The organism is Streptomyces sp. NBC_00568, assembly GCF_026341855.1.
In the GTDB taxonomy this organism is placed as follows: domain Bacteria; phylum Actinomycetota; class Actinomycetes; order Streptomycetales; family Streptomycetaceae; genus Streptomyces.
On the sequence record NZ_JAPENW010000001.1, the window covers coordinates 6894480 to 6952150 of the forward strand.

A 57671-nucleotide genomic window follows, 5' to 3' on the forward strand; every position below is an offset into this window, starting at 1 on the left:
GCCTTCGGTGACCGGATCGCGGTGGCGGTGACGATGAACGAACCCAACCTGCCGCCGATGCTGGCCTGGGCCGGGCTGCCCGACTTCGTCCGTGACCTCGAGCGGGAGACGCTGGAGGCCTGCACCCGGGCGACCGGCGTCGAGCGCTACCGCCTCACCAACATCACGCTCGCCGAGGAGTCCGGCGCCCTGCTCGCCGGCCAGGCCGCCGGGCACCGTGCGGCTCGCGCGGCGATCAAGGCGCGTCGCGCGGATCTTCCCGTCGGCCTGTCGATCGCGATCGTGGACGACCTCGTCCACGGCCCGGATCCCACCCTGCGGGACCGCAAGCGCGCCGAGGTCTACCAGCCCTGGCTCGAGCTCGCCCGCGAGGACGACTTCATCGGCGTCCAGAACTACGAGCGGCACTATTACGACGCGACGCGTGCGGTGAACCTCGACGGCACACCCGCGGAGGGCGGGGTGATGAACCGCACCGACCCGGCGTCGCTCGGCAGCTGCGCGCGGTACGCCCACGCGGTGAGCGGCGTGCCGGTCCTGGTCACCGAGCACGGCATGCAGGCGGACGACGACACGAAGCGCGCCGGTTTCATCGAGCCGTCGCTGGCAGGTCTGCAGCAGGCGATGGACGCCGGCGTCCCGGTGCTCGGCTACTTCCACTGGACTCTTGTGGACAACTTCGAGTGGATCTTCGGCTTCGGGCCCAAGCTCGGGCTGCACAGCTTCGACCCCGTCACCTTCGAGCGCACACCGAAGCCGAGCGCGGGCCTCTACGGTGACCTGGTCGCGAGGCTGCGCCGTGGATGAGGTTTCCGCCGTCCGCTTCGAACACCGCGACGATCCGCTCGGCATCGGGGAGGACCGCCCGCGGCTCTCCTGGCAGGTCGCGAGTCAGCAGCAGGGCCGACGACAGGCCGCCTACGAGCTGACCATCGGCGAAGAGTTCTTCCACGTCGACTCGGCCGACTCCGTGCTGGTGCCGTGGCCCGCGAGGCCGCTGGCGTCCCGCGAAGCACGCGAGGTCCGGGTCCGTGTCATCGGCACCGACGGCGAGGTATCCGACTGGAGCGACCCGGTCGGCGTGGAACGCGGTCTCATCGCCGACGACTGGAAGGCCACGCTGATCGAGCCGGCCGGGGACGAGCGGGGGCCGGCGGCACTCCTGCGACGCTCCTTCGTCGCCGACGGCGAGATCGCCCGCGCCCGCCTCTACATCACGGCGCACGGGCTCTATGTGGCCGAACTCAACGGCGAGCGGGTCGGCGACGACGCCCTCGCCCCGGGGTGGACCAGCTACCACCATCGGCTGCGCTACCAGACGTACGACATCACCGGGCAGGTGCGCGCCGGTGAGAACGCGATCGGAGTGCAGGTCGCCGACGGCTGGTGGCGAGGTCGGGTCGGGTTCGTGCCCGGATGGCGCGACACCTACGGCAGCTCGCTGGGTCTGCTCGCCCAGCTCGAGATCGACTACGCCGACGGCCGGCGCCAGGTCATCCCCACCGACGAGAGCTGGCACTCCTCGACCGGGCCGATCAGGTCCGCGGATCTCTACGAGGGCGAGACCTACGACGCGACGATGGCGCTCCCCGGCTGGTCGTCTCCCGGATTCGACGACCAGGAGTGGGGCGGTGTGCACCGCGGCGAACGCGACCTCGCCACCCTCGTGGCTCCGTCGGGACCGCCCGTCCGGGCGGTCGAGGAGCGCGTGCCGGTCGACACGATCACCACTCCCTCGGGCCGGACCGTCCTCGACTTCGGCCAGAACCTGGTCGGACGACTCCGCATCCGGGTGCGCGGCCGCCGCGGCGCGACCGTCACCATGCGCCATGCCGAGGTGCTCGAGAGCGGCGAGCTCGGAGTGCGACCTCTGCGCACGGCCACGGCCACGGACCGGTACGTGCTCGCCGGGGACGCCGGCGGCGAGCGCTGGGAGCCGTCCTTCACCGTTCACGGGTTTCGCTACGCCGAGGTGAGCGGTGACTACGACGAACTCGAGATGACGGCGGTCGTCTACCACTCGGACATGCGCCGGACCGGCTGGTTCGAGTGCTCCGACCCTTTGCTCAACCGTCTGCACGAGAACGTCGTGTGGGGGATGCGCGGCAACTTCGTCGACGTCCCCACCGACTGTCCGCAACGCGACGAGCGCCTGGGCTGGACCGGTGACATCCAGGTCTTCGCGCCCACGGCCGCCTACCTCTTCGACTGCGCCGGCCTGCTCACCTCCTGGCTGGCCGATCTCGCCGCGGACCAGACAGCGGAGGGCGTCGTCCCGCTGTTCGTGCCGCGGATCGACTTCCCGGGCCCGTTCGCGGAGCCGGCTCCGACAGCCGGCTGGAGTGACGCCGCGGTGATCGTCCCCTGGGTGCTCCACCAGCGGTTCGGCGATGCGGGGCTGCTCCGCCGCCAGTACCCGAGCATGCGGGCCTGGGTCGACGGCGTGACCGCGTCGTTGGGACCGGCCGGCCTTTTCGACAAGCCGGCGTTGCAGCTCGGCGACTGGCTCGACCCGGCGGCACCTGCGGACGCGCCCTGGCAGGCCGAGACCGACGCGCACCTGGTGGCCACCGCCTACCGCGCGCACGTCGCCGGCCTGCTGTCCCGGATCGCCGCGGTGATCGGCGAGGAAGCGGACGCGGCCAAGTACGGCGAGCTCGCCAACGGGGTCCGGCAGGCGTTCCACGACGAGTACGTGACACAGGGGGGCCGGATCGCCGACTCCGGGCAGACCGGTTATGCCCTGGCACTCGAGTTCGCCTTGCTGCCCGACGCCGGACAACGCGAGCGGGCGGCACGGCAACTGGTCCGGCTGGTGCGGGAGAAGGGCCACAAGGTCGCCACCGGCTTCCTCGGTACGCCGGTGATCTGCGACGCCCTCACGTCCGCGGGAGCCATCGACGACGCGTACCAGATGCTGCTCCAGACCGAGTGCCCCTCCTGGCTGTATCCGGTGACGATGGGGGCCACCACGATCTGGGAGCGCTGGGACTCCATGCTCCCCGACGGTTCGGTCAACCCCGGAGAGATGACCTCGTTCAACCACTACGCCCTGGGCGCGGTGGGCGACTGGATGCACCGGGTGGTCGCCGGGCTCGGGCCCGGCTCGCCGGGGTACCGGTCGCTGCGGATCGAGCCGCGACCCGGGGGACGGATCTCGTGGGCACGCACGGCGCACCGCACTCCCTACGGCCTGGCCGAGGTCGCGTGGGAGCGAGCCGAGGGTGAACTCCGCGTCGACGTCACCGTGCCGACCGGGTCGGTCGCGACAGTCGTCCTGCCGGGTCTCGAACCCAGGGAGATCGAATGTGGCAGGCATCGCTTCGTGGTGCCGCACCCGGGCCCGTCGGCTGACCGCGAATGGCACCCGTCCCCGCCCATTCCGCTCGGCGAAGTGCTCGCCGAAGGGGAACGCTGACGGACAAGGCCGCGGGTTCGGCTGCCGCCTGTGCGGCGTAGGCCGCCTGGGGCGACTGGCAGGTCAGCGTGTCGACGGCGTCCGGAGGTTCGCGGTTGCATGACGCTACGCGGCGACGCCCCGCCACGTGTGCCGGCTGTGGATCCTGGGCACACCTGACGGAGTGGACCCCACCGGAGACCGTGACCCCGGGCTGTTCGGCCCCGGCTCGGTCACCTGGCAGATGCACGGCGACCCGATGATGTGGGTCGCCGGGATCCGCGCGCTCTACCTTCAGGCCCTCCACCCGCGCGCCGTACGCGGCGTCATGCAGAATTCCGACTTCCGGAACGACGCCTGGGGCCGGCTGATGCGCACCGCGGACTTCGTCGGAACGACGACGTACGGGACCACCGAGGCGGCGGAGCGGGCGGGGGCCCGGGTGCGGAAGATCCACCGCATGCTCACCGCCACCGACCCGGACACCGGCGAGCGCTACGGGGTCGACGAGCCCGAACTGCTGCTGTGGGTGCACTGCGCGGAGATCGACTCCTATCTGCACATCCTGCGGCGCTCCGGCTTCCGCCTCACGGACGCGCAGGCCGACCGCTACATCGGGGAACACCGGGTCGGCGCACGGCTGGTGGGGCTCGACCCGGACCGGGTGCCGGCGGACCGGGCCGAACTGGCCGCGTACTTCGAGCAGGTGCTCCCCGAACTCGCCGCGGGACCCGAGGCCCGCGACGTGGACGACTTCCTCTCGCGTCCGCCGGTCCACCCGCTGCTCGTACCGGCGCGCGCACTGCTGTGGCGGCGCGTGGCCAGGCTCGCGTACGCCGCTCTGCCGCCGTACGCCCACGCGTTGTACGGCAGGCCGGTGCCGCCGCCGGCCGCGGTGACCCGGGGTCTACGCGTCACGGGCACCACGCTGCGCTGTGTCCCCGCGCGGCTGCGCTGGCAACTCCCGCCCAAACACATTCTCTCGGCCATGTCACGGCTCGGCCCCGGCTCGCGCCCGGCGCCGTACAAAGTCGGAAGATAGCTCGTCATACTGGACGGGCCGGGGGAGGGCTCGAGGCTGAGCAGTGACGGGGGCGATCACACCAGATGGCGGAGAGCAGGCTGATCCAGGGCCGTTACCGGCTGCTCGACCTGATCGGGCGTGGTGGCATGGGCGAGGTGTGGCGGGCGCGGGACGAATCGCTGGGCCGCCACGTGGCCGTCAAGTGCCTCAAGCCGCTCGGCCCGCACCACGACCAGTCCTTCACCCGCGTCCTGCGCGAGCGGTTCCGGCGTGAGGCCCGGGTCGCCGCGGCCCTTCAGCACCGCGGGGTGACCGTCGTCCACGACTTCGGCGAGTCCGACGGTGTGCTGTACCTCGTGATGGAACTGCTGGAGGGAAGCAACCTCGGCCAGCTCCTGGAGGAGAACAAGAACCATCCGCTCGCCGTCGCCCTGGTCGTCGACATAGCCGACCAGGTGACCGCCGCCCTCGCCTACACCCACCAACAGGGCATCGTGCACCGCGACTTGAAGCCCGCGAACATCATGCGGCTGACCGACGGCACCGTGAAGATCTGCGACTTCGGCATCGCCCGCCTCGGCCACGACATCGGATTCACCTCACGACTCACCGGCACCGGCATCGCGATGGGCACCCCGCACTACATGTCACCGGAACAGATCGGCGGCACGGAGGTCGACCAGCGCAGCGACCTGTACTCCTTCGGGTGCGTGCTCTACGAGATCGCCACCGGGGCACCGCCGTTCGACCTCGACGACGCGTGGGCCGTCCTCGTCGGCCACCGCGACACCGTGCCCGAGCCGCCGCGCAGCCACCGCGCCGAACTCCCCGAGTACCTGGAGCGGATCATCCTCGACCTGCTCGCCAAGCGGCCCGAGCAGCGCCCGCAGGACGCCCGTGAACTCGGCCGCCGCATCAGCGCAGGGCGCACCACACCGATGTACGTGCCGACGGTCGTCACCCCGGCTCCGCCGCACCCCGCCGCTGGTGGGCGGCCCCCGGTGCCCCGGGGCACGTCCCGCCCCGAGCGGTCGCCCTCCCGGGAACCCCGGCTGCCGTCCTGGACGCAGGGCATGACCACCGGCCACAAAGCCACCGGCGCGGGACTGCGTGTCACCCCGCCGGACGCGTCCGCCGGTCTGACAGGGGAGTGGATCGCCCGCCCTTCCACAGCCGTGACGTCCCGGCCGGGCCGCAGCGAACGGCCCGCCCCCGCACCCGAGTTGCTCTCCACCCTGGCGGGGCGGCACAACGCCGGGCTGAGCCTCGGGCGGCTCGGCCGGTGGACCGAGGCGGGGGAGGTGCACCGCTCGGTGGCCGCCGAACGGGAGCATCTGCTCGGGCCCGACCACCCGGACACCCTCGCCAGCCGCTACGAGGTCGGCTTCACCCTCAGCCGCACCGGACGCCCCGCCGAGGCGCTGCGCGAGTACGCCCGGGTCGCCCTGGTCAGGGAGCGGGTGCTCGGCGCCGAACACCCCGAGACCCTGGCTGCCCGGCAGGAAATGGCCTATGTGCTCGGGCAGTTGGGCCGCCACTTCGAGGCGCACCAGGCCTACGGCGCGGTGCTCGCCGTCCGGGAGCGCGCGATGGGCCCCGACCACCCCGACACGCTGCGCTGCCGCCACAACCTCGCCTTCAACCTCAGCCGGCTGGGGCGCCTGGAGGACTCGTACCGCATGGCGAGCGAGGTCGCCGCCGCCCGCGCCCGGGTGCTCGGCCCGGCCCACCCCGACACACTCGTGACCCGCTACGAAGTGGCCTACGCGCTCGGCCAGTTGGGGCGCTGGCCGGAGGCGCTGCACACCTACCAGGAAGTGGCCGCGGCCCGTGCGCAGGCCCTGGGCCCGGACCATCCGGACACACTCGCCGCCCGTTACGAGGTGGGCATCAGCCTCGGCCGGCTCGGCCGCAGCGCGCAGGCGCTGGAGCTGTACCGCTCCCTCGTCGACGACCGCACCCGGGCACAAGGGGCCACCCATGCCGAGACGCTGCGCGCCCGGCACGGGCTCGGCGTGAACCTCGGCCGCCTCGGCCGCTGGGAGGAGGCCCTCGCCGAGTCCCGTGACGTGTGCGCCATCCGCGAGCGCGTGCTCGGCGCCGACCACCCCGACACCCTCGTCAGCCGCCGCGAGGTGGCCGTCGGGCTCGGCTGGCTCGGCCGCTGGGCCGACGCCCTCACCGAGTACCGGCGCGTCGCCGCCGCCCGCGAGCGCGTGCTCGGCGCCGACCATCCCGACACTCTCGCCAGCCGCAACGACGAAGCGCACTGCCTGGAGCAGCTGGGGCACGGGCAGGAGGCGGTGGAGCTGTACCGGAGAGTGGCCGCGCTGCGGCAGCAGCGGGCCGCCGGAGGCCGCTGACCCTGGTTCCCGCCAGGCGATGAGCGCCGAGTCCGAGATGTTCCTGCCCCCTCGTACGGCCGCCCGCCGCTTGCCGCGCACCCCTGGCCGACGTAGATCATCACGTGCTACGAAGAACCATGCCTGCACACGAGGAATATGACGCCGTGATCGTCGGCGGAGGCCACAACGGACTGGTCGCCGCCGCCTACCTGGCTCGGGCCGGGCGGTCCGTGCTGGTGCTGGAGCGACTGGGGAACACCGGCGGCGCCGCCGTCTCCACCAGGCCGTTCGCCGGAGTCGACGCGCGTCTGTCGCGCTACTCGTACCTGGTGAGCCTGCTGCCCCGGAAGATCGTGCGGGACCTGGGTCTCGACTTCCGGGTCCGCGGCCGCACGGTCTCCTCGTACACCCCCGTCGAGCGCGACGGACGGCCCACCGGGCTGCTCGTCGGCGGCGGCGAGCGGCGCACCCGCGAGGCGTTCGCCCGGCTGACCGGTTCGGACCGCGAGTACGAGGCATGGCAGCGCTTCTACGGGATGACCGGCCGCGTCGCGAAGAACGTGTTCCCGACGCTCACCGAGCCGCTGCCCACCCGCGAGGAGCTGAGGGCGCGCGTCGACGACGAGGAGGCCTGGCGGATCCTCTTCGAGGAGCCGGTCGGCGCGGCCGTCGAGGAGTACTTCAGCGACGACCTCGTACGCGGTGTCGTCCTCACCGACGCGCTGATCGGCACCTTCGCCGACGCCCACGACCCGTCCCTGCGGCAGAACCGCTGCTTCCTCTACCACGTGATCGGCGGCGGCACCGGAGACTGGGACGTGCCGGTCGGCGGGATGGGCGCCCTCACCGACGCGATCGCCTCCGCGGCGCGCACCGCGGGCGCGGTGATCGCCACGGGACACGAGGTGCTGCGGATCGACACGGACGGCGAGTCCGCCGAGGTCACCTACCGGACGGCCGACGGCGAGGGCGTCGTCGCGGCCCGGCACGTTCTGGTGAACGCCTCGCCGCAGGAGCTCGCGCACCTCACCGGAGACGAGCCGCCCACCCCCGCCGAGGGTGCCCAGCTCAAGGTGAACATGCTGCTCAAGCGGCTGCCGAGGCTCCGGGACACCTCCGTGGACCCGCGCGAGGCGTTCTCCGGGACCTTCCACATCGCCGAGGGCTACGAGCAGTTGGCGACCGCCCACGCGCAGGCCGCGTCCGGTGAGCTGCCCGCGGCGCCCCCCTCGGAGATCTACTGCCACTCGCTCACCGACCCGAGCATCCTCGGCCGGGACCTGGTCGAGCAGGGGTACCAGACCCTCACGCTCTTCGGCCTCCACACGCCGGCCCGGCTCTTCGAGCGGGACAACGACGCCGTGCGGGAGGAGCTGCTGAAGTCGACACTGGCGCAGCTGGAGGCGCACCTCGCCGAGCCGCTCGCCGACTGTCTGGCCACCGACGCGGACGGGCGGCCGTGCATCGAGGCGAAGACCCCGCTGGACCTGGAGCGCGATCTGCGGCTGCCGGGCGGCAACATCTTCCACCGCGACCTCGCCTTCCCGTACGCGCAGGAGGGCACGGGGCGATGGGGCGTCGAGACCCGGCACGCGAACGTGATGCTGTGCGGGGCGGGCGCGGTGCGCGGCGGCGGGGTGAGCGGGGTGCCGGGGCACAACGCCGCGAAGGCCGTGCTGGAGTCACTGGGCCAGGGACGCTGAGGCTTGTCCCGCATCTGCTGGTCGCGGTGAGACGAACTTGGTGTGGCTGATGTGATCGCGGAGTCGGATTCGTCCTGGAAAGGCCCCGTTCACCGGGGTGAGTCCGCGTCAGTTCGGCGGGCTGTTCGTCGCGTTGCGGTGTGAGGCCGCGGACCCGGTCCGCAGGGGCCGGCCCTGGAGCCTGCCGATGGAGGACCGGGTCCCGCTGGTCGCCGCGCCGACGGACCCGTCCACCCGTGAACCGGCTCGCCTCGCTGTCGGCGGTGCCGAATCAACCACCGTCCGACTGTGACGCCTTCGACGGCGCCGAACCGGTCGACCGTGCGAATTCCGCCACCTTGCCATGCTCCGCAGAAAGTTGGGCAAGGCTCCCTTTGTTCGCCTTGATGTCCGCTCGCTGAATGCGTGACTCGGCGTCGAACCAAAGATTCAGCAGGTTCGTCTGCTTCTTGCACGAAAGGTCCGCCACTGCGACTTTTCGCTCTTCTTCGGACACGGCAGGTGTATCCAGGTCGAAGTCGCGTGGAGGTGTCAGGGGTGAAGAGTAGGAGAACCCTTCCGCTTTCATGCAGGAGGCCCACTGCTTCGTGACTTTGAGAACCGACGGGTCGGACAACGACTTACGGAATCCATTGACTGCGATTTCACGCGCCACGTCCGCCGACTTGGTGGTGGGTCGCTGCTTCTCCCATGTGTGGACCGCCTCGGCGCGACATCCTCCCTTCGGCACCTCCTTTCCGTCGAAAGTGGATACCGCACCGTAGAGGACTGGGTAGGACGGGTCGGTGGAGGGCACCGGCACGGTCTGACGAGAGGGAGCCAGGTGATAACCGTACCTTTCCGCTTCGTTCGGGTCGGAAATTCCGTAACGGCGATCGGGCGGAGTTGAGGTGTCCGTGATATCGGCATCTGCCGGGTGGTAACCCAGGTCGAATCGCTGCATGCAACCACGAGTAAGGGCATCCTTCGCCCTCGCTATCAGGCGCTCCTGGTCGGGGCTGTATTCATATGTCGCGATGGGGAGAGCGTGAGTGAAGTCTTTGACGTCATCTCCGTGGTCCCCCGCTGTGACCTCACGTGACGTGGGAGCGCTGCGCGCATCACCCTTGGCGATCCCGCCATCACTCTCGGAACAGGCGCTGACGAGCAGCGTGCCCGACAACGCCGCACCGATGAGAGCGTGAGCCCTTTTCATGTGTCTCCTTGCAGAAAAAAAGCCCTGGCCGCATGCGGCCAGGGCTTTCCGTCAGAAGTCGTAGCAATCGCTCCTGGTGTAATCCCAACGGAAGGATGCGTCGTTGTTGTACGTGTAGTGCAGCTGGTCCGATATCGCATATGCCGACAGGGTGTCACAGGCCCCGACATAGCCGCTGTTGTAATAGATGGTGACCATGCTCGGACTGTCGTTCAGGGCGCTTGCGGCGTTGTTCTTCACCGCGTTGCCCTTGCCGGTCCCCGAGGTGAGGAAGGTGTACCCCGCCAGGTCCGAGACGTTTGCGTCGAAATAGGTGCTCGAACCCGCCCTGTTGCTGTTGTAGAACAGGCGAATACACCCGTTGTGAGGCCCGCTGGCATTGCAACCGGTGCTGGCGGTCGCCGATGCGGCACCCGCCGTCGGGATGATCAGCGCGATCGCGGCCGCCAGCGGGACCGCGGAAGTTGAAATAGCCCGTCGGATGTTCAATTCCGCTCCATTTCAAATGAGGTCGACGACGCAATAATCTACCACCGCGAAGATCCAGAAGCCACCGGAAGTCACTCCTGAATCGTTTTCTTACAGAGGCTTTTCGGAAGGCTTGCGCCAATCTCGGTCAAGGAATCCCGAATTGGGTGAGGCTTTGTGGTCTGGCATGGATTGCGCTATCCACGGCACGCTCCGCCCGCTCAGAGAGCGATCCCGGGAGCGAGGGCGATGAGGCCGGGGGCGAGGTGCCGTCGGGGAGGGCGGTCGAGCCCGACCCGGACGCGTCGGGCTCGACCGGCCGCCGCCCCCGCGGCCCCGGGATCAGTCCTTGGACGGCTCCCAGCCCGCCGCCGCGATCCGCGCCGCGTCCGCGGGCCGTGACTCGTCGAAGACGACGCGGTCGCCGGTCTCGACCCGCAGGGCGTCGACGTACGCGCCGCGGCCGACGTACAGCCGGTCGGTCGTGTACCGCCAGCGCAGCGTGAGCCCCGCGGCGCTCGGCAGGTCCGCGCCGAGTCGGTGCCATACGCGCCCCGACCAGCCGGTGGCCGTGCCCGCCGGATGGTCCTGCGGGTCCTCGGAGCGTCGCCGGGTGGTGAAGGGGACCGGCTGCCAGGTCGTTCCGCCGTCGGTGGAGGACTCCAGGAACAGGAGGTCCGACCGGGGTTCGGTGTCCCACCAGAGTGCGCAGCCGAGGCGCGCGGGACCGGTGCTGGTGTCGAGCGCGGGCAGCGTCAGCGTCGCAGTCGTCGCGCTCGCGGTCCCGGAGAACCAGGACGTACGGCCGCGCGCGGGACGCACCGCGACGGCCCGCGCCAGGTTGTTCGCGGCGGTGACCCGGGGAGCGGAGCCGGATCGCCAATTGCGCACGGGGTGAACGGAGTTGCCGAGGACGATCAGGAAGGAGTCGGTCGTCGGGTCGAGGACGAGCGAGGTGCCGGTGAAGCCGGTGTGGCCGGCGGTGCGCGGCGTCGCCATCGCGCCCATGTACCAGTGCTGGTAGAGCTCGAAGCCGAGGCCGTGCTCGTCGCCCGGGAAGGCGGTGTTGAAGTCGGTGAACATCAGGTCCACCGTCTCCGGTTCCAGGATGCGTGCCCTGCCGTACGCGCCGCCGTTCAGCAGGGTACGGCCGAGAACGGCCAGGTCCCACGCGCAGGAGAAGACCCCCGCGTGACCGGCGACCCCGCCGAGGGAGTACGCGTTCTCGTCGTGGACCTCGCCCCACACGAGCCCGCGGTCCAGTCCCGACCAGGGAAGCCGGGCGTCCTCGGTGGCGGCGATCCGGGGCTTCCAGGAGGCGGGCGGGTTGTAGCGGGTGCGGTCCATGCCGAGGGGACCGGTGATCTCGTCGCGCAGGAGGGTGTCGAGGGTCCGGCCGGTGATCCGCTCCAGGACCAGCTGGAGCGAGATCAGGTTCAGGTCGGAGTAGAGGTACGTGGTGCCCGGCGGATGGAGGGGCACCTCGTCCCAGATGAGCTGGAGCTTGCCCTCGTGGGTCGGCGCTTTGTACAGAGGGATCCAGGAGCGGAACCCGGAGGTGTGGGTGAGCAGTTGGCGGACGGTGATGTCCTTCTTGCCGCCGCCCGCGAACTCCGGGAGGTAGGAGGCGACGGCGGCCTCCAGGTCCAGGGCCCCGCGCTCCATCTGCTGCACGGCGAGGATCGACGTGAACAGCTTGGAGACGGAGGCGAGGTCGTAGACGGTGTCCCTCGCCGCCGGGATCTGCCGGTCGGCGGGGAACTCCACGCCGGTGTCGGTCTTCTCGTCGTACGCCGCGTAGCGCACGGCCATGCCGATCGGCTGGTGCAGGGCCACCGTGCCGCCGCGCCCGGCGAGCAGGACGGCACCGGCGTACCAGGGGTGCTGGGGGGAAGGGCCGAGGAATGTCTCGGCGTCCGCGACCAGTTGGCGCAGATGCCCGGCGAGCAGTCCGGCCTGGCCGGGGGTGCCGTGCCGCAGGGTCCGGCGGCCGTCCCCTGTCGAGGCCACCGCGGGGCCGGCCGGGAACGGCGCGATGGCCAGCGCTCCGCCCACGGCCAGTAAGCCCTTGCCCCATTGACGGCGGGTCAGCCCGTCGCCCCCTCTGCCTTTCGCGCCTTCGGTCATCGAGAAGCCTCCCGCTCACGTAGCCTGAAAGTATCTTTCCGGGTCTGCCGTGCCGAGTGAAACTTTCCCGTCAGGCGCAGGCGTGTCAACCTCCCCGGCGGACCTCCAGAGATCTGACGGAGTATCAGAAAAGGCCTTCCCTCGTCCGGACGTCTGCGGCATCCTGCGGCCATGCAGACGGAGCTGAGCAAGGAACTGGGAGTCGAGCACGCCATTTTCGGCTTCACGCCGTTTCCCGCCGTCGCCGCGGCCATCAGCCGCGCGGGCGGATTCGGTGTGCTCGGCGCGGTCCGCTACACCGCCCCCACCGACCTCGAGCGCGACCTCGACTGGATCGAGGCGAACGTCGACGGCAAGCCCTACGGCCTCGACGTCGTCATGCCCGCGAAGAAGGTCGAGGGCGTCAGCGAGGCGGACGTCGAGGCGATGATCCCGGAGGGGCACCGGCAGTACGTCAAGGACACCCTCGCCAAGTACGGCGTACCCGAACTCGCCGAGGGAGAGGCGTCCGGCTGGCGCATCACCGGGTGGATGGAACAGGTCGCCCGCGGTCAGCTCGACGTCGCCTTCGACTATCCGATCAAGCTGCTCGCCAACGCGCTGGGCTCACCGCCCGCCGACGTCGTCGAACGCGCCCACGCCCAGGGGGTGCTCGTCGCGGCTCTCGCGGGCAGCGCCCGGCACGCCCGCAAGCACGCCGAGGCGGGCATCGACATCGTCGTCGCGCAGGGCTACGAGGCCGGCGGGCACACCGGGGAGATCGCCTCGATGGTGCTCACCCCCGAAGTCGTCGACGCAGTCGGCCCGTTGCCCGTGCTGGCCGCGGGCGGCATCGGCAGCGGACAGCAGGTGGCCGCCGCGCTCAGCCTCGGCGCCCAGGGGGTGTGGCTCGGCTCCATCTGGCTGACCGTCACCGAGGCCGACATGCACTCGCCCGGCGTCACCCGCAAGCTGCTCGCCGCCGGCTCCGGCGACACCGTCCGCTCGCGCGCCCTGACCGGCAAGCCCGCACGCCAGTTGCGCACCGAGTGGACCGACGCCTGGGACGACCCGAACGGTCCCGGCACGCTCCCCATGCCGCTCCAGGGGCTGCTGGTCGCCGACGCCGTCTCCCGCATCCAGAAGTACGAGGTGGAGCCCCTGCTCGGCACACCGGTCGGGCAGATCGTCGGCCGGATGAACAGCGAACGCGCCGTCCAGGAGGTCTTCGACGACCTGACCCGGGGCTTCGAGCGCGCCGTCGACCGCATCAACCGCATCGCGGGCAGGGAGGAACAGGCTTGACTTCCTCCCCCTCCTGAAGGTGGGGGATTCCTACGGCTCGCGCCGTGGGGTTTCCTGCTTCGTCGCCGACTGCCCGCCCGGAGTGCTCCGTTGAGGTCTTACGCCAGCTCCACAGGCTGTCACCGCCAGTCCGGCGGCCAGCAGGTTCCTCGCCGCGTTCACGTCCCGGTCGTGGGTCGTGCCGCAGTCACACGTCCAGGTACGGACATGCAACGGCATCCGCTCCCGGAGGGTGCCGCAGGCGGAGCACAGCTTGGAGGAGGGGAACCACCGGTCGACGGCGATCACCTCCCGTCCGTACCACTGGGCCTTGTACTCCAGCATGCTCCGCAAGTCCGCCCATCCGGCGTCCGAGACGGCGCGGGCCAGGCTCCGGTTCTTGACCATGTTGCGGACACTCAGGTCCTCGATCACGAGCGTTTGGTTCTCACGCACGAGTCGAGTGGTCAGCTTGTGCAGGGTGTCACGGCGGCGGTCGGCGATCCTGGCATGGATCTTCGCGACCTTGCGGCGGGCCTTGGCCCGGTTCGCCGAGCCTTTCTCCTTCTTCGCCAGTCGGCGCTGCGCTTTGGCGAGGGCGGCACGGTCGCGGCGCTCGTGCCTCGGGTTGGTGATCTTCTCGCCGGTCGACAGGGTCAGCAGGTGGTTCAGGCCGACGTCAATACCGACCGCCGTGTCCGTGGCGGGCAGGGGCTGGACGGACGGGTCGTCGCACAGCATCGAGATGAACCAGCGTCCGGCCGCGTCCTGCGAGACGGTCACCGTCGAGGGGGACACGCCGGCGGGCAGGGGCCGGGTCCAGACGATGTCCAGCGGCTCACGCATCTTCGCGAGCGTCAGCCGGCCGTCCCGGAAACGGAACGCGCTGGTGGTGTACTCGGCGGACTTCCGCGACTTCTTCCGGGACTTGAACCTCGGGTACTTCGCCCGCTTGCCGAAGAAGTTGGTGAACGCCACCTGCAGGTGCCGCAAAGCCTGCTGCAACGGAACCGACGACACCTCGTTCAGGTACGCCAGTTCCCCGGTCTTCTTCCAGACCGTCAACATCGCCGAGGTCTGGTAGTAGTTCACCCGCTCCTGCCGCGTCCACGCCTGCGTACGCGCGGCCAGCGCCAGGTTGTAGACCTTCCGCACGCATCCGAACGTGCGCGACAGCTCGGCGGCCTGCGCATCGGTGGGATGGAAGCGGTACTTGAACGCCCGCTTCACGTAAGTGGCCACGGCCCACAAACTAGCGCCAACGTCAGCGAAGGATCGAACCTGCCGGTCAGAGCACTGCGATCCGCCCTGACGGCGAATCCCAACCCCCTGCCCTGCCCCGCAGGAGTCCGTTTCTCCCCCGCAAGCGGGAGGTACCCCCACCCCGGCCTGAAGGCCGGGGTATCCACGGAGGAGTTCCGATGAGCACCGCACCGAACGGCTTCTGGGCCCAGGCCGCCGCGGACCCCGAGCGCGTCGTCCTCGTCACCCCCGACGCGGAGGAGTGGACCGCGGGACGGCTGCACGCGGCCGCCAACGGGCTCGTCCACGGACTGCGTGCCGCCGGCCTCCGGCGCGGCGACTCCTTCGCGGTCGTGCTGCCCAACGGCGTCGAGTTCCTCGTCGCCTTCCTCGCCGCCTCGCAGGCCGGTCTCTACCTCGTCCCCGTGAACCATCACCTCGTCGGCCCGGAGATCGCCTGGATCGTCTCCGACTCCGGCGCCAAGGTCCTCATCGCCCACGAACGGTTCGCCGACGCGGCCCGGCACGCCGCCGACGAGGCGAAGCTCCCCGGGGACCGGCGGTACGCCGTCGGCGCGATCGAGGGCTTCCGGCCGTACGCCGAACTCCTCGACGGGCAGCCCGGTTCCGCGCCCGAGGACCGCACCCTCGGCTGGGTCATGAACTACACCTCGGGCACCACCGGCCGCCCGCGCGGCATCCGGCGCCCGCTGCCCGGCAAGCTCCCCGAGGAGTCGTACCTCGGCGGCTTCCTCGCCATCTTCGGCATCCGGCCCTTCGACGACAACGTGCACCTCGTCTGCTCGCCGCTCTATCACACCGCGGTCCTCCAGTTCGCGGGCGCGTCCCTGCACATCGGCCACCGGCTGGTGCTGATGGACAAGTGGACGCCCGAGGAGATGCTGCGTGTCATCGACGCACACAGGTGCACCCACACCCATATGGTGCCGACCCAGTTCCACCGGCTGCTGGCACTCCCCGACGAGGTGAAGGCCCGCTACGACGTCTCGTCCATGCGGCACGCCATCCATGGCGCGGCCCCGTGCCCGGATCATGTGAAACGGGCCATGATCGAGTGGTGGGGCGACAGCGTCGAGGAGTACTACGCGGCCAGCGAGGGGGGAGGAGCCTTCGCGACCGCCGAGGACTGGCTCAACAAGCCCGGCACCGTCGGCAAGGCGTGGCCGATCAGTGAGTTGGCGGTCTTCGACGACGACGGCAACCGGCTGCCGCCCGGTGAACTCGGCACCGTCTACATGAAGATGAGCACCGGCGGATTCTCGTACCACAAGGACGAGACCAAGACCCGGAAGAACCGCATCGGAGACTTCTTCACCGTCGGCGACCTGGGCCTTCTCGACGAGGACGGCTATCTCTTCCTCCGTGACCGCAAGATCGACATGATCATCTCGGGCGGGGTCAACATCTACCCGGCCGAGATCGAGGCGGCACTGCTCACCCACCCGGCCGTCGCCGACGCGGCGGCCTTCGGCATCCCGCACGACGACTGGGGCGAGGAGGTCAAGGCGGTGGTCGAGGCCGCGCCGGGCCACGAGGCCGGTCCGGCGCTCGCCGCCGACATCCTCGGCCACTGCGAGCGCCGGCTCGCCGGGTACAAGCGGCCCAAGAGCGTCGACTTCATCGAGTCCATGCCCCGCGACCCCAACGGAAAGCTGTACAAGCGGCGGCTGCGGGACCCCTACTGGGAGGGCCGCACCCGGGCGATGTGACGCGGGGACCTGCCCCGGCCCCGGCGCACCCGCCGTGCGGTACCGCCGGTATGACGTGCGGTGACTTGACCTCCCCGTTCCATGGGCCGAGGATCACGTGACATGACGCCTGGACACGGCAGTACGGTTGACGGGGTGCTGCGCCGCAGCGCACGGCGCACACCCGCGCGGCGCGCGGTCGACTACCGCGAGCGCTCCTGGACGTACGCGGAACTCGACGAGGCCGTCTCCCGCGCGGCGACCGTCCTCCTCGACGAGGGGCTGGCCCCCGGCGACCGCGTCGGCGCCTACGGCCACAACTCGGACGCCTACCTGATCGGCTTCCTCGCCTGCGCCCGCGCCGGACTCGTCCATGTGCCGGTCAACCAGAACCTGACCGGCGACGATCTCGCCTACATCGTCGGCCAGTCGGGCAGCACCCTCGTGCTGGCCGACCCCGACCTCGCCGACCGGCTCCCGGACGGCGTACGGTCCCTCCCGCTGCGCGACGCCGACGACTCGCTCCTCGCGCGGCTGGACACGGCACTCCCGTACGACGGTCCCGAGCCGCGCGGCGACACGCTCGTGCAGCTCCTCTACACGTCGGGCACCACCGCGCTGCCCAAGGGCGCGATGATGACGCACCGCGCCCTGGTGCACGAGTACCTGAGCGCGATCACGGCCCTCGATCTGAGCGCCGGGGACCTGCCGGTCCATTCGCTGCCGCTCTACCACTCGGCGCAGATGCATGTGTTCCTGCTGCCCTATCTCGCGATCGGCGCTTCCAACACCATCCTCGACTCGCCGGACGCGGGTCAGCTCTTCGACCTCATCGAGGCGGGCCGCGCGGACAGCCTCTTCGCGCCGCCCACCGTGTGGATCGGTCTGTCGAACCGCCCCGACTTCGCCGAGCGTGACCTGAGCGGCCTGCGCAAGGCCTACTACGGGGCGTCGATCATGCCGGTCCCCGTCCTGGAACGACTGCGCGAACGGCTGCCGAAGCTGGCCTTCTACAACTGCTTCGGCCAGAGCGAGATCGGCCCCCTGGCCACCGTCCTCGGGCCCGACGAGCACAAGGGCCGGATGGACTCGTGCGGCCGCCCCGTGCTGTTCGTGGACGCGCGGGTGGTCGACGAGGACGGCAAGGACGTGCCCGACGGCACTCCCGGCGAAGTCGTCTACCGCTCACCGCAGTTGTGCGAGGGCTACTGGGACAAGCCGCAGGAGACGGCCGAGGCGTTCCGCGACGGCTGGTTCCACTCGGGGGACCTCGCCGTGCGCGACGCCCACGGGTACTTCACGGTCGTGGACCGGGTGAAGGACGTCATCAACTCCGGCGGAGTGCTGGTCGCTTCACGACAGGTGGAGGACGCGCTGTACACCCACGAGCAGGTCGCCGAGGTGGCCGTCGTCGGACTCCCCGACGAGCGCTGGATCGAGGCCGTCACCGCGGTCGTCGTCCCGCGCGGAGAGGTCACCGAGGACGAACTGATCGCCCACGCACGCGAGAAGCTCGCCCACTTCAAGGCGCCCAAGCGCGTCCTGTTCGTGGACGAGCTGCCCCGCAACGCCAGCGGCAAGATCCTGAAGCGGGAGCTGCGGGACCGGTTCGGCGAGGCCTAGCGGACGCCCGCATCGCGGCCTCGATCCAAGAGGGAGACGCGCGGGGCCGGTTCGGCGTCCGCTCGGGGCCCGGGGTTCCTGGGGCCACGGCCGGGTCACGGGCGCGGGCGCAGGTCCACGATCCGCTTGAGCTTGCCCACCGACCGCTCCAGCGACTCCGGTTCGACGATCTCCACCGTGACCGAGACACCGATGCCGTCCTTGATCCCCGCGGTGATCGCCCGCGCCGCCGCCTCCCGCGTCTCGGGCGTGGCGCCGGACCGCGCCTCGGCCCGGACGGTGAGAGCGTCGAGACGGCCCTCACGGGTCAGCCGGAGCTGGAAGTGCGGGGCGACACCCGGCGTCCGCAGCACGATCTCCTCGATCTGCGTCGGGAAGAGATTGACTCCCCGCAGGATCACCATGTCGTCGCTGCGCCCGGTGATCTTCTCCATCCGGCGGAAGGCCCGCGCCGTGCCGGGCAGCAGTCGCGTCAAGTCCCGTGTCCGGTAACGGATCACGGGCATGGCCTCCTTGGTGAGCGAGGTGAACACCAGCTCGCCCTCCTCGCCGTCCGGCAGCACCTCACCGGTGATGGGGTCGACGACCTCCGGGTAGAAGTGGTCCTCCCAGATGTGCAGACCGTCCTTGGTCTCCACGCACTCCTGGGCGACACCCGGGCCGATGACCTCCGAGAGGCCGTATATGTCCACCGCGTCGATCGCGAACCGCTCCTCGATCTCGCGGCGCATCTCCTCGGTCCACGGCTCGGCTCCGAAGACCCCGACGCGCAGCGAGGTGCCGCGCGGGTCCACACCCTGCCGCTCGAACTCGTCGAGCAGGGTCAGCATGTACGAGGGAGTCACCATGATGATCTCGGGCTTCAGGTCCTGGATCAGCTGGACCTGACGTGCCGTCATGCCGCCGGACGCGGGGATCACCGTACAGCCGAGCCGTTCCGCGCCGTAGTGGGCGCCGAGTCCGCCCGTGAACAGCCCGTAGCCGTAGGCGATGTGGACCTTGTCGCCGGGGCGGCCGCCCGCCGCGCGGATCGAACGGGCCACCATGTCGGCCCACATGGACAGGTCGTTCTCCGTGTAGCCGACGACCGTGGGGCGCCCGGTCGTCCCGCTGGAGGCGTGGAGGCGCCGGATCCGGTCCTGCGGAACGGCGAACATTCCGTACGGGTAGTTCTCGCGCAGATCCGCCTTCGTCGTGAAGGGGAACCGCGCCAGGTCGGCGAGCGAGCGGCAGTCGTCCGGGAGCAGCCCGGCCCTGTCGAAGGACTTCCGGTAGAAGGGAACGTTCTCGTACGCGTGGCGCAGCGACGCGCGCAGCCGCTCCAGCTGGAGGGCCCGCAACCCCTCCGCGTCGAGCCGCTCGCCCGCGTCGAGCAGGTCCTTCGAGTCCGTCGAGTCCGCCATCGCGACTTCTCCCTCACCAACCGTGCGATTCCGGACGACCGATCATTCGGTCGTGCTGGTCCGGATCAGTAATTCAGGTGTCCAGCGCCAGTGCAAGGGGTCGGCGGCGCTTTTTGCGGGAGCGATGGAGAGGGGGGAGGGGGAGAGGCGGCCCGGGGCGGTGGTCAGCGCACCAGAGCGGGGCGCTTGGCGTCGAACTCCCACCCGGGGACGAGGTAGCGCATCCCCACGGCGTCGTCCCGGGCGCCGAGCGCCTCTTTCAGGTACAGCTCGTGCGCCGCCAGGAGCCGGTCCATGTCCAGCTGGACACCGAGACCGGGGGAGTCCGGAAGCGCGATCTCGCCGTCGACGATGCGGGGCGGGGCGACGGTGAGCCGCTCCAGACCCTCCTGCCAGATCCAATGGGTGTCGAGGGCGTTGTAGGGGCCCGGTGCCGCGGCTCCGCAGTGCGTGACCATGGCGAGCGAGATGTCGAAGTGGTTGTTCGAGTGGCAGCCCCAGGTCAGGCCCATCGCGTTGCACAGCTGAGCCACCCGCACCGAGCCCCGCATGGTCCAGAAGTGCGGGTCGGCCAGCGGGATGGAGACCGACTGGAGGGCCAGGGCGTGGGTCAGCTGCCGCCAGTCCGTGGCGATCATGTTGGTCGCCGTCGGCAGCCCCGTCGCCCGGCGGAACTCGGCCAGGATCTCCCGCCCGGAGTAGCCGTCCTCGGCGCCGCAGGGGTCCTCGGCGTAGGCGAGCGTGCCGACCAGCGGCTCGCACAGCTCGACCGCCTCGCGCAGCGACCAGGCGCCATTGGGGTCGAGGGTGATCCGGGCCTCGGGGAAGCGGTCCTTCAGCGCGCGTACGGCCCGGACCTCCTCGGCGCCCTCCAGGACACCGCCCTTGAGCTTGAAGTCCTGGAAGCCGTACAGGTCGTGGGCGGCCTCGGCCTGCCGGACGATCGCGCCGGGCGTGAGGGCCTCCTCGTGCCGCAGGCGGTACCAGTCCACGTCCGAGTCGCTCTCCCGGGCGTAGGCCAGATCCGTGCGGTCCGGGTCGCCGACGTAGAAGAGATAGCCCAGCACCCGCACACGATCGCGTTGGAGGCCGTCGCCGAGGAGGGCGGCGACCGGGACGTCGAGATGCTGGCCGAGCAGGTCGAGGAGAGCGGACTCGACCGCGGTGACGGCATGGACGGTCGTCCGCAGGTCGAAGGTCTGGGCGCCGCGCCCTCCGGCGTCGCGGTCGCGGAAGCGGTCCCCGATCTCGCGCAGGACGCGCTGGTAGTCGCCCACCTTCGCGCCGAGGACGAGGGGCTCCGCGTCGCGCAGCGTCCGGGTGATCTTCTCCCCGCCGGGCACCTCGCCGAGTCCGGTGCGCCCCTCGGAGTCCTTGAGGACGACGACATTGCGGGTGAACCAGGGGCCGTGGGCGCCCGACAGGTTCAGCTCCATGCAGTCCCGTCCCGCGACCGGGTAGACGGCGAACTCGGTGATCGTCGGTTGCTGGCTCATCATCAGAATCCTTGTGTACGAGGGTGACCGGGGCCGGTGATCACAGGATGACGGCGACGGGCCGGGCGGGCGGACGGACCGCCCCGAGTTCCCCGGGACCGTCCCCCGCGCGCTTCAGGCGGGTCGGCGTGTGGCTCCGACGAGCGCCAGCCCGGTGTCGAGGATGTGCTCCAGGGCGGCGAGATCGGCCGGGCCGGGATCGGTGAGCGGCGCGCGCACCGGGCCGACCGGAAGGCCCCGCAGCCGGGCCGCGGCCTTGACCAGCGAGACCGCGTAGCCGGGCACCCGGTCGCGCAGTTCGACGAGCGGGACGTAGAAGTCCCGCAGCAGCTTGGTCACGGTCGCCTCGTCGCCGGCCCGCAGCGCGGCGAAGCAGGCGTCGGCGATCTCGGGAGCGAAGGCGTGGACGGCCGACGAATAGGCCGGGACGCCGACGGTGGCGTACGCGCGCGCCTGGATCTCGGCGGTGGCGGCTCCGTTGAAGAACAGGAAGCCGTCGGGCGCGGCGAGCGTCAGGCGCTGGAGGCGGTCGAGGTCGCTGTGCCCGTCCTTGAGCCCGATCACGGTGGGGATCTCCGCGATGGCACGCAGCCCCTCGGGGGTGAAGGCGACCGGGCCCCGCTGGTACGCGATGAGCGGCAGCCGCGTACCGGCGGCGATCCGGCGCAGTTGCTCGACCAGGCCGCTTTCCGGGGCCTCGACGAGGTAGTGGGGCAGCACCAGGAGGGCGTCCGCTCCGGCCTCCTCCGCGATCCGGGCGAACCGCAGCGCCTGCGCCCATCCGTAGCCGACGCCGGCGACCACGGGCAGGCGGCCGTCGGCGATCTCGACGGTCGCGGTGACGACCGCGCGGTACTCGTCCTCGTCCAGCGCGCTGAACTCGCCGGTCCCGCAGGCGGGGAACACCGCGCCCGGCGCCGTGGCCAACTGGGCGGCCAGATAGGCCCGGTAGGAATCCGGATCGAGGTCGCCGTCCTCCGTGAAGCTCGTGAGCGGGAAGGACAGCACCCCGCTCACCATGCCGTCCCGCAGCCGCTCGACCACGCGCCCGTGCTCCGCGCCGAACCCCGCCATGAGCCTCATCCCCATATACAGATACCGTTTATGTATGAGAACACAGGTTACGTTCGTGAACCCTTGGGGGTCAATGGATACGGCGACGCGGATTGATGACGGCGGTCGTGAGCAGCCGGCCGAAGGCGAACACCAGCTGGGCCGGCCACTGGAGGCTGCCGCTTCGCCGCACGAGGATGCGGGCCCGTTCCGTCGTTCCCTCTGGTGCTCCAGGGGCGGGGGCTGTCGGGGGCGACGAGCCGGGCGCGCCGACGCCCGCGGCCGTGGAGGTCGCGGGCGTCGGCGGTGGTGCGGCGGGGCCGGGGCTTTTGCTGGTGGGAGGGAGGGACCCGACGGGCGGAGACGGTGCCCTGCCGGGCGCGGGGCGGTCAGGGCGTGGACGTCGCCGCGGCGGTGCCGGGGTGCGGGCCGTACGCCGTCATGAAGCGGTCGCGGAAGGTGTCCATGCGCCACTCCGGCGCGGTCTTGGCGGGCTTCAGGCCGTCCGTCCAGCCCCAGTCGGAGATCCTGTCCAGCACCTTCGGGTCCTTCGCGACGATCGAGACGGGCACGTCCCGGCTCGTGCTTCCGGCGGTGACCGTCGGCACGGGCTGGTGGTCGCCGAGGAAGACGAGCACGGTGTTCTCGTCGCCGTACTTCTCGACGTACTGGGTGAGACTGTGCAGCGAGTACTCGATGGCGTTGCGGTACTCCCTGCGCACGCTCTCCGGGTTTTTCCAGACCTCCTTGGGGTCCTTGCCCTCCTTCTTGATCTGGTTGTAGACCGAACCGTCGCCGAGGTCGTTCCAGTCGATCATGTGGGCGATCGGTGCCCAGGGGTTGTGGCTGGAGGCGAGGATGATCTCGGCCATCATCGGCTTGCGGTTCTTCTTGCCGTGCTCCAGGCGCTCGAACGCCCCCAGGCTGAACTGGTCGGGCACGGGCGTCCAGCTGAAGTACGGGCCGTTGTAGCCGAGGTGCTCGGAGTCGTAGATGCGGTCGAGGCCGAAGAACTTGCCCTCCGGCCAGGCGCGGCGGACACCCGGCACGATGCCGACGGTGTCCCAGGCGCCGGTCTTCTGGAAGTACTTGGTGAGCGTGTTGCGGTCGCTGGTGGTCAGACTCCGGTAGCGCTGCTGGTTCTTGATCCACAGCCCGGAAAGGAACGTGGAGTGGGCCAGCCAGCTGCCGGCGCCCGTGACGGGCGAGCGCAGCCAGGCGCTGCGCGAGGAGAACCCGGCCGACTTCAGCCCGCTGGTCCCCTCGGAGAGGACCGAGTCGATCTCCTTGGACATCGCCGGGTCGTCGATCGCCGTACGGCCGTAGCTCTCGATGAAGGTGAACAGGACGTCCTTGCCGCGCAGTCCGGTCAGCAGCTGATCCGGCGGGGTGTCGGCGAAGGCGTCGACGGACGCCTGCTTCGCGAAGATCTGGCCGTCGTGAAGGCTCGCCTGCACCTGGTCCACCCGGTTCTGGACGATCGTGGCGTTCATCTGGGACGCCACGGGCACGTCCGTGAACTGCACGCCGAGCGTCACACAGGTGATCCAGGCGGTGCCGAGGACCAGGGTCGTGCGGGTGGCGACGGGCCGGTGGCGGACCATGACGTCGGTCAGCCGTGCGACCGCGAGCGTCATGAGGACGAGCAGGGCGATGACGAGCACGACGACCGCGATCAGGGCGACGATCTCACCGGAGCGGCCGAAGGACTCCTTCACCCAGTCCGCGGCGTTCTCGAACAGGATCCAGTCCAGGACCAGGTCGAACGGCCGGGCCATGACCGAGTAGAAGCCCATGTCGACGAACTTCAGGATGGTCACCAGGCCGAGCAGCGCTCCCACGACGTACGACGTGATGCGCCTCGGCTTCGGCGGCAGCGCCAGCAGCAGGGCGGCGAGGAGGACTCCCTCCGCCGGGATGCGCACGAATGCGCCGAATTCGAGGCGCTCGAGCTTGTTCGGCACGAGGAGGCCGAAGAGCACGAGTGCGCCGGCGAGGACCGTCGTCCCGACGGTCACGATCCGCGCCGCCCGGGGATACTCGGCCAGCCGGCCCCGCAGGCCGCGCCGCCCGCCTGCGGCCTTCTCGGAGACGCCGCCGTCCCCGTCGGCATCTGCCTTCTCGGAGCGGCCGTCGCCCCCGTCTGCGTCCGCGTGGACCGTCTCGGGACCGCCGCCGTCGGTGTCGCCGTCGGTGTCGGCGTCGGTGTCGGCGTCGGCCTCCGAGGCGGCGTCGCCCTCCACCACCGCGGGGACCCGCACGTCGGGCTCCGCTTCGGCACGCACACTCGTGTCGCCCGCGGCGTCAGCACCCGCCGTCGTGTCGGCATCCGGATCAGCACCCGCTGTGGTGCCGCCTTCGGCCTGCGCACCCACGGTCGTGTCGGCATCCGCGTCCGGGCTCACAGGCTCGTCCGATTCCAGGGCGTCCGCACCCGCGGTCTCATCGGATCCCGGGGCGTCCGCGCCCGTGGTCCCATCGGTTTCCACGTCGTCCGTACGGGCGGTGCCGTCGGCTTCCGTGTCGTCCGTTCGCGCGATCGCGTCGGCCTCCGGGGCGGTCGGGCCGGGCTCCGGTCCGGTCTCCGGCTCCGCATCGGCGGGCGTTCCGGTCGCCGTGGCGGCGTCCGGATGCGGCTCCGTCTCCGGCTCCGGTTGTTCCGGCAGTTGACTGGAGCGCGTGATGTGCGACACGCCGATGGTCCTTCCGTACGAAGCCCCGCGATGACACGACGACACGCCCCGGGGCAAGGCAGGTGTGCCATCATCCGTACGGCTGATCTTCACCCATCGTTCAGCTGTGAGGGTCAATCGCGGGCAAAGAGTACGCCGGGCGACGGGTGTTCCGTTCAGTGTGTCGCGTTCGCGGCGACCGACCGGGCCCAGCGGTAGTCCGCCTTGCCGCTCGGGGAGCGCTGGATGGAGTCGGTGATGACGAGCCGGCGCGGGATCTTGTAGCCCGCGAGGTGGGTGCGGCAGTGCGTCTGGATGTCGTCGAGGGACGGTGAGGACGCGCCCTCCCGGAGCTGGACGACGGCCGCCACGTGGTTGCCCCACTTGGGGTCGGGCACTCCGGCGACCAGCGCGTCGTACACGTCCGGATGCGACTTGAGGGCCTGTTCGACCTCTTCGGGGTAGACCTTCTCGCCGCCGGTGTTGATGCACTGCGAGCCGCGGCCGAGGACGGTGACGATCCCCTCCTCGTCGACCGTGGCCATGTCGCCGAGGAGCACCCAGCGTTCGTCGCCCTTCCGGAAGAAGGTCTCGGCGGTCTTCTTGGGGTCGTTGTAGTAGCCGAGGGGTACGTGGCCGCGCTGCGCGACCCGCCCCGGCTCGCCGACCTTGACCGGCTCGTGGGTGACCGGATCCACCACCTGCGTACGGGAGTTCACCCGGATCCGGAAGCCGCGCTCCGGGCCGGAATCAGCAGTCGCGGTGCCGTTGAAGCCGGACTCCGAGGAGCCGAAGTTGTTGAGCAGCATCACGTTCGGGACGAGCGCCTGGAACTGCTCGCGCACGGTGTCCGACATGATCGCGCCGGACGAGGACACGCTGAACAGGGCGGAACAGTCCGTGCCCTTCAAGGGACCGTTCAACGCGTCGATCAGCGGCCGCAGCATCGCGTCGCCGACCAGCGACACACTGGTCACCCGCTCCTTCTCGATCGTCCGCAGGACTTCAGCGGGCGCGAACTTGCGGTGGAGCACGACGCGTTGGCCGAAGTTGAAGGCGATGAACGCGGTGAGCGTCGAGGTGCCGTGCATCAGCGGGGGAGTGGGGAAGAAGGTGATCCCCGCGCCTCCGGCCGCGACGCGTTCGGCGAGCTCCTCCGGCCTTTTCACCGGATCGCCGGTCGGCGCGCCCCCGCCGAGGCCGGCGAAGAACAGGTCCTCCTGCCGCCACATCACTCCCTTGGGCATCCCCGTGGTGCCGCCGGTGTAGATGATGAACTGGTCGTCCGCGGAACGCGCGGGGAAGCCGCGCCCGGGTGACCCGGCGGCCTCGGCGTCGGCGAAGTCCACCATGCTCGGCGCGTCCGGCGCGTCCGCTCCGGACGCCGGGGTGCCCACCCGGACGAGGTGCCGCAGCCGCGGGGCGCGCGGTCGTGCCGCCGTCACCCGGTCGGTGAACTCCGCGTCGAAGACCAGTGCCGCCAGATCCGCGTCCTGGTAGAGGTAGGCCAACTCCTCTTCCACATAGCGGTAGTTGACGTTGACCGGTACGACACGCGCCTTCAGACAGGCCAATACGGTCTGGAGGTACTCGATGCCGTTGTAGAGGTGGAGGCCGAGATGCTCGCCCGGGCGGATCCCGCTGTCGATCAGATGGTGCGCGACACGATTCGCGGCCGCGTCCAGCTGCGCGTACGTCAGGCGGCGCTCCGCGCCCGTGCCGGGGTGGTCGATGTACACGAGCGCCTCGCGGTCCGGGACCACGTCGACGACCGACTCGAACAGGTCGGCAAGGTTGTACTCCACCGTTCCTCCTGACCGTGTACGTGCGTGGCCGGGTGCCCCGGGGCGTGTCCGCCCTGGGCGCCCGACGGTCATCAGAGCAAAGCCGGACTCAACTGGGAAGGGTCCCGGCACAAGAAATCTGACTGTCTGTCAGAAAACCCTTGTACTGGCTCGACGCCTCCTGCAACCTGTTCTCGTTCCTGAGACGGGAGGACGGCAATGGGTGGGACGGAACACCTCACCGTGCAGCGCGAAGGCGCCACACTGGTGCTCACGCTCAACAGGCCCGAGGCCAAGAACGCGCTCTCGCTGCCGATGCTGGTCGGTCTGTACGACGGCTGGATCGAGGCCGACGAGGACGACGCGATCCGCTCGATCGTGCTCACCGGCGCCGGCGGTGCCTTCTGCGCCGGGATGGACCTCAAGGCGCTGGCCGGAAAGGGCATGGAGGGCGAGCAGTACCGGGACCGGCTCAAGGCCGACCCCGATCTGCACTGGAAGGCCATGCTGCGCCACCACCGCCCCCGCAAACCGGTGATCGCGGCCGTCGAGGGGTACTGCGTCGCCGGCGGCACCGAGATCCTCCAGGGCACCGACATCCGGGTCGCCGGAGCCTCCGCGACCTTCGGTCTCTTCGAGGTCAGGCGCGGCCTCTTCCCGATCGGCGGCTCGACGGTCCGGCTGCAACGCCAGATCCCGCGCACCCACGCCCTCGAAATGCTCCTCACGGGACGCCCGTACTCCGCCGAGGAGGCCGCGGGCATCGGCCTGATCGGTCATGTCGTGCCCGACGGCACCGCGCTCGACAAGGCCCTCGCCGTCGCCGAGCAGATCAACGCCTGCGGCCCGCTCGCGGTCGAGGCCGTCAAGGCCTCCGTGTACGAGACCGCCGAACTGACCGAGACCGACGGCCTCGCAGCCGAACTGCGGCGCGGCTGGCCGGTCTTCGACACCGCCGACGCCAAGGAGGGCTCCCGGGCCTTCGCCGAGAAGCGCCCGCCGGTCTACCGGCGCGCCTGACCCACGTGCCCGCGCCCGGACGCGTCCGACCCGCCCCGCGGACGCGGCGCGTCCGGCCCTCGGAAGGAGAGATCCGGGATGCCCGAAGTCCTCAAAGCCCCCCTCGTCGTCGAGTTCCCCTTCACCCGCTCGCTCGGGCCCGTGCAGAGCGCCTTCCTCACGGGCCTGCGCGAGCAGGTCGTCCTCGGCGTACGGACCGCCGACGGCCGCACGCTCGTCCCGCCCGTCGAGTACGACCCCGTCACCGCCGAGGAGCTGCGCGACCTCGTCGAGGTCGCCCCCACCGGCACCGTCACCACCTGGGCCTGGAACCACGAACCCCGCCGCGGCCAGCCGCTCGACACGCCCTTCGCCTGGGTCCTGGTCCAGCTCGACGGAGCGGACACCGGCCTGCTGCACGCCCTCGACGCCCCCGGCCCCGACGCCGTGCGCACCGGGATGCGCGTCCGTGTCCGCTGGGCCCGCGAACGCTCCGGCGCGATCACCGACATCGCCTGCTTCGAGCCCTACGACGGCGCGGCGGGCGAACTCACGGGCCACGACGGCAGGTTCGAGGACATGGTCACCGGAATCGTCGCCCCCGCACGGCTCGACTACGTCTACTCGCCGGGCCGCGCCCAGGCCGCCTACATCGCGAGCCTCTCCGAGCAGCGGACCGTCGGCGAACGCTGCCCGTCCTGCCACAAGGTGTACGTCCCGCCCAAGGGAGCGTGCCCCACCTGCGGCGTGGCCACCTCCGAACAGGTCGAGGTCGGACCGCGCGGCACCGTCACCACGTACTGCATCGTCAACATCAAGGCGAAGAACCTCGACATCGAAGTGCCCTACGTCTACGCCCACATCGCGCTCGACGGAGCCGGCCTCGCACTGCACGGCCGGATCGGCGGCATCCCCTACGACGAGGTCCGCATGGGCCTGCGCGTGGAGCCCGTGTGGACGGAGGGCGGCCGCTACCCGGACCACTACCGGCCCACCGGGGAACCCGACGCGGACTACGAGACGTACAAGGAGATGCTGTAGATGCGGACCGTCAGGGACATCGCCGTCGTCGCCTTCGGGCAGACCGAACACCGGCGCACCTCCGACGAGCTCTCCGAGGTCGAGATGCTCATCCCGGTCCTGCACGACGTCCTCGACCGGACGGGCCTGCAGACCAGCGACATAGGCTTCACCTGCTCCGGCTCCTCGGACTACCTCGCGGGCCGCGCCTTCTCCTTCACCATGGCGCTCGACGGCGTCGGCGCCTGGCCGCCGATCAGCGAGTCGCACGTCGAGATGGACGGCGCCTGGGCGCTGTACGAGGCGTGGACCAAACTGCTGACCGGTGACGCCGACACCGCGCTCGTGTACGCGTACGGCAAGTCGTCGCCCGGTTCCGTGCGCGACGTACTGACCCGGCAGCTGGACCCGTACTACCTGGCCCCGCTGTGGCCCGACTCGGTCGCCCTCGCCGCGCTCCAGGCGCAGGCGCTCATCGACGCGGGCGAGACCGACGAACTCGCCCTCGCCTCGGTCGCCGCCCGGAGCCGGACCTCCGCGACCGCCAACTCTCATGCGCAGCTGCGGGGTTCGGTGCCGCAGGGCGACTATCTCGTACGACCGCTGCGCACCGGCGACTGCCCGCCCGTCGGCGACGGCGCCGCCGCCGTGATCCTCGCCACGGGAGACCGGGCACGCGACCTCTGCGAGCGGCCCGCCTGGATCCGGGGCATCGACCACCGCATCGAGGCGCACTCCCTCGGAGTGCGCGACCTGACCGACTCGCCGTCCACCCGGCTGGCCGCCGAACGGGCCGGCGCCTTCGAACGGCCCGTCGACACCGCCGAGTTGCACGCCCCCTTCACCTCCCAGGAAGTGATCCTGCGCAAGGCGCTGCGGCTCGACGACAGCGTGCGAATCAACCCGTCGGGTGGCGCGCTCGCCGCCAACCCGGTGATGGCGGCCGGGCTCATCCGCATCGGTGAGGCCGCCGTGCGTGTCCACCGCGGGGAGTCCGACCGGGCGCTCGCCCACGCCACCTCGGGCCCCTGCCTCCAACAGAACCTGGTCGCCGTACTCGAAGGGGATGCCCGATGAGCAAGGAGCCCGTGGCCGTCGTAGGCATCGGCCAGACCAAGCACGTGGCGGCGCGGCGGGATGTGTCCATGGCCGGGCTCGTCCGCGAGGCCGCGCAACGAGCGTTGGACGACGCCGAGTTGACCTGGGCCGACATCGACGCCGTGGTCATCGGGAAGGCACCCGACTTCTTCGAGGGCGTCATGATGCCCGAGCTCTACCTCGCCGACGCGCTCGGCGCCGTCGGCAAGCCGATGCTCCGGGTGCACACGGCGGGCTCCGTCGGCGGGTCCACCGCCCTCGTCGCCACGAACCTCGTCGCGGGCCGGGTCCACGGCACCGTCCTGACCCTCGCCTACGAAAAACAGTCCGAATCCAACGCCATGTGGGGCCTGTCCCTGCCCATCCCCTTCCAGCAGCCGCTGCTGGCCGGCGCCGGAGGCTTCTTCGCACCGCACGTGCGCGCCTACATGCGGCGCACCGGTGCGCCCGACACCGTCGGCTCGCTCGTCGCGTACAAGGACCGGCGCAACGCGCTGAAGAACCCCTACGCGCACCTCCACGAGCACGACATCACCCTGGAGAAGGTCCAGGCCTCGCCCATGCTCTGGGACCCGATCCGCTACTCGGAGACCTGCCCCTCCTCCGACGGAGCCTGCGCGATGATCCTCACCGACCGCGCGGGAGCGGCCCGTTCACCGCGCCCGCCCGCCTGGCTGCACGGCGGCGCGATGCGCAGCGAACCGACCCTCTTCGCCGGCAAGGACTTCGTGTCCCCGCAGGCCGGCAAGGACTGCGCGGCGGACGTGTACCGCCAGGCGGGCATAGCGGATCCCCGCCGTGACATCGACGCCGTCGAGATGTACGTGCCCTTCTCCTGGTACGAGCCGATGTGGCTGGAGAACCTCGGCTTCGCCGAGGAGGGCGAGGGATGGAAGCTCACCGAGGCGGGGGTGACCGAACTGGAGGGCGACCTGCCCGTCAACATGTCGGGCGGAGTGCTCTCCACCAATCCGATCGGCGCCTCCGGCATGATCCGCTTCGCCGAAGCGGCCCTCCAGGTGCGCGGCCAGGCCGGGGAGCACCAGGTCGACGGGGCTCGCCGGGTGCTCGGCCACGCCTACGGCGGCGGATCCCAGTTCTTCTCCATGTGGCTGGTCGGCGCCGCGCCGCCCGCCTCCTGAAACCGTCCCCCCTCACGTGGCCTGTCCGCCACCGGGACCGATCGCTAGGCTGGCCGCGGACGACGAACCGGGAGGAGCACGGACGTGGCCGAGAGCACCATCGAGCAACACCCGCTCGCGGGCTGGGACAAGCCTGAGCTGGACCTCAGCAACGCCGAATGGCAGTCCAGCAGCCGAGGGCGGGGGGACGTCCAGATCGCTTTTGTCGAGGGCTTCATCGCGATGCGCAACAGTGGCCGCCCGCAGAGCCCTTCCTTGATCTTCACACCCGCGGAGTGGGGGGCGTTCGTATCGGGAGCCCGCGAGGGCGAGTTCGACCTGACCTGAACCGACGACCGCCGGGCCCTCCCGCCCCGCCCCTACCGGGGAGGGGCGGCGGCCTGACGTGCCGCGCCCAAGTGGCCCCTCACCGACCGGCTCTTCCGCGGACACGCTGTCATGACACGGTTCTGACCAGGAGCGCTCGAACGGGCTGCCCCGTGGATGATCCGGGCGTACGCTGAGGTGCCTGGAGGTCACGGTGCGCATCCGCTCCCCGCGCGGCCGCGCGATCGTGACAGGGGGTGATCATGGGGCAACGCAGCCTGCGCAGCCGTCGGACGCTCTTCGAGCGCGAGAGTGAACTGTCCGCCGCCGACGAGGCGTTGAGCGACCTCGTCGGCCTGCGCCGGGAGGTCGGCGAACCACCGGGCCGCTCCCGCGGCGCGCTCCTCGCCTTCGCCGGACGCGCCGGAATCGGCAAGACGACCCTCCTCGCGGAAGTGCGCAGGCGCTCCGCCGCCAAGGGCTGCACCGTGCTGAGCGCACGCGGCGGAGAGCAGGAACAGCGCGTCGCCTTCCACGTCGCCCGCCAGCTGCTGCAGCCGCAGCTCGCCGGATTCTCCGAGGCCGAACTCCGCGCGTCCCTGGGCAGTTGGTACGCGATCGTCGGCCCCGCGCTCGGCCTCTGCGCGCCGTCCGAGGGCGCCCCGCCCGACCAGCAGGGCCTGCGCGCCGGCCTCGACTGGGTGCTCACCCACCTCGCCGTGCAGCGCGCCCCGATGGTGCTCGTCCTGGACGACGCCCACTGGGCCGACGCCGAATCACTCAGCTGGCTCGCCGCGTTCGCGCCACGCGCCGAACAACTCCCGCTGCTGCTCGTCGTCGCCTACCGCCCCGACGAACTCCCCGAGCACGCGGAGGCGTTCAGAGGGCTGCCCGGCCGCGCGGGACAGCGCCCCCTCGGCCTCGAACCGCTCAGCGCGGCGGCCGTCGCCCGGCTCGTCCGCGAGGACCTCGGCACCCAGGCCGACGACGCGTTCTGCCGCGAGTGCTGGGCGGTCACCGCGGGCAACCCCTTCGAGGCCGTCGAGCTGACCGCCAAGGTCCGTGACCGCGGCCTGACCCCGACCGAGGACGGAGCGCACCTCCTGCGCGACCTCGCCGCCGCCGTCAAGGGCAGCGGCCTGATCGCCCGCCTCGAACGCCTCGGCACCGCGACCGTCCGCTTCGCCTGGGCCTGCGCCGTGCTCGGCACGGAGATCCATCCGACGCTCGCCGCCGCCGTCGCGGGCCTCGGCCCCGAGGAAGCCGCCGACGCGGCGGACGCCCTGCGCACCGCCCGCATCCTCACCGGAGCCGACCCCCTCGAATTCGTCCACCCGCTCATCGCCACCGCCGTCTACCGGGACATCCCCGGCAGCGTCCGCGTCGCCCTGCACGGCCAGGCCGCCTGGTGCGTGATCAACGAAGGCCTCGGTCCGGCCGCCGCCGCCCGTCACCTCATGGAGACCCACCCCGACGGCGACACCTGGATCGTCCAGCAGCTGCGCGCCGCGGCCCGCGAGACCCAGCGCGCCGGAGCCCCCGACGCCGCCCGCCGCTACCTCGCCCGCGCCCTGCGCGAACCGCCGCCCCCCGGCGACCGTGCCGCCGTCCTGTACGAACTGGGCTGCGCGTCCCTGCTCACCGAGCCGGCGACCACGGTCAACCACCTGCGCGCCGCCCTCGAGGAGCCCATCACCGACCCGGAGCTGCGCCACAACATCGTCTACCGCCTCTCCCAGGTCCTCGCGCACAGCGACCGCCTCGCCGAGGCCTCCGAGACCCTCGCCCGAGAGATCCGGGTCACCGGCGACGCCCGGGTACGGCTGCGCATGCAGTCCGAGCAGTTCATGTGGGACGCCTTCCGCGCCGACGAACCCGACTCGCCCGTCCGCTCCCGCCGGCTGGCCCGCCTCGCCGACCGGCTCACCGGCCGCGACCTCACCGAGCGCTATGTCATCGGGCTGCGCGCCTGGGACGCCACCCTGCGCGGCGAACCCGCCCACATCGCCCTGGAGCACGCCGAACGCGCCCTGGCCGGCGGCCTCGGCTGGGCCGAGGCCGACCGCGGCTTCGAGGTCCCGGTCCTGGTCGCCATGACCTTCATGTACGCCGACCGGCCGGGCCGCACCGAGGAGCTCTTCGCCACCGGGGTCGCCGACTTCGAAGCCCAGGGCTGGCACGGCGCCCACCTGTCCTTCGGCTACACGATCCTCGGATACGTGCGCTTCCGCCGCGGCCGTCTCGCCGAGGCCGAGGACTTCGTCCGCGCGGGCCTCCGGCTCGCCGAACGCGTCGGACCCGGCACCCCCGTCCACTGGTACGCGGTCGGCACCCTCATCCAGGTCCTGCTCGCCCGGGGCCGGGTCGAGGAGGCGGCGCGCACCGCCGAGGAGTACGCGTTCTGCGCGCCCTTCCCGGCCGCCGTGACCTTCCCGGACGCCCAGACCGTGCACGGCGAACTCCTGCTCGCCCGCGGCCTCACCAAGGACGCCGCCCTCGAGCTCGCGTCCGCCGGCCGGCGCCTCGACCCGCGCGGCATGCGCAACCCCGCCTGGTGTCCCTGGCAGCTCCACCTCGCCCGCGCCGAGAGCCACGACACCCCGGAGCGCGCCATCGCCACCGCACTCGAAGCGGTGAACCGCGCCCGCCAGTACGGCACCCCCTCCGCGATCGGCCAGGCCCTGCGCGCCGCCGCCGAGGTCTCGCCGGGCCCGGCCCGCGTCGAACTCCTCGAAGAGTCCGTCAGCCATCTGGAGCGCTCCCCGGCCGCCTACGAACTGGCCTGCGCCCTGGTCGCCCTGGGCACCGAACTGCGCCGCGCCGGACGCCCCAAGGAAGCCGCGGAGCACCTCTACCGGGGCCTCGACGCGGCCGTCCAGTGCGGTGCCGACGGGCTGATCGAGGAGGCCCGCGACGAGCTGGGGGCGGCGGGGCTGCGGCCGCGCCGCCTGCACAGCACCGAGACGGACACCCTGACGGCCCGCGAGCGCGCCGCCGCGGCACTCACCGCGCGGGACCGGACGCCGGCGCAGATCGCCGAGGAACTGAACATCGACGAGCACGCCGTCGCCCGGCTCCTGTCGGCGGTCTACCGCAAGGTCGGCACGGACCGCAGGGGGCTGGCGGCGGCGCTGGGCGAACGGGCCACTTCCTGACGCGGGCGGGGCCGGTCTCCCGGCCCCGCGCGGACGGCGCCCGCGGGGCCCGGTACGCGCCCGTGCACGTACCATTGCGGCATGTCCTTCCTCCGCCGCCGCAGCGCTACGCCCGCCGGGCCCGACTTCGACGTTCTGGCCATGGATCCGGGCGACTGGCCCGGCAATCTCGGCGCCGGCCTGCTGCCCGCTCCCGACGGCAGCTGCCAGGGCGTCTTCCTGCGTTACGACCTCTTCGGCGGCCGCGGCCCCGCGATGATCATCGGCAACCTGCCGGAGGGCTCCCCGGCCCGTGACGTCGCCGAGGGCGAGGTCCCCTTCGAGGTGGCCCAGCTGCTGATCGCGCTGGAGAACGACGAGGAGTGCACCGTCACCGGCACCGAGGACATGCCGGTGATGCAGGGCGACAACCTGCTGATCGTGCGCCGGTTGAAGCTCTCCGAGACCCGCATCTCCTGCGTTCAGTTCGACCGCAGCGACAACGTCCTGGTGACCATCGCCGCCTGGGACCGTCCGATCACGGACGACCTGTACGCCCTGCTGAAGCCGCTCCCGGCGGAACTCTTCCAGCAGGGCTGAGGCCGAACGCCCGTCCCGGCGTCAGAGTTTGAGGGTGAACCACGTGGTCTTGCCCGCGTCGGTGGGACGTACGCCCCAGTCGTCGGCGAGCGCGCGGACGAGGATCAGGCCCCGTCCCGACTCCTCCTCCTCGGTGGCCGTGCGGGGCTGCGGCAGATGCGGGCTGTGATCGCTGATCTCCACGGTCAGATCGGTGGCGGTGCGGCACAGGTGCAGGCCGATGGGTCCCTGGGCGTGCTGGACGGCGTTGGTGAGGATCTCGGAGAGCAGGAGCCGGGCGTCGTCCGCGGTGGGCCCGCAGTCCCATGAGGTCATGGCCTTGCCGAGGAAGGCGCGGCCCTCCGGCACCGATTCGGGAACCGCGGGCAGGTCGGTGCTGACGGTGGCCAGGGGCCCGTCGGGCAGCCGGGTGAGCAGCAGCGTGACGTCGTCGTTGTGACCGTCGGCGTCCGGCAGCAGGGCCGCCAGCACATGGTCGGCCGCCATCTCCAGGTCGGGCGCGGTGACGAACAGGCCCCCGAGCGTCGCGGTGAGCTGGGCGAGCTGGTCCTCGATGTCGCTGCCGGGCGTCTCGATGAGACCGTCGGTGTACAGGACGAGCGTCGCCCCCGGAGGTATCACCGAGGTCTCCTGCTCGTAGAGGACGTCGCCGACACCGAGCGGCGCGTTCACGGGGGCGGGGAGCGGCCGCGCGCCCGCGCCGGGCGTGGCCACCAGCGTCGGCAGATGCCCGGCGGAGCAGACCGTCACCTCGCCCGCGTCGGCGGAGATGACCAGATAGCAGCAGGTCACGAGCTGGTCGGGCACGTCCAGGTCGCCGACGACGGCCTCCAGGGCCTGCATCAGATGGCGGGGTTGCATGCCGGTCTTGGCCAGGGCGTGCGCGGCCGAGCGCAGCTGGCCCATCACCGCGGCAGCGTCCAGACCGCGGCCCATCACGTCGCCGATCAGGACCCCGACCCGGCCGGCTCCCAGCGGGATCAGGTCGAACCAGTCGCCGCCCACCCCGGCTCCCTGCGTGGCTGGCCGGTAGCGGCTCGCGGTGGTCAGACCGGGGATGGCGGGCGGGGTGCCCATGAGGCTGCGCTGGAGCGTGAGGGCGATGTGCCGCTGCTGTTCGTAGAGGAAGGTCAGCTCCGCCTCGGCCTTCTTGCGGTCGCTGATGTCCCGGACGATGGCGCAGGCGCCGATGACCGCACCGTCCGGCGCGCGGGTGGGCCACAGGGTGATGTCCACGTCCAGCAGGGCACCGGAGCGGGTCAGCCGCAGGGTCTCGAAGTGCTCGACCTTCTCACCGCTGCGCAGCCGGTCCAGGAGTGTGTCGATCTCGTCCCGCCGCTCGGTGGTGGCGAGCAGCGACACGTGCCTGCCCATCACCTCGGCCCGGGTGTATCCGTAGAGCCGCTGGGCCGCCGCGTTCCAGTACGTGATGTGCCCGTCCAGGGTCTTGGCGAGGATCGCGTCCTGGGAGGACTCCACCAGACCGGCCAGTTCGTTGATCCGGGCCTCGGCGCGCTTGCGGTCGCTGACGTCGCGGACGGCGGCGGAGACGAGGAGGCCGTCGGTGGTCTCGAGCGGGCTGAGGCTGATCTCGACGGGGAATTCGGTGCCGTCCTTGCGCAGGCCGTGGAGTTCCAGTTCCGCGCCCATGGGGCGGACCTGGCGGTTGTTGGCGTACCCGTCGCGGTGGAAGGTGTGGTGGGCGCGGAAGCGGCCGGGTACGAGGAGTTCGACGGGGTGCCCGAGCAGTTCCTCGCGCTGGTATCCGAAGAGGGCTTCGGTCTGGGCGTTGACGAGTCTGATGGTGCCGGTGTCGTCGACGATGACCATGGCGTCCGGTGCCGCCTCCAGCAGCCCCCGAAACCTTTCCTCGGCCGCTTTGCGGTCGCTGACGTCGCGGACGGCGGCGGAGACGAGGAGGCCGTCGGCGGTCTCGAGCGGGCTGAGGCTGATCTCGACGGGGAATTCGGTGCCGTCCTTGCGCAGGCCGTGGAGTTCGAGTCCCGCGCCCATGGGGCGGACCTGGCGGTTGTTGGCGTACCCGTCGCGGTGGAAGGTGTGGTGGGCGCGGAAGCGGCCGGGTACGAGGAGTTCGACGGGGTGTCCCAGAAGCTCCTCGCGCTGGTATCCGAAGAGGGCTTCGGTCTGGGCGTTGACGAGTCTGATGGTGCCGGTGTCGTCGACGATGACCATGGCGTCCGGTGCCGCCTCCAGCAGCCCCCGAAACCTTTCCTCGGCCCCCGCCGGTGCGCCGTCACGCCCTGTGCCGCCGCACCGGCATTGCCGTGGGTCCGCCGCATCGGCGGGCCGCGTTGAAGTCTCTTTGACAAAATCGCCCATACCCGCCCCAGATGTGCCGCGTACTGTGAGCGACCCATCCCAGCGCACATCGATCGGGCGCGCGGTTACATGTCGTTAACTGGCCCTACCGAGGTCGAACCTGTCCTAGGCGGCACATTCCCTGGTCGGTTGCCCATGTCATTGTCTTCACCGACCGACGGAAACCGGGCCCGCTCCGCGCGGACCCGGCCTCCGGACCATCGGATCCGCTACCGAACCAGGTCCACGTCCACGGCCCGCACGAACGCCACCCGGTGCCCGAACTGGATCTCGTAGTACTGATCCGAACCGATCACGACCCTGTGCGGTGTCGTGTCGAAGGTCGGCGCGAAGAAATATTCGCCGGGCACCTTGCCACCGGCCGCGTACCGCTGGCCCGCGAGCACCTTGTACGGCAGGGGTGAGACGGCCTGGACGGGCACGCCCGCCGGGTACGCCTCCTTCTCCGGGTACGCCCTTCCGTACACGGGGATCTCCGCCAGACCCTCCTTGGGCGTCACGGCGGGCCCCGACGCGCTCACCGCCGTCGGCTGCTTCCTCGGGTTCTCGAACCAGGCCTTCTGGCCCAGGTACCAGATCGCCGTCCAGTCGCCCTCCCGTCCGGCGAGCGCGTACCGCTGTCCGGTGGACACGCGCGAGCCGACGTCGTTCACGCCGGTCGTCGAGGCGTCGCCCTTCGGGTACAGGCCGATGTCCTGGATGAGCGGCGAGCTCACGTCCGGCCGGGAGTAGAGCCGCACCTCGCTCGAACCGTGGGCCGCGCACGGCTCGCCCTTGGTGACGCAGCCCGTGTACACCGGCTGGTTCGCGTCGAAGTCGGGCAGGACGGTCACCAGGCCGCCCTTGCGGAGCGTGCGGTGGAAGGGGTGCCCGAGCAGGGTGAAGTAGTGCTGCCAGTCCCAGTACGGGCCCGGGTCCGTGTGCATGCCCGGAATCGTGGAGGTCGTGGGGCCCGGCACATTGTCGTGCCCGAGGATGTGCTGCCGGTCCAGGGGGATGCCGTACTTCCTGGAGAGGTACTTCACCAGGCGTGCCGACGCCCGGTACATCTCCTCGGTGTACCAGGCGTCGGGCGCGGTGAGGAAGCCCTCGTGCTCCAGGCCGATCGACTTCGCGTTGATGTACCAGTTGCCCGCGTGCCAGGCCACGTCCTTGGCCTTCACATGCTGGGCGATGTGCCCGTCGGTCGACCGCAGGGTGTAGTTCCACGACACATAGGTCGGGTCCTGGACGAGGTTCAGCACACCGTCCCAGGTCCCTTCCGTGTCATGGATGACGATGTACTTGATGCTCTGCGCTACAGGCCGGTCGCCCAGGTCGTGGTTGCCGTAGTCGCCCTCGCCGAACTCCTCGTACGGGGCCGGGATCCACTCGCAGGACACCGTCCTCGGGCACTCCGTGCCCTCGGCGGAGACCGTCCGAAGTCCCGCGCCGGCGAGCCGCGCGGTGTCGGGGCTCAGCGCCGGCTGGGCGGCGAGCGTCACCTGCTGACCGGAGTCCGTGGTGCGCTCCTCGCCCGCCCGCAGCACCTCGTAGACGTCGTCGGCGTAGGTCGCCGCGGTGGCGGTGTCGTCCGCTCCCGAGAAGCGTGCCACCGCCCCGTACCAGTCGGCGGCGTCGGCGCTCAGGGGCTCGCCGAGGTCCCGCTGCGCGGCGGCGAGAAGTGCGGCGCCGCCCGCGACGTTCGCCGCCGCGTCGGTACGCAGCCGCTCCGCCGGCAGGCCGGTGAGGTCGGCCGCCCTCGTCAACGTCTTCAGCCGGGCCGGGAGTTCGGAGTCCTTCGGCGCCTTGGTGTCGGGCAGGAGGGCGGGCCGCGAGCTGTCGCCGCGGGCGTCCTCCGTGCCGTCCCCGTGGTGCGGAGCGCCGGCGATCGCCGTCCGGGCGTCGGTCAGGTGCATGGGACCGTAGCCGCCGCTGACGCTCGGAGCACCGGCGTGCGCGTCCCAGCGGGACTGCAGATAGGACACGGCGAGCAGCACGCTCTGCGGTACGTGGTACTCGGTGGCCGCGGCGGCGAAGGCCCGCTGCAACCCGGTCGCGGGAGACTCCTCGGCGGAGCTCGAAGGGGCCGCGCCGAGCAGGGGCAGCAGCAGCGCCGCCGAGGCGACGGCTCCAGCGGTCCCGCGCGCGCGTCTGTGCCCGGTGGTTCGCTTGGGTTCGGTGGCGGACCAGTGCAATGCAGCCTCCTGGGACGGTCGGGCGCGGTGGGGCGTGCGAGGGCCGAACGCGTCAGTGCTACCGGCTCTCCGACGATCCGTCAATCATGCCCAGAGGCAGGCGATTTCCCATGTCAGGGCGGGGCGAAGGGGGTTTCGTGGCGGTGGCCTCCCGGCCTGCGAGGCGTCAGTGGAGTGGACCAATGCCCCCGAACGGCGGTGCCCCGACATGACAGAGGTCCACGGTGCGCCGGTGTCTCGGCGCGACCGCGGACCTCCGTCCCCTTCAGCGAGTTCCGACCGCCGCGCGAACGGCCCGCCGGGCCATTTGGCAGTCGTCGTGCAGCCGCCTCAGCAGCAGCCGCTGTTCCTCGCCGGACGGCGCAGCAGCCGGGTGGGCCGGGCCCGGTGCCGCCGGGGCCGCGTCGTGCAGGGAACGCTGCACGGCCGTCTCGTACGTACGGATCTCCCGGGTCAGGACGATCATCAGGTTCACCAGGAAGGCGTCCCGTGCGGCCGGGCCGGCCGACTGCGCGAGCTGACTGATCTGACGACGCGCCACGGGAGCGTCACCGAGGACCGCCCACAGGGTCGCCAGGTCGTACCCCGGCAGATACCACCCCGCGTGCTCCCAATCCACCAGCACTGGACCGGCCGGTGAGAGAAGGACGTTCGACAGGAGGGCGTCGCCGTGGCAGAACTGACCCATGCCCTGGCGGCCGGACGAAGCCGCGATGCCGTGCACCAGCTTCTGCAGGTCGCCCATGTCCCGGTCCGTGAGCAACCCCAGCTCATGGAAGCGGGAGATCCGTTCCGCGTAGTCCAGCGGGGCGTTGAACGTCCCAGCCGGCGGCCGCCACGCGTTGAGCCGGCAGATCGCGCCCAGGGCGGCGCGGATGTCCGCGCGGGGCGGGGCCTCGGCCGGGTGCCGGTGGAGCGCGGCCACGCGGCCCGGCATGCGCTCGATCACCAGTGTGCAGTTCTCCGGATCCGCTGCGATCAACCGGGGCACCCGAACAGGGGGGCGGTGCCGGACGAACGAGCGGTACGCCGCTATTTCATGCCGGATCCGCTCGGCCCAGACGGGGGAGTGGTCCAGTAAACACTTGGCGACGGCCGTGCTGCGCCCCGTCGTGCCGACGAGGAGCACGGAGCGTCCGCTGCGGCGCAGCACCTGGACCGGAGCGAACTCCGGACAGATCCGGTGCACCGACGCGATCGCCGTGCGCAACAGGGCGCCCTGAGGGCCGGACAAGTCGAGTCTCCCGCTGAGCGGTTGGGTGCCGAGCCCCGGCACGCGCCGCGTCCGGCCGGCACCGAGCACGGGGGCCGCCTGACGCGCGGGGTCGAGGTAAGGGCCGCTGCCCACCGGGCGGGAGTGCAACGACCGGGGCGGAGCGGACACGGAGGACGATGCTGTGTACATGGGCGAAACAGATCCCTTCGTGTGCCTGCAAGTTGCCGCGCCGCCCGCCCCGGCCGCCCTGGCTCATCCTGGGGAATGTCCCTGGCAACCGGGTCGGGGTGGCGCGTTCCTACCTGACACCCGGCGTCCACTGGCACACCATCTGGCGCACCCTGGCGAACCCTGGCGAATAGTCGCTCAGCAACTGACAGACGGTTACTGTCGAAATCAGCCGAGAACCTGGGGGCTTGACGTGAACGGACAACCCAACACCCGCCTGGCGGACCTGTTCGGCCTGGCCGGCTGGTCCAAGGGCGAGCTCGCGCGGCTGGTCAACCGGCAGGCGGCGGCCATGGGCCACCCCCAGCTGGCGACCGACACCTCGCGGGTGCGGCGGTGGATCGACATGGGAGAGATCCCGCGCGATCCGGTGCCGCGGGTGCTGGCGGCTCTGTTCACCGAGCGTCTCGGCCGTGTCGTGACCATCGAGGACCTCGGTCTGGTCAGGCACGGGCGTACGGGGAAACGGCAGGGCGGCGGGAGTGTGGAACATCCCGACGGTGTGCCGTGGGCGCCCGAGCGGACTGCCGCGGTCCTCACCGAATTCACGGGAATGGACCTCATGCTCAACCGACGCGGCTTGGTGGGCGCGGGTGCCGCGCTCGCCGCGGGATCCGCACTCAGCACTGCCATGCACGACTGGCTGCACACCGATCCGGCCCTGACGGCCGACGCTCCGCAGTTCGAAGACCCCCTGCACGCCGACCTCGCCGGGTTCGACCGCTATGAGGCCGCCCCCATCGGGTCGCAGGAGATCGAGGAACTGGAGCGCTCCGTCGAGGTGTTCCGGGCCTGGGACGCGGCCCGCGGCGGCGGGCTGCAACGCAAGGCCGTGGTGGGCCAGCTCAACGAAGTGGGAGGCATGCTCTCCTACCGGCACCCCGACCATCTCCAGCGGCGCCTGTGGGGCGTCGCCGCCAACCTCGCCGTCCTCGCGGGCTGGATGTCGCACGACGTCGGCCTGGAGCCCACGGCCCAGAAGTACTTCGTCATCGCCGCCCACGCGGCCCGAGAAGGCGGTGACCGGCCCCGCGCGGGGGAGGCGCTCTCCCGAGCGGCTCGCCAGATGGTGCACCTGGGCCGGCCCGACGACGCGCTCGACCTGATGAAGCTCGCCAAGTCCGGTTCCGGCGAGGAGGTGCTGCCCCGCACCCGGGCCATGCTCCACACCATCGAGGCCTGGGCACAGGCCTCCATGGGCAAGGGGCAGGCCATGCGGCGCACCCTCGGTGTGGCGGAGGACCTGTTCGTCTCCGACCGCGGTGACGTACCGCCGCCCAGCTGGATGCAGTTGTTCGACGAGGCCGACATGCACGGCATGCAGGCTCTCGCCTATCGCACCCTCGCCGAGCACGAGCCGTCCGCGGCCGCCACCGCGCAGCGTCACGCCAAGGAGGCGCTGAAGCTGCGGGAGTCGGGCCGGGAGCGGTCGAAGATCTTCGACCACATCTCCCTCGCGTCGGCCTGCTTCATCGCCGACGACCCCGAACAGGCCGACCGCTACGCGCGACTGGCCCTGACGTCGATGGGGTCCAACTCCTCCCATCGCACCTGGGACCGCTTGCGCGAGATGTACCGGCTCACCGGGCAGTACTCCAGCTATCCGAAGATCAGCGATCTGCGTGAGGAGATCAAACTCGCGCTGCCGAAGGTTTCGTCGAAGCCCAGGGGCGGCAACAGCGCGCGGGCGTAAGGGATCCGCTCTCCCGCGTGGGTCGGTGTTCCGGGTGTGGTCGCCGCGTGACGCGTGCAACCGTGGCTCGGCTGACAAAGGTGTCAGCCGTCAGTGGCCCATGCCGATCCCGGCCAACTCCCTCTGTCGTCGGCCGTCGGCGTCGTCGGGCACGAGTGTCATCAGCCTCCGGCGTCAGGATCCGATCCTGGCGATGAGCACACAGGCATCGTCCTCGCGCTCGGTATCGCCGAACTCCTCTACAACCATGCGTACACAGTCCTGGGCCGTTCGGGCCTCGTCGAAGCGCGGGGCCAGGTCGAGCAGGCTCCGGACGGCCGCCGTTCCTCCCTGACTCCCGGCCTCGTCCGGACGAGGGGACCCCGACCGCCGGGGCACCAGTCCCTCGGTGTGCAGGAGCAGCAGGTCGCCCACGTGGAGGGTCTCCTCGGCCTGCCCGTAGACGGCACCGGAGGTGGCTCCGAGCAGGACGCCCTCCGGTGCGGCCAGCGCACGCCCCGTCCCGTCGCGGAACAGCAGCGGGGCGGGGTGTCCTGCCTGCGCCCAGCTCAGGGTGCGGGTCTCTGGCCGGTAGCGGCAGCAGACGGCACTGCCCAGGGCCGGCTGGACGGTGGCGTCGAGCAGTTGATTCAGCCAGGAAAGGAGCTGCCCCGGCCGGGTGCCCGCCACGGCCATACCGCGCAGGGCGCCGAGCAGCATCGCCATGCCCGAGGTCACGGTGACCCCGTGACCGGTGAGGTCGCCGACGCTCAACAGGGTCTCGCCGTCGGGGAGTTCGAGTGCGTCGTACCAGTTTCCGCCGATCAGCGCGCTGGTCGAGGACGGCAGATAGTGAGCGGCCACGTCCAGGGCCCGGGGCCCTTGGCGCGGGAACCGCAGGGAGCCGCGCCAAGGCGGCAGCACGGCCTCCTGGAGCTCGACCGCGAGCCGGTGCTCGGTCTCGGCGACGTGCTGCTCACGCTGGAGCGATTCACGGGTCTCACCCACCGTCCGCTGGCTGCGCCGCAGTTCGCTGACATCGCGCAGCACGGCCCACATCGAGGCGGTGCCGCCGTCGGCGTCCAGGACGGGCTCACCCATCATGTGCACGGTCCGCACTCCGCCGTCGGGGCGCACGATGCGGAACTCTCCGTCGATGGGCTTGGCGTCGATCAGGCAGTCGGTGACCATCGTCGTCAGCATCGGCCGGTCCTCGTCCAGGACCAGGGAGGGGAGTTCGTCGAGGGTGAGCGGGGGAGCGGAGGCGTCCCGGCCCAGGATCTGGTAGAGCTCGCCGGACCAACTGGCCTCGTCCGTCAGCAGGTTCCACTCGGCGCTGCCGACCCGGCTCAGCAGCGAGCCGCGCCGGGGTGCGGCGGTCGGCACGGCCGGAGCCGCGGGGGTGTCCGTGGGCTGGACGGGCACGGCCGGCGGTCCGTCCCGCAGCTGCGCCAAGTGCGCGTCCAGGTCGTTCAGTTGATGGAGTGCCAGATTGCACAGCGCCCGTTGCCAGCGCCCCTGCGCGTCCTCGTCGTCGACGGGTGCCTCACGTCGTACGGCGTCCACCTCACCGCGCAGGTGCCGCGTCTGCGAGATGAGCGCGTCGACCGTGCCGCGCCGGGGCGGCTGAGCGGCGGGGCGGTCCGCAGAGAGATGGGAGGGCATGACGTACTCCGATGCGGGAACGGTACGACCTAGGCTGACGGAAGGACCGTTACGACTGTCGCACAGCCCGCGACGCGCTGTAAGGGATTTGGCAACACCCGATACGGTGGTGCTTCTGGTATATGCCGCAGTCCTCCCGGACCGGGCGAGTGGTCCCGATGCGGTAGGTGTCGTTCGGGGTCAAGTCGTAGACACCGTACGTGACTTGAGGTCCCCGCGACGTACTCGCGCCCTGCTTTCATTCTCCTGTTCGAGGGGCATGTGTGCGAGTCCTCGGGCCCGGGAATCTCTCCCGATCGCTCGCCGCCTCACAGGCGGCGCACGAAGTCCTTCACCTCGGTCTCGTAGAGAAAGGACGGATCGACGCCCATCGAGGTGAAGTTGCCCTCGATCTCCAGGCCGACCAGGCCGTGCAGATGGGCCCACAGCATCGTGGAGCGCACGGCGACCGCCTCCGAGGTGTCCTCGAAGCCGTGGCGTCCGCGCCACTCGCGGAACTGCGCGGCCGCGTCTTCCGGAACCCGCGTGCCCGGCTCGGCGAGGGCGCTCACCGCGTCCAGGAGTACGGTCATGGCGGGCTGAGAGGCCTCGACCAGGCTCGCGGACTGGGCGTCGTACCCCTGGAGCGGGGCCCGGAACAGCAGGCGGTAGCGGTGCGGCTCGGCCAGCGCCCAGCTCCGGTAGGCGCGGACCAGCTCGGTCAGCCGGGTGACCGGGTCCGCCGTGCGGTCCTCGGCGGTGCGGCGGAGGGTCGAGGCCAGGTCCCCGTAGGCGTCGACGACGAGCTCGGTCAGCAGGCTGTCGCGGTTGGCGAAGTAGCGGTAGAGCGCGGGCCCGGTCATGCCCAGCTCCTTGGCGATCGCGTTGAGGGACAGTGCTTCCGGGCCGCCCTCGGCCAGCTGGCGCAGTGCCGCCGTCTTCGCTTCCTGCTGGACCTGCGCGCGAAACCGGTCGCGCGGGCCCGTCCCGGTCCGGGTGTCTGCGGCCATGTCATCGCCTCTTCGTGTCGGGTGCGGGTCTTCGGGCGGGCTGTCCCGCTCATCGGCCGACGGAGCGCGAGGAAGCACGCTTCGCTTCGTTAGATATTATCACTGTCGCGATAGGTAGTAACGGAACGACTGTGCGCAAGCGACATCAGGCGGCTCCGCGCAAGCGGTACCGGGCAACTCCGCACAGTGGTGTCGAGCGACTGCGCACAGCGACACCGGGTGGCTCCGGGAGACTCGGGACCGGACGGACAGTTTCGACCGTTGTTCACCCACCCCTCACCGCACCGGTTGAGCCCCGGCGAACGCCCCGTGCACGCTTGCTCGCGGTGTGCCACAGGGGCACCCACCCCAGTGACGAGGGCGGGCTAATGACACCGATCAGCCGAAGAGGCTTTGTGGGGCTCGGCGCGTCCGTGGTGGCGGGAGCCGCGACGGGCGTCGGCTCGCGTCCCGCGGTGGCCGCGGCCACCGCGGCGACGGCGACCGGCACGATCTCGGACGTACGGCACGTCGTCATCCTCATGCAGGAGAACCGCAGCTTCGACCACTACTTCGGGCGGCTCAAGGGGGTCCGTGGCTTCGACGACCGCAGCGGCATCGCGCTGTCCGGCGGGTACGCGGTCTTCAACCAGCCCAACGGCCGGAGCAGGCAGTACCCCTGGAAGCTCAGCGCCACGCCCGCGGCGGGCGGCAAGGACGGCGAGACCCTCGCCCAGTGCAGCGGCGACCTCCCGCACTCCTGGTCCTCGCAGCACGCCGCCTGGAACAACGGACGGCTCGACAACTGGGTCTCGGGCGTCGGCAACGTACGGTCGCTCGGCTACCTCGACCGTTCCGACATCCCGTTCCACTACGCGCTCGCCGACAACTACACCATCTGCGACGCCTACTTCTCCTCCGCGCTCAGCGCCACCGGGCCGAACCGCACCTATCTGTGGAGCGGCAAGGTCGACGCGTCCAGTTACGACGGCGGCGAGGAGTCGGGCCTGACCTGGCAGAACTACGCCGAGGCTCTTCAAGCGGCGGGTGTGAGCTGGAAGGTCTACCAGAACGCCCAGGACAACTACGGCGACAACGGCTGCGCCTACTTCAAGAAGTTCGCCGCCGCCAAGGCCGGCGACCCGCTGTACGACCGGGGCATGGCCTCCGTCCCGAAGGCCACCGGCTCCACGCCCGACGACATCGCCGCGGCCATCCGGGCCGACGTCGTCGCCGGAACCCTGCCCCAGGTGTCCTGGGTGGTCGCCAACCAGGCCTTCTCGGAGCACCCGTACGCCCCGCCCGGCGACGGCGCCCACTTCGTCGACCTGGTGTACAAGGCACTCGCCGCCGACGCGGACGTCTTCGACTCAACGGTCCTGTTCCTCAACTACGACGAGAACGACGGGTTCTTCGACCACGTGCCCCCGCCCGTCCCGCCCGCCGGGACCGCGGGCGAGTACCTGAACGGCGTTCCGTACGGCCTCGGTTTCCGGGTCCCGCTGCTCGTCATCTCGCCCTGGACGCGCGGCGGCTGGGTCTCCTCGGAGGTCTTCGACCACACCTCCGTCCTGCGTTTCCTGGAGACCTGGACCGGCGCTCTCGGCAAGCCCGCGGCCTGCCCCGACATCAGCGCCTGGCGCCGCAGGGTGACCGGCGACCTGACCGGCGTCTTCGACTTCGCGCACCCGGTCCGCGGTGCCGTGTCGCTCCCTGCGACGAGTGTCATCGGGTACGCCACCTGCGGTCCGCTGCCCAACCCCGTGCCGACCACCAACGCGCTGCCCGCGCAGGAGCCCGGAACCCGGCCCGCCCGGGCGCTGCCGTATCAGCCCAACGGCTTTCTGGACCACCTGGAGTTCACCGCGACCGGCAGGATCCTCGCCTGGTTCACCATGGCCAACCAGGGTGCCCCGGCCAAGAGGGCGGTGCACTTCTCCCTCCACCCGAACGCCTACCGGGACACCGTGCCCTGGCAGTACACGGTCGACGCGGGCGGCACCGCCTCCGACTCCTTCAACATCGGCGCGGGCTACGGCGACGGCAAGTACGACTTCTCGATGACCGGCCCCAACCGCTTCCTGCGCCGCTTCAAGGGAGACGCGACGAAGGCGGGCAGGTCGGCGGAGGTCGGCGTGCGGTACGCGACCGAGCCCGGCACCGGGAAGGCGGCCGTCTACTTCAGGATGACCAACTCCTCCGCCTCCCCGGTGACGTTCACCGTCACCTCGAACCACTACCGCTCCGACGGACCCTGGACGTACACCGTCGCGGCGGGCGGCTCGGCGGAGGCCTACTTCAACGCGGTGGCGTACCAGGACGGCTGGTACGACTTCACGATCACGGTCGGCTCCGACGCGAGCTGGTCGCGCCGGTTCACCGGCCACCTCGAGACGGGTGCCGCGAGCGTCAGCGGCTGATCAGGCGTAGAGGTCCGGGCGCGGGGCCAGCTCGACGGTCACCCGGCCGCCGTTCTCCAGCGCCCGGACACCCGCCTCGGCGACGGCGGACGCCGCGTACCCGTCCCAGACGCCGGGTCCGGTGACCCAGCCGGCCCGGGTGGCGTCCGCCCATGCCTGCACCTCGCGGTCGTAGGCGTCGGCGAAGCGGACGAGGTAGTCCTGCGCGACCTCCTCGTGCCTGCCGCCCGCCGTCGTCACGGCCATGCCGCGCTCGTCCCCGATGCGCGCGATCCCCGACTCGCAGACCGCCTCGCACCCCACCTGGTAGCCGAACCCGGAGTTCACGAAGACCTCGACGTCGACCAGGGCGCCGCCGGCCGTCTCGAACACGACGAACTGGGGGTCGATCAGACCCTCGGGGGCGTTCGCGGACGGCTGGGGGCGCAGCACGCTCACCGCGGTGAGCTCCTGGCCCAGGAGCCAGCGCGCCGCGTCGATCTCGTGCGAGACGGAGCTGTTCACCAGCATCGCCGAGGTGAAGCCGGGCGGCGAGGCGACATTGCGGTGCGTGCAGTGCAGCATCAGCGGGCGGCCCAGCCGACGGCTGTCCAGCAGGGACTTGAGGCGCTGGTACTCGGCGTCGTACCGGCGCATGAACCCGACCTGCGCCAGCCGCCGTCCGAGCCGTACTTCCGCCTCCACCACACGCAGGGCCCCGGCCGACTCCGGCACCAGCGGCTTCTCGCACAGCACCGGCAGACCCCGCGCGAAGGCCGCGAGCAGCGCCTCCTCGTGCGCGGGGCCCGGGGAGGCGATCAGCACGGCCCGCACGCCGGGTGCGTCGAGTGCGGCCGCCGTCTCGGCGTGGACCGAGACACCGTCGATGCCGGCCACCGCCTCTGCGGCGCGATCGGTGTCGGGGTCCGCCACGGCGGCGACCCTGGCACCGCTCACCACCTGATCGATTCGACGTATATGGTCGGCCCCCATGTGCCCGGCACCCAGTACCGCCACACCCAACAACTCGCTCACGCGATCCGCACCTCTCCGACGACAGCTCGGGATCGTTCCGTCCCGGTGATCCGATTGTCGGCCGCGGAGATCGATAACGCAGCACCCCGTCGACCCTGACGCCCGGCCGCCGCCTTCCGACGCTCAGAAGGAGTCCGGATCGGCGGCGGCCCAGTCCGCCGCCCAGGACGAGTGCGGCCCGGCGAGCAGCGCCCCGGGCGCGAGCCACTCGTGGAGCTCGGCGTACGACCGTACGGCCGTCGGGTCGACGCGCCGCTGCAGACGGTGGGGCGTGAGGTCGCCGGGATCCCGCACGCCCATCGCGGCCATGATCCGGCTCGCGCTGCGCACGGTCGCCCGCTGGTAGCGGTGTACGCGCTCGGACTTGTCGGCCACGTCCAGCGCGCGGACCCGGCGGGGGTCCTGGGTCGCCACGCCCACCGGACAGGCGTTGGTGTGGCAGCGCTGGGCCTGGACGCAGCCGAGGGCCAACATCATCGCGCGGGCCGCGTTGGTGTAGTCGGCGCCCTGGAGGAGCCGCTTGACGATGTCCGAGCCGGTGGCGACCCTGCCGCTCGCCCCGATCCGGACACGGTCGCGCAGCCCGGTGCCGACCAGCGCGTTGTGCACCGTGATCAGGCCCTCGGTCAGGGGCGCGCCGAGGGTGCCGGCGAATTCCGGGGGCGCGGCCCCCGTACCGCCCTCGGAACCGTCGACCACGATGAAGTCGGGTGTCACGCCCTCGGCGAGCATCGCCTTGCAGACGGCCAGGAACTGGCGCCGCGAGCCCACGCAGAGCTTGAAGCCGGTCGGCTTGCCGCCCGCCAGCCGCCGCATCCGCGCGATGAACAGCACCAGCTCCCGCGGGGTCGAGAAGACCCGGTGGTACGGCGGCGACACCACGGTCTCGCCCTCGGGGACATCGCGTGCCCGGGCGATCTCGGCGCTCACCTTCGCCCCCGGCAGGACCCCGCCGGTCCCCGGCTCCGCCCCTTGGGAGAGTTTCAGGGAGACGCACTTCACCTCGGGCAGCGCGGCCTTGTCCGCGAACTCCCGCGCCTCGAAGTCCCCGGCGGAGGTGCGGCAGCCGAAGTACCCCGTGCCGATCTCCCAGACGAGGTCGCCGCCGCCCCGCAGATGGTGGTCCGACAGGCCGCCCTCGCCGGTGTCGTGCGCGAAACGCCCCAGCGCCGCGCCCCGGTTGAGCGCCATGATCGCGTTCGACGAGAGAGCTCCGAAACTCAGCGCGGAGACGTTGAGCAGTGCCATGTCGTACGGCTGGGTGCAGTCGGGGCCGCCGACGCGGACGACGGGCGGCTCATCCGGTACCGCGACCGGACGCAACGAGGGCTCCAGGAACTCGTGGCCGTCCGCGTACACGTCACGCCCGGTGCCGAGAGGCCCCTCGGTCTCGACGCCCTTGGCGCGCTCGTACACGAGGGCGCGCACCTGGCGGTCGAAGGGCCGCCCGTCGTGGTCCCGCTCGGCGAAGTACCGCTGGAGCCTCGGGCGCAGGGCCTCCAGGAGGATATGGAGATGACCGAGCAGGGGATGGTTCCGCAGCACGGAGTGACGCCGCTGCCGCAGATCCCAGCAGCCGAGCACGGTCAGCGCCAGCAGCGGGCCCGCCGCGCACCACCACCACGCCGAGACGCCGCGGACGAGGACCAGCGCCCCGGCCGCACCGAGGGCGACGAGCAGCAGCGAGAGCATCCGGCGCACACCATGAGTCAAACCCATGGGGACGAAAGCCGCCGATCGGAACCCCCGCGGATCGGGCGGGGTGCGCGACCGGCCTGCCACGGGCGGCCCCCCGGGGCCCGCGCCGTGCGAGCGCGCGGGCCCCGGAGGGGGAACCGCTCAGCGGAGGCCGAGCACCCGGTCGGCGGCGGCCGCGGACGGCTTCCACCATGTCGTCACCGGCTCCCACACCAGGACGGTGCTGCCGGCGCCCAGTTCGCGCGCGGTGAACGAACGCCCGAAGCGCGCCGGATCGGCCGAGACGGTGATCGAGCGGACCCGGCGGGCCTGCGGGTCGGACCGGTCGGCGATCGTGCGCACGGACGCGTACGCCGTCCTGCCCGCGGCGATCCGGTACGGAGCGCTCTGTCCGGCGGGCTTCGGCAGGGCCGCGCCGTCGAGGTTGCCGAAGGTGACGACGGGGATGCGGTCGACGGTGCAGGCGCGCGTCGACCGGTTGGTCACGCGCAGGTGCAGCACGCGACGGTCCGAGGACTGCGCGGCCCGCAGCCTGAGGGCGTTCGCCGAGCACTTCTTCGGCTGAGCGGCGGCCTTCGCGGGATGAGCGCCGGACGGTGCGGACGGCGTGGCCGCCGCACCGCTCTGGGGTACCGCGAGGAGCAGAGCGGCGGCGACGGCGGAGAGGGTGAGGACGGGTCGGATGCGCATCGGTGATGTTCCCCCTGCTGTGGGCACGTGCGGGTGCGGGTCCGGCGGGCCGGATGAAGGCGACGCCTGCCCAGTGTGACCTTCGGGGGGTACGAGAGGTTGTAACCGACTTGTCTGTGTTACGTATCCGCGCCTGTTCTGTCATCGTCCGGGGGATGCCGCCTCGGCCGTTCGGGGCAGCGGACCGGCGCTCAGTCTCTGTCCGTGCCCTCCGCGCCGCAGGAACTGCCGCTGGCCGGCAGTGATCCGTACAGCAGGAAGTCGTCGACCTTCCGGTGCACGCACTTCGAGGACGCGTAGCCGGTGTGCCCCTCGCCCTTGTTGTCGAGCACCACCGCGGAGGAGCCGAGACGCTCGGCGGTCTCCTGGGTCCAGCGGTAGGGGGTCGCCGGGTCCCCGCGGGTGCCGACGAGCAGCTTCTTCGGTCCGCCGACGTCGCGGACGTCGTCGCGGATGTAGTCGGTGCCCTTGGGGCGGCCGTAGCACATCAGTACCTGGGTGAGCCGGTACTGGCCGAAGACGGGCGAGGCCTCCGTGTACGCGGCACGCAGCTTCTCGACCTGCCGGGTGACCTGCTCGGCGCTGGGACGGTCGGGGTCGTCGGCGCAGTTGATGGCCATCAAAGCGGCGGGGAGATTGTCGAGGGGGATGTCCTCGATGTCGGCGAGCCCGCCGTCCCCCTTCTCGACCCGGCCGGCGGACGGGGTGGCGTCGGGGAAGGAGGCGCCTCCGGACAGCTGGATGAGTCCGTGGGTGTCGCCGTCCTGGATCAGCAGGGTGAGGGCCTGTTCGAGGGTGGGCCACATCTCCTTGCTGTAGAGCGCCTGGCTGATCGCCCCCACCAGGTCCTGGCCGGAGAACTCCTGGCCGAAGTCCGACGGCACCGGGTCCGCGTCGAGCGAGTCGACGAGCTGGACCACCTGGTCGCGCGCGCTGCGCGCGTCCTCGCCGAACGGACAGGCGATGCTCTTCGTGCACCAGGCGATGAAGTCGTCCAGCGCGGTCTGCTGTCCCTCGGCACCTGTCAAACCCTGCTCGGTCATCGGTTCGGTGAGGGTGTCGACCCCGTCGAGCACCATCCGCCCCGTCTTCTCGGGGAACTGGGCCGCGTACACCGCGCCGAGCCGCGTTCCGTACGAGAAGCCGAGGTAGTTGAGCTTCTTGTCGCCGAGGGCCTGGCGCATCACGTCCATGTCGCGGGCGGCGTCGACCGTGCCGATGTGGGGGAGCACGGCGCCGGAGTGCTCGGCGCATTCGGCGGCGGCCTTCTTGACCACCTCGAGAGCCGCCCGTACGTCGCTGGTGTCGGTGCCGCTGTCCGTCGCCTCGAAGATCTGGTCCATGCCCTCGCCGCAGCTGACGGGCGAGGACCGGCCGACGCCGCGGGGGTCGAAGGTGACCACGTCGTAGCCGTTCGTCAGGCCCATGAAGTCCTTGCCGCCCGCGGCGAGCTGGGGGACGCCCGCGCCGCCGGGACCGCCGAAGTTCAACAGCACCGAACCCCGTGAGTGGCCCGTCGCCCGGTAGCGGGCCAGGGCCAGGTCGAGTGTGCCGCGGTCCGGCCGCGCGTAGTCCAGCGGGACGGTGACCTTGCCGCACTGCAGGTCCTTGGGCATGCCCTCGCCCGTGCAGGCGGCCCACGTGATCTTCTGCTCGTGGAAGCGCGACAGGTCGGGGTCCTCGTCGGCGGTCGCCGTCGTCGGCAGGCCCGCCGCCAGCAGGGTCAGCGTCGCGGTCGCGGCTCCCACGATCGCGAAGCGTTGGTGCATGGACAGCATGCATGCCTCCAGGGTCGCCCGCGGTGGACCGGCGATACCTCCCGGATCACGATAGACGCGGCTTCTGGGGCACGCCTCTGGGCGAGCGGAATCCGCCGCCGTGCCTTACCCTGCCGTCCCGCGCCCGCCGGACGTGCCGAGGCACACCCGTTCGAAACGCGGGCGCTCGATGGGGTGAAAGGCCGATAAGCCATAACTCGGATGGTTCACACGCGTTCTAGGCACTGTGGGCGAACGCCCGCGACCTCGCTCTGGAAGGCAGTGAACCCATGAAACGGGTGACCCGAAATGGTCTGATCGCCGCGGCCGCCGCCTCGGGCGCGCTGGCCGCGGCCATGCCGGCCCACGCCGACTCCGCGGCGGACGGCGCGGCGGCAGGCTCGCCCGGGCTGATCTCCGGCAACACGGTCCAGCTCCCGGTGCACGTTCCGGTGAACGTGTGCGGGAACACGCTGAACGTGGCCGGGCTCCTCAACCCCGCCGCGGGCAACCGCTGCGCCCATCGGAGCGACGGCGACGGTGCCGCCCGGGCCGGCGGAGGGAGGCACGGCGGCGGCGTCGCGCACGGCGGCGGCACTCACCGGGGTGGCGCACGGAATGGGGGAGGAGCGGTCGCGCACGGTGGCGGAAAGGATTCGCCAGGTGTGCTGTCGGGCAATGGTCTTCAGCTCCCGGTGGACCTCCCGGTCAACGTCAGCGGCAACTCCGTGACCGTGGTCGGACTGGGCAACGCGTCCGCCGGAAACGAGTCCGCCACCACCTCGGGCGGCAAGCCCCGGCAGCCGCACCACCCCGCCAACCCCGCCCCGAGGCCGTCCACCCCGCCCGTGGCCCACCCGGAGCCCGGAGTGCCGGAGCGGGTCCTGCCGCAGAGCGGCTCCATGGCCTCCCTCGCCCACACCGGAACGGATCAGACGATGCCCGCCCTCGCGGCGAGCGCGGCGCTGCTGCTGGGCGGCGCCGTCCTGTACCGCCGGTTCCGGCCCGCCGCGGTGCGCTGACCCGCGGCGATCACGGACCGGAGGCTCCACCGGACGGGTGACCGGTGGGGCCTCCTCCGTGTCCCGCTCGCCGGGTTCACCGTGCCCGTCGACCGGAGCCGGAGAGCCGGAGAGCCAGAGCTGGAGCCGGAGCCGGAGTCCGAGCCAGCCGCTCGGTCGGCCGGGCGCGGAGGACGCAGGTGCCGAAGTGGCCGAATCCCTTCCGGTGCGGGGGCTCGTCACTGCGACGCGTACGGAGATCGGTAAGGATGCTGTGCGTGCGCCCTGCCGGCGCACCCCGCGACCCGTACGCATTGGAGCGCCCCCATGACCTCTCCGGGACCCGACGGCCTCGTCGTCAGCCAGGCCTCGCCGGACGACTGGAAGATCGTCGGCGGCTGGGCGGCGGACGAGGGATGGAACCCCGGTCTGTCCGACAGCGTGAGCTTCTTCGCCCAGGACCCCGGGGGCTTCTTCGTCGGACGCATCGACGGGGAGCCGGTCTCGGCCATCTCGGTGGTCAACTACGGCCCCGACTACGCCTTCCTGGGCTTCTACCTCGTACGCCCCGACATGCGCGGCAACGGCTACGGCCTCGCCACCTGGCGGAAGGCCCTCGCCCACGCCGGTGGCCGGACGGTAGGACTCGACGGAGTGGTCGCGCAGCAGGACAACTACCGCAAGTCCGGTTTCGAACTCGCCTATCGGACCGTCCGGTTCGGCGGTGTCGCCCCGGTGGGGGAGGAGCCGTCGGGAGTGCGGGCGGCCGAGCCGGCGGATCGCGCGGCGATCACGGCGTACGACAGCGCGTGCTACCCCGCCGACCGGCCGGTGTTCCTGGAGTCGTGGCTGACCTCCCCCGGACACCGGACCGTCGTCCGGCACACCGAGGACGGCCGGCTGAGCGGCTACGCCGTGATCCGTCCCGCGCGTGACTCCCTGCGCATCGGCCCCCTGTTCGCCGACACCGCCGACGACGCCGAGGCACTGTTCGCCGCGCTCGCCGCGCTCGCCGCCGAAGCGGACGGGAGGCCGGTCGTCATCGACGTGCCCGAGACGAACGCCGCGGCCGTCGCCCTCGTCGAGAAGCTCGGCCTCACCCCCTCCTTCGAGACGGCCCGCATGTACACCGGGCCGGTCAGGGAGTTCGCGGGGGAGCGGGCTTACGGGGTCACGTCGCTGGAGCTCGGGTAGCGGTGACGGGCGTACGACTTGGGGAGGGCGTGCGCCCGCGCCCGCCCGGGCCCCGCACACGCCACGCGCCGGTGCCGGTGCCGCTCACGCCGCGGGACGGGCCGCCGCCACCCCGGTGAGCACGACCATTCCGGAGTCTCCGTAGTCCGGCAGGGTCGGATCGGACTCGATGTGACTGACCGTCAACTGATCGGTGAGCGGAGTGAAGACCTCGGTGATGATCTCCGTGTCCACGGGGCAGCCGGGCCAGCGTGACGCGGCGCCGATCCGGTAGGTGGGCATGTTCTCCATGAAGGCGGCGACCAGAAGTCCGCCGGGGGCGACACAGCGGACGAACCGGCGGCAGAAGTCCTTGAACTCCTCGATGTCCTCGGTGGCGCCCTCGGCGACGAAGTGCATGGAGGCGAGGTCGTACCCGCCGGGCGCGAGGGACCTGAGGTCGCCGTGCACGAGACGCACCGCGGACAGCGAGCGCTCCAGAGTCTCCGGCACATCGGGATTGAGGCTGCGGCACAACTCGTGGAAGGGCAGCCAGCTCCGGTCGGGGGTTCGGCCCAACTGCCGCTCCAGGTAAGCGGCGTTGGAGGCGCCCGCCTCCACGGCGTCGATGCGGCGGCTCGCGGCGGACGCGAGAATGAGCGGATAGAGGTTGGGGCCGGCCCCGACCTCCACGGACCGGCCGATGCTGCCGGGCGCGAGCTCGCGGTAGAACGCGCAGTGGTGGGTGATGACCGCCGCGTCGGCGGGGTGCAGTTCGCGGTAGTTCTCCGCCAGGTAGTCCTCGACGGGCCAGCTGTCCCAGTTCACGTCGTCATTGAGGACCGCCATCGCGGACTCCGTCCCTCGGCCGCAACTGATAGCGCTCGGAGAGCCGGCCCAGTGTGTCGTTGAGCCGGTCGACGTCGTCGTCGGAGTTGAGCGCGGTGAGCTGGATCCGGAAGCCCACCCGGTCGCGCGGGACGAGGGGATAGGCCGCCAGGGTCACGTAGATGCCGTTGTTCCACAGGAAGCCGGCGACCGCGTCCAGGTCGTCCGCGTCGGCCAGGGGGATCTCGATGATCGGCAGACGGTCCGTGTTGAGGGTGCCGGCCCCGAGCGCCTCCAGGTGGTCGAGGACACGGACGGTCTTGCGGTACAGATCGGCGCGGATGGCGTCCCCGCGGCGGTCGTTGACGTCGAGCCCCGCGAGCGTCGTGGCGAGGGACGCGGTGGGTGAGGGGCCCGAGTAGAGATAGGGCGCCGCGGTGGTCTTGAGGCGGTCCTTGAGCGAGGTGGGCAGGGCGAGGAAGGCGAGCAGCGAGGAATACGCCTTGGAGAACCCGCCGACGAGCACGATCCCCTCGTACGACTCCCCCGTGTGCCGCACGATGCTGTTGCCGCGTGACCCGTACGGACACGACTCGTGCGGGCCGCGCTCCCCGATGACGCCGAAGCCGTGCGCGTCGTCGACGTACATCGTGGCGTTCCGGGCCCGGCACACCGCGGCCAGCCTCGGCAGGTCGGGGATGTTCCCGCTCATGCTGTTCACGCCGTCCAGACAGACGAGCCGGGGCAGGCCGCCGGGCACCGCTTCCAGCATGGCGTCCAGTTCGTCGGGTCGTTCCGCGTGGAACCGCCGCAGTGTCGCGCCCTGCCCGCGGGCCCCCACACATCCGTCGAACACGGTCCGGTGCGCGGTGGCCTCGACGAAGACATGGCCCTGGCCCGCCAGGGCGGGGATCACCGAGGCGTGGATCAGGGTCAGCGTGGGGAGCAGCAGCGTGTCCGGCGCGCCGAGCAGGTCGGCGAGGCGTTCCTCGATGTCGGGGTACAGGCGCGGACTGCCGATCAGCCTGGACCAGCTGGGGTGTGTGCCCCAGCGGCGCACGGCCGGCTCGATCGCCTGGATGATCTCCGGATCGCAGTCGAATCCGAGGTAGTTGCAGGAGGCGAAGTCGATCAGCCAGTGGTCCCCGCAGCGGATGTGCCGGCCGCGCACCTCGTCCAGTACCGCGTCGCTCATGGGGCTGGTCTGCCGCAGGTGTTCGAGGTCGCGCCAGCGCCTGGAGCGGTGTGGGCCGTCGGTCTCCGCCGCCCCGGACGGGGCGGGCTGTTCCTCGGGCGCCCGGTCGGGAGCCAGCTGCGTCTGTTCCTTCTGCGGCCCGAATACCGTCGGCTCCTTCTGCGGCCCGAATACCGCCGGCTCCTTCTGTGGCCCGAATACCGCCGGCTCCTTCTGTGGCCCGACTGCGGTCGGCGCGCCGCCGGAGGGTGCCGGGACTCGGGTCCCGTCCCGCTGCCGCAGCAGGAACTCGCTCTGCTGCAACGTCATCGGCCGTGCGAAGAGGAAGCCCTGCCCGAAGCGGCATCCCATTCCGGCCAGCAGATCCCGCTGCACCGAGTCCTCGATCCCCTCGGCGATCACCTGGATGCCCAGGGTGTCGGCGAGGCTGACGATTCCCTCGACGAGCGCGACCTGCCGGGTGTCCAGCGCGATGTCGTCGATGAACGTCTTGTCGATCTTCAGTACGTCGACGGGGAAGTCCCGCAGATACCGCAGCGAGGAGTAGCCGCTTCCGAAATCGTCGACCGCGATGTGCACCCCGAGGTCCTTGAGCGCGTAGAGCATCGCCTGGATCTGTGAGTCCCGGCGCATCAGCACCGTCTCGGTGAGCTCCAGCTGCAGCGAACCGGGGGCCAGTCCCGGCGTCTCCAGCGCCTTGCGGACCTTGGCCAGGAAGCCGCTGTCCCGGAACTGACGGGCGGAGACGTTGACGCTGACGTACGGCGGGTCCGCCCCTTCGGTCATCCGCTGGAGGCCGGCCATGTCGGTCGTGGCGTTGGCCAGG

The 57671-nt window shown here is 71.2% G+C and carries 38 protein-coding genes and 1 pseudogene (2 of these 39 cut by a window edge); 19 read left to right on the forward strand and 20 right to left on the reverse strand.

Annotation, left to right across the window (positions count from 1 at the left end):
* The 5 genes from OOK38_RS30030 to OOK38_RS30050 form a co-directional block, all read left to right on the forward strand.
* Window positions 1–807, forward strand: partial view of a family 1 glycosylhydrolase gene (locus tag OOK38_RS30030; RefSeq protein ID WP_266848975.1) — the 3' portion only. The gene continues 429 nt to the left of window position 1, outside the view; the window shows 807 of its 1236 coding nt (coding positions 430–1236); its start codon lies beyond the left edge, outside the window; the stop codon is at window positions 805–807.
* Window positions 800–3418, forward strand: a complete 2619-nt coding sequence (locus tag OOK38_RS30035) for a glycoside hydrolase family 78 protein (protein ID WP_266755433.1) — start codon at window positions 800–802, stop codon at window positions 3416–3418. Before OOK38_RS30030 ends, OOK38_RS30035 begins: the two co-directional genes overlap by 8 nt.
* A 223-nt stretch (window positions 3419–3641) precedes the next feature.
* Complete coding sequence (locus OOK38_RS30040; RefSeq protein WP_266849388.1) at window positions 3642–4439, forward strand: oxygenase MpaB family protein; 798 nt, start codon at window positions 3642–3644, stop codon at window positions 4437–4439.
* 65 nt (window positions 4440–4504) lie between these two features.
* Window positions 4505–6784, forward strand: a complete 2280-nt coding sequence (locus OOK38_RS30045) for a serine/threonine-protein kinase (protein WP_266848977.1) — start codon at window positions 4505–4507, stop codon at window positions 6782–6784.
* 119 nt (window positions 6785–6903) lie between these two features.
* Window positions 6904–8469, forward strand: coding sequence for an NAD(P)/FAD-dependent oxidoreductase (locus OOK38_RS30050; RefSeq protein ID WP_266755429.1), 1566 nt, complete (start codon window positions 6904–6906; stop codon window positions 8467–8469).
* 271 nt (window positions 8470–8740) lie between these two features.
* Here OOK38_RS30050 and OOK38_RS30055 read toward each other — a convergent pair whose 3' ends face one another.
* The 3 genes from OOK38_RS30055 to OOK38_RS30065 all read right to left on the reverse strand — a co-directional run bounded on the left by OOK38_RS30055 (window position 8741) and on the right by OOK38_RS30065 (window position 12259).
* Entirely contained in the window at window positions 8741–9664 is a 924-nt protein-coding gene (locus OOK38_RS30055; protein WP_266848979.1) for a hypothetical protein, read from the reverse strand.
* Between the two features lie 51 nt (window positions 9665–9715).
* Window positions 9716–10153 carry a peptidase inhibitor family I36 protein gene (locus tag OOK38_RS30060; RefSeq protein WP_266755426.1) on the reverse strand — a complete coding sequence of 146 codons (438 nt, stop codon included), beginning with the start codon at window positions 10151–10153 and terminating at the stop codon, window positions 9716–9718.
* Window positions 10154–10474: 321 nt separating this feature from the next.
* A complete protein-coding gene (locus tag OOK38_RS30065) occupies window positions 10475–12259 on the reverse strand; it encodes a serine hydrolase (RefSeq protein ID WP_266755424.1) in 1785 nt (594 codons plus the stop codon).
* A gap of 171 nt (window positions 12260–12430) precedes the next feature.
* Here OOK38_RS30065 and OOK38_RS30070 point away from each other — a divergent pair, with 171 nt between their 5' ends.
* Window positions 12431–13543 carry a nitronate monooxygenase family protein gene (locus tag OOK38_RS30070; RefSeq protein ID WP_266755422.1) on the forward strand — a complete coding sequence of 371 codons (1113 nt, stop codon included), beginning with the start codon at window positions 12431–12433 and terminating at the stop codon, window positions 13541–13543.
* Between the two features lie 30 nt (window positions 13544–13573).
* On the opposite strand, the gene OOK38_RS30075 is transcribed toward OOK38_RS30070, so the two are convergent.
* Window positions 13574–14764, reverse strand: coding sequence for an RNA-guided endonuclease TnpB family protein (locus OOK38_RS30075; protein WP_266848981.1), 1191 nt, complete (start codon window positions 14762–14764; stop codon window positions 13574–13576).
* Between the two features lie 179 nt (window positions 14765–14943).
* Between OOK38_RS30075 and OOK38_RS30080 the strand changes: the two genes are divergently transcribed.
* Both OOK38_RS30080 and OOK38_RS30085 read left to right on the forward strand, forming a co-directional pair.
* Complete coding sequence (locus OOK38_RS30080) at window positions 14944–16494, forward strand: acyl-CoA synthetase (protein WP_266848982.1); 1551 nt, start codon at window positions 14944–14946, stop codon at window positions 16492–16494.
* Window positions 16495–16596: 102 nt separating this feature from the next.
* Complete coding sequence (locus tag OOK38_RS30085) at window positions 16597–18096, forward strand: acyl-CoA synthetase (RefSeq protein ID WP_266755417.1); 1500 nt, start codon at window positions 16597–16599, stop codon at window positions 18094–18096.
* Between the two features lie 95 nt (window positions 18097–18191).
* On the opposite strand, the gene paaK is transcribed toward OOK38_RS30085, so the two are convergent.
* From paaK to OOK38_RS30110, 5 genes are all read right to left on the reverse strand, one after another.
* Complete coding sequence (gene paaK, locus OOK38_RS30090; RefSeq protein WP_266755416.1) at window positions 18192–19499, reverse strand: phenylacetate--CoA ligase PaaK; 1308 nt, start codon at window positions 19497–19499, stop codon at window positions 18192–18194.
* A 164-nt stretch (window positions 19500–19663) separates the two neighbouring features.
* Window positions 19664–20995, reverse strand: a complete 1332-nt coding sequence (locus OOK38_RS30095; RefSeq protein WP_266765552.1) for an enolase C-terminal domain-like protein — start codon at window positions 20993–20995, stop codon at window positions 19664–19666.
* A 114-nt stretch (window positions 20996–21109) separates the two neighbouring features.
* Window positions 21110–22069, reverse strand: coding sequence for a 5-dehydro-4-deoxyglucarate dehydratase (locus OOK38_RS30100; protein WP_266755414.1), 960 nt, complete (start codon window positions 22067–22069; stop codon window positions 21110–21112).
* 368 nt (window positions 22070–22437) lie between these two features.
* Entirely contained in the window at window positions 22438–24537 is a 2100-nt protein-coding gene (locus OOK38_RS30105) for a sulfatase (protein ID WP_266765551.1), read from the reverse strand.
* A gap of 359 nt (window positions 24538–24896) precedes the next feature.
* Window positions 24897–26525, reverse strand: a complete 1629-nt coding sequence (locus OOK38_RS30110) for an acyl-CoA synthetase (RefSeq protein WP_266755413.1) — start codon at window positions 26523–26525, stop codon at window positions 24897–24899.
* Between the two features lie 198 nt (window positions 26526–26723).
* Here OOK38_RS30110 and OOK38_RS30115 point away from each other — a divergent pair, with 198 nt between their 5' ends.
* The 7 genes from OOK38_RS30115 to OOK38_RS30145 all read left to right on the forward strand — a co-directional run bounded on the left by OOK38_RS30115 (window position 26724) and on the right by OOK38_RS30145 (window position 34803).
* Entirely contained in the window at window positions 26724–27524 is an 801-nt protein-coding gene (locus OOK38_RS30115; RefSeq protein WP_266755411.1) for a crotonase/enoyl-CoA hydratase family protein, read from the forward strand.
* A 78-nt stretch (window positions 27525–27602) separates the two neighbouring features.
* Complete coding sequence (locus OOK38_RS30120) at window positions 27603–28544, forward strand: Zn-ribbon domain-containing OB-fold protein (protein ID WP_266755410.1); 942 nt, start codon at window positions 27603–27605, stop codon at window positions 28542–28544.
* The gene (locus OOK38_RS30125) at window positions 28545–29600 is read left to right on the forward strand and encodes a thiolase domain-containing protein (protein ID WP_266848984.1); all 1056 of its coding nucleotides are present in this window, start codon (window positions 28545–28547) and stop codon (window positions 29598–29600) included.
* The gene (locus OOK38_RS30130) at window positions 29597–30763 is read left to right on the forward strand and encodes a thiolase domain-containing protein (RefSeq protein WP_266755407.1); all 1167 of its coding nucleotides are present in this window, start codon (window positions 29597–29599) and stop codon (window positions 30761–30763) included. Before OOK38_RS30125 ends, OOK38_RS30130 begins: the two co-directional genes overlap by 4 nt.
* Window positions 30764–30847: 84 nt before the next feature.
* Window positions 30848–31090: a DUF397 domain-containing protein gene (locus tag OOK38_RS30135; protein ID WP_028799506.1), complete on the forward strand. Its 243-nt coding sequence runs from the start codon at window positions 30848–30850 to the stop codon at window positions 31088–31090.
* 242 nt (window positions 31091–31332) lie between these two features.
* Window positions 31333–34224: an AAA family ATPase gene (locus tag OOK38_RS30140; RefSeq protein ID WP_266848985.1), complete on the forward strand. Its 2892-nt coding sequence runs from the start codon at window positions 31333–31335 to the stop codon at window positions 34222–34224.
* 81 nt (window positions 34225–34305) lie between these two features.
* The gene (locus OOK38_RS30145) at window positions 34306–34803 is read left to right on the forward strand and encodes a hypothetical protein (protein WP_266755403.1); all 498 of its coding nucleotides are present in this window, start codon (window positions 34306–34308) and stop codon (window positions 34801–34803) included.
* A 21-nt stretch (window positions 34804–34824) separates the two neighbouring features.
* Here the strand turns inward: OOK38_RS30145 and OOK38_RS34580 are convergent.
* The 3 genes and pseudogenes from OOK38_RS34580 to OOK38_RS30165 form a co-directional block, all read right to left on the reverse strand.
* Window positions 34825–37056, reverse strand: a pseudogene (locus OOK38_RS34580) (PAS domain S-box protein); the annotation flags it as partial.
* A gap of 296 nt (window positions 37057–37352) precedes the next feature.
* A complete protein-coding gene (locus OOK38_RS30160; protein ID WP_266755401.1) occupies window positions 37353–39320 on the reverse strand; it encodes an N-acetylmuramoyl-L-alanine amidase in 1968 nt (655 codons plus the stop codon).
* A gap of 265 nt (window positions 39321–39585) precedes the next feature.
* A complete protein-coding gene (locus OOK38_RS30165; RefSeq protein ID WP_266755399.1) occupies window positions 39586–40725 on the reverse strand; it encodes an aminoglycoside phosphotransferase family protein in 1140 nt (379 codons plus the stop codon).
* 232 nt (window positions 40726–40957) lie between these two features.
* Here OOK38_RS30165 and OOK38_RS30170 point away from each other — a divergent pair, with 232 nt between their 5' ends.
* Window positions 40958–42457, forward strand: a complete 1500-nt coding sequence (locus OOK38_RS30170) for a hypothetical protein (RefSeq protein ID WP_266755397.1) — start codon at window positions 40958–40960, stop codon at window positions 42455–42457.
* 174 nt (window positions 42458–42631) lie between these two features.
* Here the strand turns inward: OOK38_RS30170 and OOK38_RS30175 are convergent, their stop codons facing one another.
* Window positions 42632–44101 (reverse strand): PP2C family protein-serine/threonine phosphatase, encoded by a 1470-nt coding sequence (locus OOK38_RS30175; protein WP_266848987.1) that lies wholly within the window; start codon window positions 44099–44101, stop codon window positions 42632–42634.
* Window positions 44102–44409: 308 nt separating this feature from the next.
* Complete coding sequence (locus tag OOK38_RS30180; protein WP_266755394.1) at window positions 44410–45090, reverse strand: TetR/AcrR family transcriptional regulator; 681 nt, start codon at window positions 45088–45090, stop codon at window positions 44410–44412.
* 368 nt (window positions 45091–45458) lie between these two features.
* On the opposite strand from OOK38_RS30180, the gene OOK38_RS30185 reads away from it, so the two are divergent.
* Window positions 45459–47489 carry a phosphocholine-specific phospholipase C gene (locus OOK38_RS30185; RefSeq protein WP_266755392.1) on the forward strand — a complete coding sequence of 677 codons (2031 nt, stop codon included), beginning with the start codon at window positions 45459–45461 and terminating at the stop codon, window positions 47487–47489.
* Here the strand turns inward: OOK38_RS30185 and OOK38_RS30190 are convergent, their stop codons facing one another.
* From OOK38_RS30190 to OOK38_RS30205, 4 genes are all read right to left on the reverse strand, one after another.
* A complete protein-coding gene (locus OOK38_RS30190; protein WP_266755391.1) occupies window positions 47490–48503 on the reverse strand; it encodes a Gfo/Idh/MocA family protein in 1014 nt (337 codons plus the stop codon). It lies immediately after the preceding gene.
* A gap of 123 nt (window positions 48504–48626) precedes the next feature.
* Window positions 48627–50222, reverse strand: a complete 1596-nt coding sequence (locus tag OOK38_RS30195; protein ID WP_266755389.1) for an FMN-binding glutamate synthase family protein — start codon at window positions 50220–50222, stop codon at window positions 48627–48629.
* A 120-nt stretch (window positions 50223–50342) separates the two neighbouring features.
* The gene (locus OOK38_RS30200) at window positions 50343–50891 is read right to left on the reverse strand and encodes a DUF4232 domain-containing protein (protein ID WP_266755387.1); all 549 of its coding nucleotides are present in this window, start codon (window positions 50889–50891) and stop codon (window positions 50343–50345) included.
* Window positions 50892–51082: 191 nt separating this feature from the next.
* Window positions 51083–52669: an alpha/beta hydrolase gene (locus tag OOK38_RS30205; protein WP_266755386.1), complete on the reverse strand. Its 1587-nt coding sequence runs from the start codon at window positions 52667–52669 to the stop codon at window positions 51083–51085.
* 269 nt (window positions 52670–52938) lie between these two features.
* Here OOK38_RS30205 and OOK38_RS34585 point away from each other — a divergent pair, with 269 nt between their 5' ends.
* Both OOK38_RS34585 and OOK38_RS30220 read left to right on the forward strand, forming a co-directional pair.
* Window positions 52939–53670 (forward strand): chaplin, encoded by a 732-nt coding sequence (locus tag OOK38_RS34585; protein ID WP_323178836.1) that lies wholly within the window; start codon window positions 52939–52941, stop codon window positions 53668–53670.
* A gap of 306 nt (window positions 53671–53976) precedes the next feature.
* The gene (locus OOK38_RS30220; protein ID WP_266755385.1) at window positions 53977–54843 is read left to right on the forward strand and encodes a GNAT family N-acetyltransferase; all 867 of its coding nucleotides are present in this window, start codon (window positions 53977–53979) and stop codon (window positions 54841–54843) included.
* Between the two features lie 84 nt (window positions 54844–54927).
* On the opposite strand, the gene OOK38_RS30225 is transcribed toward OOK38_RS30220, so the two are convergent.
* Window positions 54928–55671 carry a class I SAM-dependent methyltransferase gene (locus OOK38_RS30225; RefSeq protein WP_266755383.1) on the reverse strand — a complete coding sequence of 248 codons (744 nt, stop codon included), beginning with the start codon at window positions 55669–55671 and terminating at the stop codon, window positions 54928–54930.
* Window positions 55655–57671: the end of an aminotransferase class I/II-fold pyridoxal phosphate-dependent enzyme gene (locus tag OOK38_RS30230; protein ID WP_266849390.1), read on the reverse strand. The gene runs 2399 nt beyond the window's last position; only the last 2017 of its 4416 coding nucleotides appear in the window; its start codon lies beyond the right edge, outside the window; it ends in the stop codon at window positions 55655–55657. The genes OOK38_RS30225 and OOK38_RS30230 overlap by 17 nt, the downstream gene beginning before the upstream one ends.

Excerpts from the sequence above, each read along its gene's own strand:
- OOK38_RS30040 (WP_266849388.1), top strand. The coding sequence starts at position 3,642 with ATGCACGGCGACCCGATGATGTGGGTCGCCGGGATCCGCGCGCTCTAC.
- OOK38_RS30045 (WP_266848977.1), top strand. The coding sequence starts at position 4,505 with ATGGCGGAGAGCAGGCTGATCCAGGGCCGTTACCGGCTGCTCGACCTG.
- OOK38_RS30050 (WP_266755429.1), top strand. The coding sequence starts at position 6,904 with ATGCCTGCACACGAGGAATATGACGCCGTGATCGTCGGCGGAGGCCAC.
- OOK38_RS30055 (WP_266848979.1), bottom strand. The coding sequence starts at position 9,664 with ATGAAAAGGGCTCACGCTCTCATCGGTGCGGCGTTGTCGGGCACGCTG.
- OOK38_RS30065 (WP_266755424.1), bottom strand. The coding sequence starts at position 12,259 with ATGACCGAAGGCGCGAAAGGCAGAGGGGGCGACGGGCTGACCCGCCGT.
- OOK38_RS30070 (WP_266755422.1), top strand. The coding sequence starts at position 12,431 with ATGCAGACGGAGCTGAGCAAGGAACTGGGAGTCGAGCACGCCATTTTC.
- OOK38_RS30080 (WP_266848982.1), top strand. The coding sequence starts at position 14,944 with ATGAGCACCGCACCGAACGGCTTCTGGGCCCAGGCCGCCGCGGACCCC.
- OOK38_RS30085 (WP_266755417.1), top strand. The coding sequence starts at position 16,597 with ATGACGCCTGGACACGGCAGTACGGTTGACGGGGTGCTGCGCCGCAGC.
- paaK (WP_266755416.1), bottom strand. The coding sequence starts at position 19,499 with ATGGCGGACTCGACGGACTCGAAGGACCTGCTCGACGCGGGCGAGCGG.
- OOK38_RS30095 (WP_266765552.1), bottom strand. The coding sequence starts at position 20,995 with ATGAGCCAGCAACCGACGATCACCGAGTTCGCCGTCTACCCGGTCGCG.
- OOK38_RS30100 (WP_266755414.1), bottom strand. The coding sequence starts at position 22,069 with ATGGCGGGGTTCGGCGCGGAGCACGGGCGCGTGGTCGAGCGGCTGCGG.
- OOK38_RS30115 (WP_266755411.1), top strand. The coding sequence starts at position 26,724 with ATGGGTGGGACGGAACACCTCACCGTGCAGCGCGAAGGCGCCACACTG.
- OOK38_RS30120 (WP_266755410.1), top strand. The coding sequence starts at position 27,603 with ATGCCCGAAGTCCTCAAAGCCCCCCTCGTCGTCGAGTTCCCCTTCACC.
- OOK38_RS30125 (WP_266848984.1), top strand. The coding sequence starts at position 28,545 with ATGCGGACCGTCAGGGACATCGCCGTCGTCGCCTTCGGGCAGACCGAA.
- OOK38_RS30130 (WP_266755407.1), top strand. The coding sequence starts at position 29,597 with ATGAGCAAGGAGCCCGTGGCCGTCGTAGGCATCGGCCAGACCAAGCAC.
- OOK38_RS30140 (WP_266848985.1), top strand. The coding sequence starts at position 31,333 with ATGGGGCAACGCAGCCTGCGCAGCCGTCGGACGCTCTTCGAGCGCGAG.
- OOK38_RS30145 (WP_266755403.1), top strand. The coding sequence starts at position 34,306 with ATGTCCTTCCTCCGCCGCCGCAGCGCTACGCCCGCCGGGCCCGACTTC.
- OOK38_RS30165 (WP_266755399.1), bottom strand. The coding sequence starts at position 40,725 with ATGTACACAGCATCGTCCTCCGTGTCCGCTCCGCCCCGGTCGTTGCAC.
- OOK38_RS30175 (WP_266848987.1), bottom strand. The coding sequence starts at position 44,101 with ATGCCCTCCCATCTCTCTGCGGACCGCCCCGCCGCTCAGCCGCCCCGG.
- OOK38_RS30180 (WP_266755394.1), bottom strand. The coding sequence starts at position 45,090 with ATGGCCGCAGACACCCGGACCGGGACGGGCCCGCGCGACCGGTTTCGC.
- OOK38_RS30185 (WP_266755392.1), top strand. The coding sequence starts at position 45,459 with ATGACACCGATCAGCCGAAGAGGCTTTGTGGGGCTCGGCGCGTCCGTG.
- OOK38_RS30195 (WP_266755389.1), bottom strand. The coding sequence starts at position 50,222 with ATGGGTTTGACTCATGGTGTGCGCCGGATGCTCTCGCTGCTGCTCGTC.
- OOK38_RS30200 (WP_266755387.1), bottom strand. The coding sequence starts at position 50,891 with ATGCGCATCCGACCCGTCCTCACCCTCTCCGCCGTCGCCGCCGCTCTG.
- OOK38_RS30205 (WP_266755386.1), bottom strand. The coding sequence starts at position 52,669 with ATGCTGTCCATGCACCAACGCTTCGCGATCGTGGGAGCCGCGACCGCG.
- OOK38_RS34585 (WP_323178836.1), top strand. The coding sequence starts at position 52,939 with ATGAAACGGGTGACCCGAAATGGTCTGATCGCCGCGGCCGCCGCCTCG.
- OOK38_RS30220 (WP_266755385.1), top strand. The coding sequence starts at position 53,977 with ATGACCTCTCCGGGACCCGACGGCCTCGTCGTCAGCCAGGCCTCGCCG.
- OOK38_RS30225 (WP_266755383.1), bottom strand. The coding sequence starts at position 55,671 with ATGGCGGTCCTCAATGACGACGTGAACTGGGACAGCTGGCCCGTCGAG.